52 protein-coding genes, 1 tRNA gene and 1 pseudogene (1 of these 54 only partly in view) are annotated in these 55,869 nt (G+C 65.1%); 23 read left to right on the forward strand and 31 right to left on the reverse strand.

The features are described 5' to 3' along the window. Positions 1-334: 334 nt before the first annotated feature. The 3 genes from CVM73_RS28955 to CVM73_RS28965 all read left to right on the forward strand — a co-directional run bounded on the left by CVM73_RS28955 (position 335) and on the right by CVM73_RS28965 (position 3,706). A complete protein-coding gene (locus tag CVM73_RS28955; protein ID WP_100235207.1) occupies positions 335-1,627 on the forward strand; it encodes an O-antigen ligase family protein in 1,293 nt (430 codons plus the stop codon). An 11-nt stretch (positions 1,628-1,638) separates the two neighbouring features. Next, positions 1,639-2,661 (forward strand): glycoside hydrolase family 5 protein, encoded by a 1,023-nt coding sequence (locus CVM73_RS28960; protein ID WP_100235271.1) that lies wholly within the window; start codon positions 1,639-1,641, stop codon positions 2,659-2,661. Between the two features lie 220 nt (positions 2,662-2,881). After that, complete coding sequence (locus CVM73_RS28965; protein ID WP_100235208.1) at positions 2,882-3,706, forward strand: outer membrane protein; 825 nt, start codon at positions 2,882-2,884, stop codon at positions 3,704-3,706. Positions 3,707-3,739: 33 nt separating this feature from the next. Here CVM73_RS28965 and CVM73_RS28970 read toward each other — a convergent pair whose 3' ends face one another. The 11 genes from CVM73_RS28970 to CVM73_RS29025 all read right to left on the reverse strand — a co-directional run bounded on the left by CVM73_RS28970 (position 3,740) and on the right by CVM73_RS29025 (position 12,969). Next, positions 3,740-4,366: a GNAT family N-acetyltransferase gene (locus CVM73_RS28970; RefSeq protein WP_100235209.1), complete on the reverse strand. Its 627-nt coding sequence runs from the start codon at positions 4,364-4,366 to the stop codon at positions 3,740-3,742. A 176-nt stretch (positions 4,367-4,542) separates the two neighbouring features. Continuing rightward, positions 4,543-5,037, reverse strand: a complete 495-nt coding sequence (locus CVM73_RS28975; protein ID WP_100235210.1) for a type II toxin-antitoxin system VapC family toxin — start codon at positions 5,035-5,037, stop codon at positions 4,543-4,545. After that, positions 5,034-5,324, reverse strand: a complete 291-nt coding sequence (locus CVM73_RS28980) for a type II toxin-antitoxin system Phd/YefM family antitoxin (RefSeq protein WP_100235211.1) — start codon at positions 5,322-5,324, stop codon at positions 5,034-5,036. Before CVM73_RS28980 ends, CVM73_RS28975 begins: the two co-directional genes overlap by 4 nt. A 126-nt stretch (positions 5,325-5,450) precedes the next feature. Further along, positions 5,451-5,723 (reverse strand): BQ00720 family protein, encoded by a 273-nt coding sequence (locus tag CVM73_RS28985; protein WP_035704148.1) that lies wholly within the window; start codon positions 5,721-5,723, stop codon positions 5,451-5,453. A gap of 50 nt (positions 5,724-5,773) precedes the next feature. Further along, positions 5,774-6,199 (reverse strand): Hsp20 family protein, encoded by a 426-nt coding sequence (locus tag CVM73_RS28990; RefSeq protein WP_025032962.1) that lies wholly within the window; start codon positions 6,197-6,199, stop codon positions 5,774-5,776. A 340-nt stretch (positions 6,200-6,539) separates the two neighbouring features. Beyond that, a complete protein-coding gene (locus CVM73_RS29000) occupies positions 6,540-7,628 on the reverse strand; it encodes a sn-glycerol-3-phosphate import ATP-binding protein UgpC (RefSeq protein WP_100235213.1) in 1,089 nt (362 codons plus the stop codon). 6 nt (positions 7,629-7,634) lie between these two features. Continuing rightward, a complete protein-coding gene (gene ugpE / locus CVM73_RS29005; RefSeq protein ID WP_100235214.1) occupies positions 7,635-8,483 on the reverse strand; it encodes a sn-glycerol-3-phosphate ABC transporter permease UgpE in 849 nt (282 codons plus the stop codon). Continuing rightward, on the reverse strand, positions 8,483-9,364 hold the full coding sequence (gene ugpA, locus CVM73_RS29010; RefSeq protein WP_100235215.1) for a sn-glycerol-3-phosphate ABC transporter permease UgpA: 882 nt from the start codon (positions 9,362-9,364) through the stop codon (positions 8,483-8,485). The genes ugpE and ugpA overlap by 1 nt, the downstream gene beginning before the upstream one ends. A gap of 49 nt (positions 9,365-9,413) precedes the next feature. Next, positions 9,414-10,730, reverse strand: coding sequence for a sn-glycerol-3-phosphate ABC transporter substrate-binding protein UgpB (ugpB, locus tag CVM73_RS29015; RefSeq protein WP_100235216.1), 1,317 nt, complete (start codon positions 10,728-10,730; stop codon positions 9,414-9,416). 433 nt (positions 10,731-11,163) lie between these two features. Continuing rightward, positions 11,164-12,366: a CaiB/BaiF CoA transferase family protein gene (locus tag CVM73_RS29020; RefSeq protein WP_100235217.1), complete on the reverse strand. Its 1,203-nt coding sequence runs from the start codon at positions 12,364-12,366 to the stop codon at positions 11,164-11,166. Between the two features lie 177 nt (positions 12,367-12,543). Beyond that, complete coding sequence (locus CVM73_RS29025; protein ID WP_018645071.1) at positions 12,544-12,969, reverse strand: organic hydroperoxide resistance protein; 426 nt, start codon at positions 12,967-12,969, stop codon at positions 12,544-12,546. Positions 12,970-13,124: 155 nt separating this feature from the next. Here CVM73_RS29025 and CVM73_RS29030 point away from each other — a divergent pair, with 155 nt between their 5' ends. After that, positions 13,125-13,583 (forward strand): MarR family winged helix-turn-helix transcriptional regulator, encoded by a 459-nt coding sequence (locus tag CVM73_RS29030; protein WP_100235218.1) that lies wholly within the window; start codon positions 13,125-13,127, stop codon positions 13,581-13,583. A 4-nt stretch (positions 13,584-13,587) separates the two neighbouring features. On the opposite strand, the pseudogene CVM73_RS29035 reads toward CVM73_RS29030, so the two are convergent. The 3 genes and pseudogenes from CVM73_RS29035 to CVM73_RS29045 all read right to left on the reverse strand — a co-directional run. Next, positions 13,588-13,713, reverse strand: a pseudogene (locus tag CVM73_RS29035) (GIY-YIG nuclease family protein); the annotation flags it as partial. 118 nt (positions 13,714-13,831) lie between these two features. Continuing rightward, positions 13,832-13,907, reverse strand: a tRNA-Ala gene (locus CVM73_RS29040). 96 nt (positions 13,908-14,003) lie between these two features. Further along, positions 14,004-14,411, reverse strand: a complete 408-nt coding sequence (locus CVM73_RS29045) for a TIGR02300 family protein (protein ID WP_100235219.1) — start codon at positions 14,409-14,411, stop codon at positions 14,004-14,006. Positions 14,412-14,569: 158 nt separating this feature from the next. On the opposite strand from CVM73_RS29045, the gene aroA reads away from it, so the two are divergent. The 8 genes from aroA to trpB all read left to right on the forward strand — a co-directional run bounded on the left by aroA (position 14,570) and on the right by trpB (position 22,664). Beyond that, positions 14,570-15,907, forward strand: coding sequence for a 3-phosphoshikimate 1-carboxyvinyltransferase (gene aroA, locus CVM73_RS29050; protein WP_100235220.1), 1,338 nt, complete (start codon positions 14,570-14,572; stop codon positions 15,905-15,907). Beyond that, positions 15,904-16,542, forward strand: a complete 639-nt coding sequence (cmk, locus tag CVM73_RS29055) for a (d)CMP kinase (protein ID WP_100235221.1) — start codon at positions 15,904-15,906, stop codon at positions 16,540-16,542. The genes aroA and cmk overlap by 4 nt, the downstream gene beginning before the upstream one ends. A 266-nt stretch (positions 16,543-16,808) precedes the next feature. Further along, complete coding sequence (rpsA, locus tag CVM73_RS29060) at positions 16,809-18,515, forward strand: 30S ribosomal protein S1 (RefSeq protein WP_027576919.1); 1,707 nt, start codon at positions 16,809-16,811, stop codon at positions 18,513-18,515. Positions 18,516-18,791: 276 nt separating this feature from the next. Beyond that, a complete protein-coding gene (sppA, locus tag CVM73_RS29065; RefSeq protein WP_100235223.1) occupies positions 18,792-19,772 on the forward strand; it encodes a signal peptide peptidase SppA in 981 nt (326 codons plus the stop codon). Positions 19,773-19,944: 172 nt separating this feature from the next. Beyond that, positions 19,945-20,250: an integration host factor subunit beta gene (locus tag CVM73_RS29070; RefSeq protein WP_008539997.1), complete on the forward strand. Its 306-nt coding sequence runs from the start codon at positions 19,945-19,947 to the stop codon at positions 20,248-20,250. Between the two features lie 71 nt (positions 20,251-20,321). Beyond that, positions 20,322-20,714, forward strand: a complete 393-nt coding sequence (locus tag CVM73_RS29075) for a lipopolysaccharide assembly protein LapA domain-containing protein (protein WP_100235224.1) — start codon at positions 20,322-20,324, stop codon at positions 20,712-20,714. Between the two features lie 64 nt (positions 20,715-20,778). Next, positions 20,779-21,453, forward strand: coding sequence for a phosphoribosylanthranilate isomerase (locus tag CVM73_RS29080; RefSeq protein ID WP_100235225.1), 675 nt, complete (start codon positions 20,779-20,781; stop codon positions 21,451-21,453). Next, positions 21,450-22,664, forward strand: a complete 1,215-nt coding sequence (gene trpB / locus CVM73_RS29085) for a tryptophan synthase subunit beta (RefSeq protein WP_100235226.1) — start codon at positions 21,450-21,452, stop codon at positions 22,662-22,664. Before CVM73_RS29080 ends, trpB begins: the two co-directional genes overlap by 4 nt. Before the next feature lie 76 nt (positions 22,665-22,740). Here trpB and CVM73_RS29090 read toward each other — a convergent pair whose 3' ends face one another. Continuing rightward, the gene (locus CVM73_RS29090) at positions 22,741-23,085 is read right to left on the reverse strand and encodes an endonuclease domain-containing protein (protein ID WP_100235227.1); all 345 of its coding nucleotides are present in this window, start codon (positions 23,083-23,085) and stop codon (positions 22,741-22,743) included. A gap of 72 nt (positions 23,086-23,157) precedes the next feature. Between CVM73_RS29090 and trpA the strand changes: the two genes are divergently transcribed. The 4 genes from trpA (at position 23,158) to CVM73_RS29110 (ending at position 27,286) form a co-directional block, all read left to right on the forward strand. After that, a complete protein-coding gene (gene trpA / locus CVM73_RS29095) occupies positions 23,158-23,994 on the forward strand; it encodes a tryptophan synthase subunit alpha (protein WP_100235228.1) in 837 nt (278 codons plus the stop codon). Between the two features lie 109 nt (positions 23,995-24,103). Then, positions 24,104-25,045 (forward strand): acetyl-CoA carboxylase, carboxyltransferase subunit beta, encoded by a 942-nt coding sequence (accD, locus tag CVM73_RS29100; RefSeq protein WP_100235229.1) that lies wholly within the window; start codon positions 24,104-24,106, stop codon positions 25,043-25,045. Continuing rightward, positions 25,042-26,385, forward strand: a complete 1,344-nt coding sequence (locus tag CVM73_RS29105) for a bifunctional folylpolyglutamate synthase/dihydrofolate synthase (RefSeq protein ID WP_100235230.1) — start codon at positions 25,042-25,044, stop codon at positions 26,383-26,385. The genes accD and CVM73_RS29105 overlap by 4 nt, the downstream gene beginning before the upstream one ends. Before the next feature lie 160 nt (positions 26,386-26,545). After that, positions 26,546-27,286 (forward strand): metallophosphoesterase family protein, encoded by a 741-nt coding sequence (locus CVM73_RS29110; protein WP_167407131.1) that lies wholly within the window; start codon positions 26,546-26,548, stop codon positions 27,284-27,286. Between the two features lie 72 nt (positions 27,287-27,358). Here CVM73_RS29110 and trxA read toward each other — a convergent pair whose 3' ends face one another. The 11 genes from trxA to ubiE form a co-directional block, all read right to left on the reverse strand. Next, positions 27,359-27,679, reverse strand: a complete 321-nt coding sequence (gene trxA / locus CVM73_RS29115) for a thioredoxin (RefSeq protein ID WP_008540017.1) — start codon at positions 27,677-27,679, stop codon at positions 27,359-27,361. Between the two features lie 70 nt (positions 27,680-27,749). Next, positions 27,750-31,259, reverse strand: coding sequence for a double-strand break repair helicase AddA (gene addA, locus CVM73_RS29120; protein ID WP_167407126.1), 3,510 nt, complete (start codon positions 31,257-31,259; stop codon positions 27,750-27,752). Further along, positions 31,253-34,399, reverse strand: coding sequence for a double-strand break repair protein AddB (addB, locus tag CVM73_RS29125; RefSeq protein WP_100235232.1), 3,147 nt, complete (start codon positions 34,397-34,399; stop codon positions 31,253-31,255). Before addB ends, addA begins: the two co-directional genes overlap by 7 nt. Positions 34,400-34,647: 248 nt before the next feature. Then, positions 34,648-35,370 (reverse strand): nucleotidyltransferase family protein, encoded by a 723-nt coding sequence (locus CVM73_RS29130; RefSeq protein WP_100235233.1) that lies wholly within the window; start codon positions 35,368-35,370, stop codon positions 34,648-34,650. Positions 35,371-35,489: 119 nt separating this feature from the next. After that, a complete protein-coding gene (locus tag CVM73_RS29135; RefSeq protein WP_100235234.1) occupies positions 35,490-35,807 on the reverse strand; it encodes a PilZ domain-containing protein in 318 nt (105 codons plus the stop codon). 87 nt (positions 35,808-35,894) lie between these two features. Next, positions 35,895-37,451, reverse strand: a complete 1,557-nt coding sequence (tsaE, locus tag CVM73_RS29140; protein WP_100235235.1) for a tRNA (adenosine(37)-N6)-threonylcarbamoyltransferase complex ATPase subunit type 1 TsaE — start codon at positions 37,449-37,451, stop codon at positions 35,895-35,897. Beyond that, a complete protein-coding gene (locus tag CVM73_RS29145) occupies positions 37,448-39,952 on the reverse strand; it encodes a sensor histidine kinase (RefSeq protein WP_100235236.1) in 2,505 nt (834 codons plus the stop codon). Before CVM73_RS29145 ends, tsaE begins: the two co-directional genes overlap by 4 nt. A gap of 374 nt (positions 39,953-40,326) precedes the next feature. Further along, positions 40,327-40,785 carry a dUTP diphosphatase gene (gene dut, locus CVM73_RS29150; protein ID WP_100235237.1) on the reverse strand — a complete coding sequence of 153 codons (459 nt, stop codon included), beginning with the start codon at positions 40,783-40,785 and terminating at the stop codon, positions 40,327-40,329. After that, positions 40,782-42,233: a bifunctional phosphopantothenoylcysteine decarboxylase/phosphopantothenate--cysteine ligase CoaBC gene (gene coaBC, locus CVM73_RS29155; protein WP_100235238.1), complete on the reverse strand. Its 1,452-nt coding sequence runs from the start codon at positions 42,231-42,233 to the stop codon at positions 40,782-40,784. The genes dut and coaBC overlap by 4 nt, the downstream gene beginning before the upstream one ends. Before the next feature lie 56 nt (positions 42,234-42,289). After that, positions 42,290-43,864, reverse strand: coding sequence for a 2-polyprenylphenol 6-hydroxylase (gene ubiB, locus CVM73_RS29160; protein WP_100235239.1), 1,575 nt, complete (start codon positions 43,862-43,864; stop codon positions 42,290-42,292). Beyond that, complete coding sequence (gene ubiE / locus CVM73_RS29165; RefSeq protein WP_100235240.1) at positions 43,861-44,622, reverse strand: bifunctional demethylmenaquinone methyltransferase/2-methoxy-6-polyprenyl-1,4-benzoquinol methylase UbiE; 762 nt, start codon at positions 44,620-44,622, stop codon at positions 43,861-43,863. Before ubiE ends, ubiB begins: the two co-directional genes overlap by 4 nt. 81 nt (positions 44,623-44,703) lie before the next feature. Here ubiE and mutM point away from each other — a divergent pair, with 81 nt between their 5' ends. Beyond that, complete coding sequence (mutM, locus tag CVM73_RS29170) at positions 44,704-45,585, forward strand: bifunctional DNA-formamidopyrimidine glycosylase/DNA-(apurinic or apyrimidinic site) lyase (protein WP_100235241.1); 882 nt, start codon at positions 44,704-44,706, stop codon at positions 45,583-45,585. 218 nt (positions 45,586-45,803) lie between these two features. On the opposite strand, the gene CVM73_RS29175 is transcribed toward mutM, so the two are convergent. After that, the gene (locus tag CVM73_RS29175; RefSeq protein ID WP_100235242.1) at positions 45,804-46,547 is read right to left on the reverse strand and encodes a ParA family protein; all 744 of its coding nucleotides are present in this window, start codon (positions 46,545-46,547) and stop codon (positions 45,804-45,806) included. Between the two features lie 389 nt (positions 46,548-46,936). After that, entirely contained in the window at positions 46,937-48,295 is a 1,359-nt protein-coding gene (locus CVM73_RS29180; protein ID WP_167407127.1) for a serine protease, read from the reverse strand. Between the two features lie 262 nt (positions 48,296-48,557). Here CVM73_RS29180 and CVM73_RS29185 point away from each other — a divergent pair, with 262 nt between their 5' ends. Both CVM73_RS29185 and CVM73_RS29190 read left to right on the forward strand, forming a co-directional pair. Further along, entirely contained in the window at positions 48,558-49,361 is an 804-nt protein-coding gene (locus tag CVM73_RS29185) for a HesA/MoeB/ThiF family protein (RefSeq protein ID WP_100235243.1), read from the forward strand. Positions 49,362-49,466: 105 nt separating this feature from the next. Further along, positions 49,467-49,742 (forward strand): DUF3303 domain-containing protein, encoded by a 276-nt coding sequence (locus tag CVM73_RS29190; protein ID WP_027572360.1) that lies wholly within the window; start codon positions 49,467-49,469, stop codon positions 49,740-49,742. Positions 49,743-49,841: 99 nt separating this feature from the next. Here the strand turns inward: CVM73_RS29190 and CVM73_RS29195 are convergent, their stop codons facing one another. Continuing rightward, complete coding sequence (locus CVM73_RS29195) at positions 49,842-50,843, reverse strand: 2-hydroxyacid dehydrogenase (RefSeq protein ID WP_100235244.1); 1,002 nt, start codon at positions 50,841-50,843, stop codon at positions 49,842-49,844. A gap of 333 nt (positions 50,844-51,176) precedes the next feature. Between CVM73_RS29195 and CVM73_RS29200 the strand changes: the two genes are divergently transcribed. After that, positions 51,177-51,710, forward strand: coding sequence for an SH3 domain-containing protein (locus CVM73_RS29200; protein WP_100235245.1), 534 nt, complete (start codon positions 51,177-51,179; stop codon positions 51,708-51,710). 158 nt (positions 51,711-51,868) lie between these two features. On the opposite strand, the gene irrA is transcribed toward CVM73_RS29200, so the two are convergent. Then, positions 51,869-52,360 carry an iron response transcriptional regulator IrrA gene (gene irrA / locus CVM73_RS29205; RefSeq protein WP_027546833.1) on the reverse strand — a complete coding sequence of 164 codons (492 nt, stop codon included), beginning with the start codon at positions 52,358-52,360 and terminating at the stop codon, positions 51,869-51,871. Between the two features lie 353 nt (positions 52,361-52,713). Between irrA and fabA the strand changes: the two genes are divergently transcribed. The 3 genes from fabA (at position 52,714) to fabI (ending at position 55,436) form a co-directional block, all read left to right on the forward strand. Beyond that, positions 52,714-53,235: a bifunctional 3-hydroxydecanoyl-ACP dehydratase/trans-2-decenoyl-ACP isomerase gene (gene fabA, locus CVM73_RS29210; protein WP_092289360.1), complete on the forward strand. Its 522-nt coding sequence runs from the start codon at positions 52,714-52,716 to the stop codon at positions 53,233-53,235. A gap of 39 nt (positions 53,236-53,274) precedes the next feature. Beyond that, complete coding sequence (fabB, locus tag CVM73_RS29215) at positions 53,275-54,498, forward strand: beta-ketoacyl-ACP synthase I (RefSeq protein WP_100235246.1); 1,224 nt, start codon at positions 53,275-53,277, stop codon at positions 54,496-54,498. A gap of 137 nt (positions 54,499-54,635) precedes the next feature. Further along, positions 54,636-55,436, forward strand: a complete 801-nt coding sequence (gene fabI, locus CVM73_RS29225; protein WP_100235248.1) for an enoyl-ACP reductase FabI — start codon at positions 54,636-54,638, stop codon at positions 55,434-55,436. On the opposite strand, the gene CVM73_RS29230 is transcribed toward fabI, so the two are convergent. Beyond that, positions 55,433-55,869, reverse strand: partial view of a glutathione S-transferase family protein gene (locus tag CVM73_RS29230; protein ID WP_100235249.1) — the 3' portion only. 160 nt of this gene lie beyond the right edge of the window; only the last 437 of its 597 coding nucleotides appear in the window; its start codon lies beyond the right edge, outside the window; the stop codon is at positions 55,433-55,435. The two genes, fabI and CVM73_RS29230, sit on opposite strands and share 4 nt — an antisense overlap.

Raw genomic sequence — 55,869 nt, forward strand, 5'->3', positions numbered from 1 at the left:
CCCAGTCGACCAGCTCGCAAATCCGCCTCAGCACCGGGCTCCCTTTTCCTCGCCGCGACACCAGCGCGTCCGCAAAACTCGGTTGCCCAACCTGTCGATATGCCATCCCGAGCCCCCTCCGAACCTAGGCCCTATGGAATCGCTGATTCGCCTTTGTGCAAAGCTCTCGCAAGCGGGAGAGGGAGCGCACCTTCGTCTTTGCGGCTATCGAGCCTCATCTCATCGCGCTCTAGAGGAGAAAGCCTCACCCGCGCCGAGCCCGTGGCAATCGATTCAACCTAAAGGCCGTTCCGCATTAAGGAAAATATTAACCGTGCTTCAGGAAGGTCAGCTCATGGCCAGCCTGCACACCGTCGCGGATTCCGAGGCATATGACAGCGCGATCCGGAAAGCGCCCGGCGTCGGCGTGGAAACGCTTGCCAGAACCGTGATCCGCGGCTCGATCACCGTCAACGTTGTCGCGTCGATGGGGGTCTTCAATCCTGCGCTGCTTCCCGCGGAGTTGAGCTATGTGCAACAGGCCGTCGCGCTCCTGATGTGGGGCATCCTGATCTACGCCAGCGCCTTCGTAAGCCCGCGCGTGAGAGTGCAACCCAATCCCGATCTCATCGTGCTGGTCGCATTCTATGCTCTGGCCGCCGTTTCCGTTCTCTGGACCAGCCTCGCCGCCGCAGCGATCATGAAGAGCGCGGCACTTGTGGTGACGACCTTCGGTGCCTACTGCCTCATCACGCGTATCGACATCGACGAGATCGTCGGATCGACGGCGCTGGGGCTCTTCATCCTAGTCGCGGCCTCGACCTTGTGTGCGGTCTTCGTGCCCGAGATCGGCGTAGACCAGAGCTGGATGCACGATGGCCAGTGGCAGGGAATATACGAATCGAAGCAGACGCTCGGCTTCATCAGCGCCTATCTGATGTTCTTTGCCTGCTATCAGAAGATGACGGGCCAGCGGTGGACCGTCTTTCTCCTGACGTTTCTCCTGGCATCGACCTGCGTCATCGCCTCGGGATCCCGTGGTGCCGGAGCCGTTGCAATTGCCGCGGGTGGACTGCTCGTGACCTCGATGTGGTCGATCCGCTGCATGAGGGTTTACGCGGTGCTGCCATTCATCATGTGCCTTCTGGCCGCCCTGCTGTTCCTGTATTTCTATGTCACGGGGTACGATTCCATCCATCTCGGCGAAACGACCATCGATCTGACCGAGCGGACCTTCATTTGGCAGTACGCCATCAACCATTTCAACGATGCGCCGCTGCTGGGCTTCGGCATCAACGGATTCTGGACGCGCCCTGCAATCTACGACTATTTCAACCAGAACCACGGCTGGGTGCTCGACAATTATCACAGCGGCTACATCGCGGTGGCGATCGAAACGGGATTTCTGGGATACGTGCTGTTCGTCGCGAGCGTTTATCTGTTCTCCGACAAGGTCCTGTATCTGATCGCCACTCGGTCGATCGATCGTTGCCACTGCGCGCTCATCATCGGATTTGTCGTCCTGAGCTTTCAAACCAATTTCACGGAGACGATGTTCCTTCGCTCGACGTTGTTCACCTCGGTGCTGCTCGTCGCATTCTTCTTCGCAGTGTGCAGGCCGGTGCCGCAGCAACCCCTGCAGCCGTGATGGAGCAAGCGATGAATGCACTCTGCGCCCGCTGGTCGGTAACGTTCGGTCTCGCCTTGGCAATATCCGTGCTTGTGATCTTCTCCCAGGCCGAGGCAGCCGGGCAGGCTACCGCGTCCGCTCCCCCAAAATTGGGGCGCGGCATCAACATCCTCGGCTACGACGGCATCTGGGAGGGAGGCCGGAACGCGCCATTTCGTCTGGACAACCTCACTGCGATCAGGCGCGCCGGGTTCTCGCACGTTCGGATCAATTTCTTCGGATTCAAGTTCATGAACCCGGGGAATTCGCTGGACGAAGTCGTCTTGAGGCGGCTCGATGCCGTCATCGAGGAGGTGCTCGCCCGAAATCTCATCCCCATCCTGGACGAGCACGATACCCATGTCTGTCAGCGCGACGTCTCCGAGTGCGCCGAGAAGCTGAAAGCGTTCTGGACGCAAATCGCCGCGCGCTATGCCGGAAAATATCCGAAGCTTGTCTTCGAGGTCCTCAATGAGCCGGGCGGGCAGATGACGTCCGCCGCCTGGAATGCCCTCCTGAACGAGTGTCTCGGCATCATCCGCGCCACCAGCCCCCGGCGGACGGTCATCGCTGCGGTTCTCAACGTCGATGACATGCCTGTCGAGGATCTGGTCCTGCCGTCAGATGACCGAAACCTCATCGTGACGTTTCACTATTACGCGCCGATCCGTTTCACCCATCAGGGCGCACCGTGGTCGCCGACGTTCTCGCAAATCGGCCCGCTTGATTGGGGCACTCCGGAGGACGAACGGAAGGCTCGCGCCGATTTCGAGAAGATTCGGTCCTGGTCCGAAAGGGAAAAGCGCCCGATCTATCTCGGCGAGTTCGGCGTGTACGAGGCCGCTCCAGCCGAAGCACGGACGAGATATCTGTCGTTCATGGCGCGAAGTGCGGAGCGGCTTGGCTGGGCCTGGGCCTACTGGCAATTCGACCATGATTTCGCGGCCTTCGACAGCGCGCGTCAAACCTGGAAGCCGGAGATCATCCGGGCGCTGATCCCGACGGCGCGCTGAGGCGGGAAGCTTTCGCGAGTTGAACTCGCCGCGGGGCCCAGGCTGGGCTTGAGGCGCCGCCTCTGGGCTTGAGGCGATGTCCGGGCGATATCCAAATCCCTTCCCTGAACAAACACCGTTTTCGAAACTATCGCAGTGTTGCCGGCCGAATACAGCGCCCGAAAGCCGGCCGGTGTACTCTACTTGAGATTTCAATTGCCGATTGTTTGGGGAATGCACGATGAAACGACTGCTTCTGGCGACGTCGGCTCTGATTGCCGCAGGTTCCGCTCAGGGGGCCGACCTGGGCGCCCGTCCCTACACCAAGGCGCCGGTCGTGGCGGCTGTGCCGTTCAGCTGGACTGGCTGTTATGTCGGTGGCCATGTCGGCGGCGGCTGGAGCAGGACGGGCTTTACCGATCCGGGCCTCGGCACCGCATTCCCGGGCGCATTGACCACCGGCGCGGCTCCTGGCGACCGGATCGGCGTCAATGGCGACGGCGTCGTTGGTGGCGCGCAGCTCGGTTGCGATTACCAGTTCGCGAGCAATTGGGTTGTCGGTATCGCCGGTGACTTCACCTGGAGCGACATTCACGGCGTTTCCAACGATCCCTTCTTTGCCGGCAAAAGCGGAGCTCCCGCCACGCTCTCCAGCCGTACGGATTGGCTCGCCAGCATCACCGGTCGCGTCGGCTATTCCTGGGATCGCGTTCTCGTTTACGGCAAGGGCGGCGTCGGCTTCACTCGCGACCGCTACGACCTGAACAACTTCAACGCGATCAGCGGCGCTTTTTGCGTCAACGGCGTACCTGTGCCTTGTAACTCGAGTGCGAGCGTCAACCGCACCGGCTGGGTGGTCGGCGTGGGCGTTGAGTGGGCTTTCGCTCCGAACTGGTCGGCCCTGGTCGAGTACGACCATTATGGCTTTGACAGCAAGCGCATAAACTTCGCCCATCCGTTTTTTGCAGGGGTGACGGCTCCGATCGATATTCGTCAAGACATCGACATCGTGAAGGTGGGCATCAACTACCGCTTCGGCGGATCGCCGGTCGTCGCAAAGTACTGAGGGACATCGGCCCCGGCCTCGAAAGCGGCCGGGTCACCTCCCCGCCGCTTCCATGCGGTTGACGATCCGCTGTCCGATCGGGCTCTTCAGCCAGGCCTGGAAGCCCGGCCGATCCCAGGTCATCCGGCGCAGCACCAGCAGCGAGCCGTCCGTGTGCGAGCGCACCGGGTTTGCGAGTTCGGGCTCCAGGGTCCATCCGAGCTTCGACAGATACTGAATGGTCGTCTGGTTTCGCTCCAGCACGAATGCGCGGATGCGGCCCAGCTTGAGTTCGTCGAACACGAATTTGAGCAGCGGAATGAACGTGTTCACCGTTGCGCCGGCATTGCGGTGTTCCTTTTCACCGATCACGGCGCTGACCAGGGCTTCGCTGGCCGCCGCGTTGATGTCGAGGCGGATGAAGCCGACATGCGCGCGGCTGCCGCGCTCGAAGATCCCGAGCAGAAGCCGTTCGCGCTGATCGAAGGATTTGATGTAGTCGGTGATCTCCGACTTGGTCATCGCGCGCGGCGACGTGTTGAGGACGTGCACCGTCCAGGGGTCGGACAGCCAGTCCGCCCAGCGCTGCGAGGCATCGTCGCGCTTGATGGTGCGCAGGAAATAACGTCCGGCCGGAAACCACAATTGCTGCTTGGCGAGACGTTCCACTTTCGGCGGCATGCCGCATCTAAGCAGCTTCGAGTCCGGCGATCAATTTGGATGGCACGACGCAACCTGACCGAAGCGGGAAGAACCACGGAGCTCATGCAGAACGGCACGCCTTCCGCAATAATGGCATGCTCGTGTTGTCCTCGGGTCGCTCCGAGGCGATCGATTCCGGCTGTCGCCTGTTCTGGCTACAGCTTGGATATCGCTTCGAGCGTCACCGGTGGCCGCACGAGCGTCTCTTTGCCGTGCCGATGAAACTTGTGCGTCCATGGATTAAACACCATGACGCGCGCTTGGACGAATTCGTCGACATCGCGTGTAACCACGATCAGGTCCTGTAGGGCAGCGATGGCTGCGATGAACAGGTCCGGTTGCCCGAATGTGTGGCGGCGTTTCCGGCCCTCGGCGACCATCGTTCTCCATCGAACGATCACGTCCTCGGTGATGCCGAGACTTCGCCCTGCGAACAACGGTCGAAGCGTGTGATCGAGCCACGATTGAAGATCCGCGCGCCTTGCGGGGTCGGAGAGTTGCTCGATGCCATAGACGATTTCGGCAAACGTGACTTCCGTGACATAGAGGTCCTGGCCGTCTTGGCCAGCGACAAAATTCGCTACGTCTGGATTGGGTTTAGGCCTGCGTAGTTCCGAAACCACGTTGGTATCGAGCAGCCATCCTCTCAAAGCTCGACATCCCGAACCTTGGATTTGATCGTCAGGCGTTCGAATTCCAAGTCGCCCAACGGAGACTTGGCAAGGGCGGTGACGATGTCGCGACCGCTCACCGGTCGCTGGAGGCGGTCAAACTCCTCTGCCGCGACGATAACCGCGGCATCCTTCCCATGTAGCGTCACGCGCTGTGGGCCGGAGCGTTGGGCCTCTCTGACGATCTGGCTCAGATGCGTCTTCGCATCCTGAAGGCTCCATCGCCTCGATTGAGGGCCCTTCTTCGAAGTGGGACGCTTTGTCATGTTGCGCCGTTCTGGTCGGACCAACCAGATTTTAGAGTATCCGAATTCATCATCAAAGTAAAACGGGCACGCCTTCGCTTGAAGGCATGCCCGCTTGAAACTCCCTTCGTGCGACGCTTGTCGCGCTCAGTGCACGCTCACCGCTTGCAGCTCGTTGCTCCAGGCGTTGGCGATCGCGGCTTCACGGCTGTCGGTCAGCATGATCGGCGTGCCGTCGGCGGCGTGGAGCGCGAACAGCTTGAGGCCCGGCGCAATCTTGGGCGCCTCGGGGAACAGGTCCGGCACGTCCTCGGAACGGATCTGCTTCACATAGGCGATATGGCCTTCGCCGAGGGTTGCCAGCGTCTCCGGAGAGACGTTCTTGGCTTCGTATTCGAACGCAACGTGACCTTCACTCATGGTCTCGACTCCTCTGGAACACTAAGCGGTCGAGTCCGCTACTCGTTCCATTATTCGTGCTCATTGATAGCGATTGTCTTAACGATCCGCTCCGGTTCAGGCCGGGCCAGATCGATCGACAACAGCCCGTTCTTCAGATCCGCACCCAGCACTAGCATCCCCTCCGCCAGCACGAAGGTGCGCTGGAAGTGGCGCGCGGCAATGCCGCGATGGATGTATTGCCGGGACTTGTCGTCCTGCTGCCGCCCGCGGATCACGAGCTGGTTTTCCTCAATGGTTACATCGAGTTGGTCGCGGGTGAAACCGGCGACCGCCAGCGTGATGCGCAAACGCTCGGGCTGGCCGTCCGTGCGGTCACACCTCTCGATATTGTAGGGAGGGTAGCCGTCGGCGCCTTTGACGACACGGTCGAGCACGCGCTCGATCTCGTCGAAGCCCAGCAGGAAGGGACTGGAGAGCGTTGGAACACGAGACATAGTTTACAAAGTCCTCGCAGAAGCGACTTTGGTGTTTCAGGGCCCGTCAAGGCACCCCTTGGTCAGCAATATGGGCATATCCGCTTGTCGGTTCAAGGACGTAGCGGAGGGCTGTGGATGGGCCGACGCCACCATCGTCAGGCCCAGCATCGCATTAGGCGTCATGGTCGGGCTTGCCCCGGCCATCCGCGACCTTCCTCGCGGCAGCAAGAACGTGGATGGCCGGGACAAGCCCGGGCATGACGAATCCGCCGCCGAATTTCCCCAACGAAAACAAGCCCCCTTCCACTGTGCATGGGGTTGTTTTCGCCGTCTTTGATCGAAAGCCTCCCGGAACCCGTCAGGCCTCGATCCGCTTCCGCCCGTCACCGCTGAACAGGTGTAGCTTCGTCCGCATCGCCGCGACACGGATTTTCGCGCCGATCGCGGGGGCCTCGGTGCCGGGAATGCGGACGATGACCTCGCCGGGCGGCAGCTCGCCGGGCGTGGCGGCGACGCGCTGGTCTTCCTGTTCGCGGGAGCCGTAGACGAAGGTCTCGGCGCCGACGCGCTCGATCGCCTCCACGGTGAGCGGCAGGGCGACGCCGCCGGCAGGGGTCTGGTCGGTGATCGCAAAATCTTCCGGGCGGATGCCGAGGATGCCGGCGTCGGCCGCGGCGCTGCCGGCGAGCTGCGCCCGGATCTCCTCGGGGCGCGTCGACATCAGGTTCATCGGCGGCGCGCCGATGAAGGAGGCGACGAAGGTCGTGGCCGGCTTCTCGTAGATCGCGAGCGGATTGCCGACCTGCTCGACCTGGCCGCCATTCATCACCACGAGAATATCGGCGAGCGTCATCGCCTCGAGCTGGTCGTGGGTGACGTAGATCGACGTGGTGTTGAGGCGGCGCTGCAGTTTGCGGATCTCGACCCGCATCGCGATGCGCAGCTTGGCGTCGAGGTTGGAAAGCGGCTCGTCGAACAGGAACACCTTCGGCTGGCGCACGATGGCGCGGCCCATGGCGACGCGCTGACGCTGGCCGCCGGAGAGCTGGCGCGGCTTGCGCTCCAGCATCGCGGACAATTCGAGCACGCGCGCGGCTTCCTCGACGCGGGTCTTGATCTCTGCCTCCGCCATGCCGCGGTTGCGCAGGCCATAGGCCATGTTGTTGTAGACGCTCATATGCGGATAGAGCGCGTAGTTCTGGAACACCATCGCGATGTCGCGGTCGGCGGGCTCGATTCCGTTGACGACGCGGCCGCCGATGTCGATCTCGCCGCCGGTGACCGTCTCCAGCCCTGCGACCATGCGCAGCAGCGTGGACTTGCCGCAGCCGCTTGGTCCGACCAGCACGCAGAACTGTCCGTCGCCGACATCGACATCGACGCCCTTGATGGCTTCGAAGCCGCCGGGATAGGTCTTGCGGACGCTGCGCAGGGTGACGTTGGCCATAAGTCTCTACTTCTCCGTCTCGACCAATCCGCGCACGAACAATTTCTGCATCACGACGACGACGAACACCGGCGGCAGCATGGCCAGCACGGCGGTTGCCATCACGATCGGCCATTCGGTCAGCGCGTCGGTGGTGGTGATCATCTTGCGGATGCCGATCTGGATGGTCTGCATGTCGTCGCGCGTGGTGATCAAGAGCGGCCAGAGATATTGATTCCAGCCGAGGATGAACAGGATCACGAACAGCGCCGCCATGTTGGTGCGCGACAGCGGCAGCAGCGTGTCCCAGAAGAAGCGGAAGGGGCCGGCGCCGTCGATGCGTGAGGCCTCCAGCAATTCGTCCGGCACCGTCATGAAGAACTGCCGGAACAAGAGTGTCGCGGTGGCGGAGGCGATCAGCGGCAGCGACAGGCCGGCATAGCTGTCGAGCATGTGCAGATCGGCGACGATCTTGTAGGTCGGATAGATGCGCACTTCGACCGGCAGCATCAGGGTGATGAAGATGAGCCAGAAGATCGGCATCCGGAACGGAAAGCGGAAATACACGATCGCATAGGCCGAGATGATCGAGATCGCGATCTTGCCGACGGCGATCAGCAGCGCCGTTATCAGCGAGTTCAGCATCATGTTGCCGACCGGCTCGCGGGTCGAGCCACTCGTGCCGACGAAGATCGTCTGATAGTAGGTCTCGAAGAAATGACCGCCGGGCAGCAGCGACATCTGCCCGTTCGCGATCAGCGCGTTCTCCTGGGTCGAGGCGATGATCGCGATGTAGACGGGGAAGGCGACGATCGCGATCCCGATCCAGAGGATGATATGGGCGACGTAGCGCCGAAAGCCTTCTTCCTCGACCATCAGTAGGTCACCTTGCGTTCGACGAAGCGGAACTGGATGCCCGTCAGCACGATCACCATGATCATCAGGATCACCGACTGCGCTGCCGAGCTGCCGAGATTGCCGCCGAGCAGGCCGTCGGAATAGACCTTGTAGACCAGCGTTTCCGTCGACTTGCCGGGACCGCCGCGGGTCATGGTGTCGATGATGCCGAAGGTGTCGAAGAAGGCGTAGACGATGTTGACGACCAGGAGGAAGAAGATGGTCGGGGACAGCAGCGGGAAGGTCACGGTCCAGAACCGCCGCATCGGACGCGCGCCGTCGATTGCGGCCGCCTCGAGCACGCTTCTGGGGATGCTCTGCAGGCCGGCGAGGAAGAACAGGAAGTTGTAGGAGATCTGCTTCCAGGCGGCGGCGAGGATGATCAGCGACGCAGCCTGATCGCCGTCGAGCAGCGGATTCCAGTCGATGCCCAGGGCGCGCAAATACCGCGAGAGCACACCGAGCGAGGGATGCAGCATGAAGATCCAGAGCACGCCGACGACCGGCGGCGCTACCGCATAGGGCCAGATCAGAAGCGTCCGGTAGAGCATCGAGCCGCGCAGCGGCTTGTCCGCCATCACGGCGAGCAGCAGCGCGAAGGAGAGCGAGGAGACCGCGATGGCGAAGGAGAAGAAGAAGGTGCGGACGATCGCCTCGAAATAGGCGCGCTCCTTGAGCAGCTCGAGATAATTGTCGAACCAGACGAAACTCGTTGACAGGCCGAAAGCATCCTGGAGCAGGAAGGACTGGATCACCGCCTGCAAGGCCGGCCAGTAGAAGAAAATCAGGACAATCGCGAGCTGCGGCGCAACCAGCGCATAGGGCAATAGCTTCGACTGGAAAATGGCTTGCTTTTGCATGATGTCCGCAGCAGCGGCAGGCCGGCTTCCCGGCCTGCCGCCTGTCGCCTTACTTCACTGCGGTCTTTTCGAACTGACGCAGCATGGTGTTGCCGCGCTCGACGGCCGCGTCCAGCGCCTGCTTGGCGGTCTTCTTGCCGGCCAGCGCCTGCTCGATCTCTTCCGCCCAGACGTCACGGAGCTGCACCATGTTGCCGAGGCGCAGGCCGCGCGAATTCTCGGTCGGCTCCTTGTTGGTCAGCTCGAGCAGCGGCGTCTCGAGATAGGGCTGGTCCTTGTAGAAGCCCTCGGCCTTGGCCTTCTCATACGCCGCCTTGGTGATCGGCAGATAGCCGGAGGCCTTGTGGATGTAGACCTGGCGATCGGTGTCCGAGAGGAAGGTCAGGAATTTTGCGACACCCTTGTAGTCGTCGCCCGACTTGCCGCCCATCACCCAGAGCGAGGCGCCGCCGATGATCGAGTTCTGCGGCGCGCCCTTGGCGTCCGGATAATAGGGCATCGGCACTGCGGTGAAGGCGAACTTGGCCTGCGCCTTGACGTTGCCGAAGAACGCCGACGAGGTCAGGTAGAGCGGGCATTCGCCCGACGTGAAGCGGCCTTCGCCGGTGTTGGTGCGGCCGGCATAGTCGTAGGTCTTGTCCTTCTGGAGCTCGACCAGGTTTTCGAGGTGCTTGACCTGGAGCGGTCCGTTGAACGAGAGCACGGTGTCGAAGCCGTCGAGGCCGTTGGCCTTCGTCGACAGCGGCACGTTGTGCCAGGCGGAGAGCTGCTCGAGATTGACCCAGGTGACCCAGGAGTTGGAAAAGCCGCAGGTGGCGTGGCCGGCCGCCTTCAGCTTCTTGGCCGCGTCGAACACTTCAGGCCAGGTCTTCGGGATCTCGACATTGGCCTTCTTCAGCTCATCGAGGTTGACCCACATCACGGTCGACGACGAGTTGAAGGGGAAGGACAGCATCTCGCCCTTCGAGGTCGAGTAGTAGCCGGTGATCGCGGGCAGATAGGCCTTCGGATCGAACTTCTCGCCGGTCTCGGCCATCAGCTTGTAGACCGGCTTCACGGCGCCGGTCGCGGCCATCATGGTGGCGGTGCCGACCTCGAACACCTGCATGATGTGCGGCGCGTTGCCGGCGCGGAACGCGGCGATGCCGGCGTTCATCGTGTCGGCGTAGTTGCCCTTGTAGGTCGGGATCACCTTGTAGTCGCTCTGCGCGGCGTTGAAGTCGTTGGCGAGCTTGACGATGACGTCGTTGTTGGCGCCGGTCATCGCGTGCCACCACTGGATCTCGGTCACGGCGAGCGCCGGCGAGGCGCCGAGACCAACCGTGAGTGCAACAGCCGCAGCCGCGCCAAAATGTCGAAGAGCCATCAAGAAAACCTCCCTTGCCCGTCAATAAAGAAGCGCTTGCGCTAGCAGCGCCATATGACGTTCACATGACTGTGTAAGCGGCCGAAACGAAAGCGGCAAGCGCTGGAAAAGGGAAGCCGGAAAATAGGCGAAGACCGAGCGGGCAGCCGTAGCCGTTCGCGCTGCACATGCGTGCGCGCGCCGCAGTGCGGCATTGGAGATGTGGATGAGGAAAGCTCCGTCGGCGCGGGATGAAGTTGGGTAGAACGGATGCAGCTCCGGGCGCCCTCAACCTCTCCCGCTTGCGGGAGAGGTCGGCGCGGAGCGCCGGGTGAGGGTTCTCTCGTCTTGGGGATTGTCCCGGTGCGGAGACACCCTCTCCCCAGCCCTCCCCCGCAAGCGGGGGAGGGAGCGCACTGGAGCGCGCCGCTCGATCTCGTTCACTTCGCAGCGCCTAGCGCTTCCGCTCGGGGCCGCAGACCGTGCCTTTCTCGACCATCGCGTCGATCTCGGCTTTGGAGTAGCCGAACTCGCCCAGCACCTCCGCCGCGTGCTGGCTGAATTTCGGCGGCAGGCGGCGCAGGCTCGGCTTGCTGCGATCGAGCCGGATCGGCGAGGCCACGCCCTTGTACCAGTCCTTCTCGATGACATCGCCGCGGGCGATCGTGTGCGGGTTGGTCAGCGCCTGGTCGATCTTCTGCACCGGGCCTGCGGGCAGGCCCGCCGCGAGCAGGCGGTTGCACAGCGGTTCGGCCTCGTGCTGGCTGAACACCGCGGCAAGCTCGGCGCGCAGCGCCTCGCGATTGGCGATGCGGTCCTTGTTGCGGGCGAAGCGCGGATCGGTGCCGAGCTCGGGCTTGCCGATCTCCTTGGCAAGCTTGCGGAAGGTGCCGTCATTGCCGACGCCGATGAAGATGTTGTCGGTCTTGGTCGGGAAGATTGCGTAAGGCACGAGGTTCGGATGCTCGTTGCCGGTGAGGCTCGGCGGCTTGCCATGCATGAAATAGTTCGCGGTGTGCGGATGCATGATGGCAAGCCCGGTCTCGTACAGCGTCGTTTCCAGGAACTGGCCCTTGCCCGAGCGCTGCCGCTCCGACAGCGCCATCAGGATGCCGATCGCCGCATAAAGTCCGGTGGTGATGTCGACCAGCGGCACGCCGATCCGCATCGGGCCGCTCTCCGGCGAGCCGGTCGCCGCGATCATGCCGGTCATGGCCTGGATGATGGCGTCATAGCCGGGATTGCCGCCGCGCGGGCCGTCGGCGCCGAAGCCGCAGATCCGGCAATGCACGAGGCGCGGGAATTTCTCGCGCAAGGTCTCGTTGCCGATGCCCCATTTCTCCAGCGTGCCCGGCTTGAAATTCTCGATCAGGACGTCGGCGGTCTCCAGCATCTTGAGCAGCACGGCGCGACCGCCCTCGGAGGCGAGGTCGAGGCCGATCGAGCGCTTGTTGCGGTTGATGCCGACGAAATAGGCCGCGTCCTCCTCGTGGAAGGGAGGACCCCATTCGCGCACCTCGTCGCCCGCGGGCGGCTCGACCTTGATCACGTCGGCGCCATGGTCGGCGAGGATCTGGGTGCAGTAGGGACCGCCGAGCACGCGCGTGAGATCGATGACGCGCAGTCCGCTCATTGCGCCCAAAACGGCTTCAGTCATGCCTTCGCTTCCCCTGTGTCGATCGTTGGATCACAGGCCTAGCGAGGTTTGTTTGCGCCAGCAATGGCGCGGCGGGTAGGGCCGCATGCGCCGCCGCCGCGCCATCCCGCGATGTGGGAAATCAACGGAAGCGGCCGGCCCGAGGGGGATCCCGGGCCAGCCCATCCGTCCTTTCGGTCAGACGACCGTCAGGCGAACGTCGACATTGCCGCGCGTGGCATTGGAGTACGGGCACACCTGATGCGCCTTCGCGACCAGTGCCTCGGCCTCCGCGCGGGCGAGGCCCGGCAGCGAGACGGCGAGATCGATGTCGAGGCCGAAGCCGCCCTCGGAGCGCGGGCCGATGCCGACGGTCGAGGTGACGGAGGCGTCAGCCGGCACCTTCGGGCCGCCCTGCGAGGCCACGAACTTCATCGCGCCGATGAAGCAGGCGGCATAGCCGGCCGCGAACAGCTGCTCGGGATTGTTGCCGGCGCCGCCGCCGCCGCCGAGCTCCTTCGGCGTGGTCAGCTTGACGTCGAGCGCGCCGTCGAGGGTCGCGGCATGGCCGTCGCGGCCGCCGGTTGCCTTGGCGCTGGTCTTGTAGAGGACGTTCACGGACATTGTGGTCTCCCTGGGGGCCTGGGTGTGTGGGTGCGATGCTTATTGCAAGCAATTTGATTGTGCGCAATCTAAATCGGCATGCATCACATTTAATTGTCCGCAATTGAATGCTCGCCCGATCGGCCCCAGAATGGGAAAAACGCGTGAGGTTCTCTATGGCCCGGAAATCATCGGCGGTGGACCCGCTTCGACTCGACAACCAGATCTGCTTCGCGGTCTATTCCGCCGCGCACGCCTTCAACCGCGTCTACAAGCCGCTGCTCGACCGGCTCGGCCTGACCTATCCGCAATATCTGGTGATGCTGGTGCTGTGGGAGCGCGACGACGTGCCGGTCAAGGAGATCGGCGAGAAGCTGTTCCTGGATTCGGGCACGCTGACGCCGCTGCTCAAGCGGCTCGAGGCCGGCCATCTCGTCAAGCGCACCCGCTCGAGCGAGGACGAGCGTCAGGTGCTGATCGCGCTGACGCCGCAGGGCCATGCGCTGAAGGAGAAGGCACGCAGCGTGCCGCAGTCGATCCTGGCGGCGACGGACTGCTCGGTGTCGGAATTGGTCACGATGAAAGACGAGATCGTGGCGCTGCGCGATCGGCTGAATGCCGTGATTGGGGAGTAGGGGGCTAGCAGAGTCGCTTTTTCGAGAAGGCGCGGCCCGAGTGTGACTTGAGATATGTCTCGAATGCCAAGGCCTTCATCTTGTCAGGGAAAGCGCAGTACCAGACCAGCTTCCACGGCTTGAACTTGGCGATAGGTTGATTGGAAATGTCACCAGTCCGTCTTCGCCCTTCGGGCTACGCCGGACACCACGCTTCGCCCTTCGAGCTCCGACGTGGCTGCGCCACGCGTAGCCCGAAGGGCGAAGCGTGGTGGAGCCAGGCGGGATCGAACCGCCGACCTCTTGCATGCCATGCAAGCGCTCTCCCAGCTGAGCTATGGCCCCTTAGTCCTTGCGGGGGTGAATCTGGTGGATCACCCCGGCCGGCGAGCCCCTAAGCGACTCGCGCGGTGCACCCTTTTTCACAGATCAGGGCTGATCTCAAGTCTCTTCATCACCTCCGACATCACCAATGATGTCTGTCACGTCCTCATCGCCCTCTTCCTCGTCGGCAATGAAGGTCGAATCATCATCATCGTCGTCGTCGAGGGTCTCGTCGACCTCGATATCGTCCTCGGATTCGGGCACCACGGCCTTGACCTTGCCGGTGTTCTCCTCGGCATCGGCCTCCTCGAGGGAGACCTCCTCAACCTCGGCCGGCTCCGGCGAGGTGTCCGCCGCTGCAGCGTGCCGGGCTTCGGCGCCGCGGGGCACGCGCGCGGGCGCCACCGGAGCGATCGGCACGACCTCGCCGGTATAGGGCGAGATCACCGGATTCTTGTTGAGGTCATAGAATTTCTTGCCCGTGGTCGGGCAAATACGTTTGGTTCCGAGTTCGGACTTGGCCACGGCAGGAATCCTGGGAATGTCTGAAAAGCGGTGCTTCACTTGGCTAGTTGGCGGCCCGCTGTCAATAGCGCATTACGACAGAACGACATGCCCGTGACGGGGCGCAGACCATGTGGTACCTGCGCGCCAGCCCATAGGGCCTATTCAAGGACACAATCTTGACCCATTCCGACCAACCGAGGCCGCTCCGGTCTCGCGCCAGCGGTCCCCTGACCGGGAAAGTACGGGTGCCCGGGGACAAGTCGATCTCCCACCGCGCCCTCATCCTGGGCGCGCTCGCGGTCGGCGAGACCAGGATTTCGGGCCTCCTGGAGGGCGAGGATGTCCTCAACACCGCCAAATCCATGCAGGCGCTGGGCGCCAGGGTCGAGCGGACCGGTGATTTCGCCTGGAAAGTGACCGGCGTGGGCGTTGGCGGCTTCGCCCAGCCCAAGGCGGCGCTGGATTTCGGCAACTCCGGCACCGGCTGCCGGCTGGTGATGGGCGCCGTCGCCGGCTGCCCGATCTCGGCGGTGTTCGACGGCGACGCCTCGCTGCGCAGCCGTCCCATGCGCCGGATCCTCGATCCGCTCGAAAAGATGGGCGCGAAGGTCATCGCCGGCGGCGAGGGCGGGCGTCTGCCGCTGACCCTCCAGGGCGCGCGCGATCCGCTGCCGATCACCTACAAGACCCCGGTCGCCTCAGCCCAGATCAAGTCGGCCGTGCTGCTGGCGGGTCTGGCTGCGCCGGGCATCACGACCGTGATCGAGACCGAGGCCAGTCGCGACCACACCGAGCTGATGCTGAAGCATTTTGGCGCCGACATCACCTCGGTGCAGGAAGGCCAGCACGGCCGCCGCGTCACGCTGGTGGGCCAGCCCGAGCTGCATGGCGCAAATGTCGTGGTGCCCGCTGATCCCTCGTCGGCGGCCTTCCCAATCGTTGCAGCGCTGATCGTCGAGGGCTCCGACGTCGTGCTGTCCGATGTCATGACCAATCCGCTGCGCACCGGCCTGTTCACCACGCTGCGCGAAATGGGCGCTTTCATCGAGGAAAGCGAAGTGCGCGGCGATGCCGGCGAGCCGATGGCGCGCTTGCGCGTGCGTGCCTCAAAACTGCGCGGCGTCGTGGTGCCGCCGGAGCGCGCGCCGTCGATGATCGACGAATATCTGGTGCTGGCGGTGGCGGCGTCCTTCGCCGAAGGCGCCACCATCATGCGCGGCCTGCAGGAGCTGCGCGTCAAGGAATCCGATCGCCTGGAGGCCACCGCCGCCATGCTCCGCGTCAACGGCGTCAAGGTCGAGATCTCCGGCGACGATCTGATCGTCGAGGGCCGCGGCCATGTCCCCGGCGGCGGCACCGTCGCCACCCACATGGATCATCGCATCGCGATGTCCGCGCTGGTGATGGGCTGCGCCTCCGACCAGCCGGTGACCGTCGACGACACCGCCTTCATCGCCACCAGTTTCCCGGACTTCATTCCGATGATGCGTTCGCTAGGGGCCGAGTTTTCATGATCATCGCCATCGACGGGCCCGCGGCTTCGGGCAAGGGGACGCTCGGCAAGCGTCTCGCCCACCATTACGGCTATCGTCATCTCGATACCGGCGTGATCTATCGCGCGGTGGCCTATGCCCTCATGCAGTCCGGCCATGATCTCAGGGACGAGGCGGCCGCGGTCGCGGCGGCACTGGAGCTCGATCCCGAAAAATTCGGCAATCCCGTCCTGAAGACACAGACGGTCGGCGAGGGTGCCTCCATCGTCTCGGCGATTCCCGGCGTCCGCGAAGCCCTGGTTAATTTCCAGCGGCAATTCGCCGCCGATCCGCCCGGCGCCGTGCTCGACGGCCGGGATATTGGAACCGTGATCTGCCCCGATGCCGACGTCAAAATCTTCGTGGTCGCCGACCCCAAGGTCCGCGCCCATCGCCGGACCATGGAGGCCAGGGCGAGAGGCGAGGAGGCCGACGAGGCGGCCGTGCTCGCCGACATCATCCAGCGCGACGAACGCGACAAGAACCGGCCGATTGCGCCGTTAAAACCGGCCCCGGATGCTTACTTGCTAGACAACTCCCAACTCGATATAGAAGGCGGCGTCCGGGCCGCCATCGACATTATCGAGGCCGTCCGAGCGGGCCGTCCGCGGGGTTAAGCCGCGGCCGTCATTGGAGGAAGCGCCCGCTCCCGCTCTTTGAGGTCGATATCTTCGGCTCCCCGTTTTGGGCGCCGTCGCATCCAGCTCCGGACAATGATTCCACGTATCGAACGCGCGGGCCTCAGCCGGCCCGCTTCCGCTGTTCCGCCTCCAGGGCCGGAGCAACGAGCGGTCGCTCGAAGGTCTTGCGGACCTTCCGACACTGCGTGTGCGATGCGCCCATGAACCCAACGGCCGGCAAGACATCCGCAACTGGAGAACAAATGGCTTCGACTTCTGCTGATACCTATAGCCCCTCGCGCGACGATTTCGCCGCGATGCTCGACGAGTCCTTCGCAGGCGGCAACCTGCAGGAAAGCTCCGTCGTCAAGGGCAAGGTGGTTGCAATTGAAAAGGACATGGCCGTCATCGACGTCGGCCTGAAGACCGAGGGCCGCGTCGCCCTGCGCGAATTTTCCGGCCCCGGCCGTGACAGCGACCTCAAGGTCGGCGACGAGGTGGAAGTGTTCCTCGATCGCATCGAAAACGCCCTCGGCGAAGCCGTGCTGTCGCGCGACAAGGCGCGCCGCGAAGAGAGCTGGGGCAAGCTCGAGAAGGCGTTCCAGAACAACGAAAAGGTCAACGGCGTCATCTTCAACCAGGTCAAGGGCGGCTTCACCGTCGACCTCGACGGCGCCGTGGCCTTCCTGCCGCGTTCGCAGGTCGACATCCGCCCGATCCGCGACGTTGCGCCGCTGATGAACAACTCGCAGCCGTTCCAGATCCTCAAGATGGACCGCCGCCGCGGCAACATCGTGGTGTCCCGCCGCACGGTTCTGGAAGAGACCCGCGCCGAGCAGCGCCAGGAGCTGGTGCAGAACCTCGAAGAGGGTCAGGTCATCGACGGCGTGGTCAAGAACATCACCGATTACGGTGCGTTCGTTGACCTCGGCGGCATCGACGGCCTGCTGCACGTCACCGACATCGCGTGGCGCCGCGTCAACCACCCGACCGAGGTGCTCTCGATCGGCCAGACCGTGAAGGTCAAGATCATCAAGATCAACCACGAGACGCACCGCATCTCGCTGGGCATGAAGCAGCTGCTGGACGATCCGTGGCAGGGCATCGAAGCCAAGTACCCGCTGGGTGCCCGCTTCACCGGCCGTGTCACCAACATCACCGACTACGGTGCGTTCGTCGAGCTCGAGCCGGGCATCGAAGGCCTGATCCACGTCTCCGAGATGTCGTGGACCAAGAAGAACATGCACCCCGGCAAGATCGTGTCGACCTCGCAGGAAGTCGACGTGCAGGTGCTGGAAGTCGATTCCGTCAAGCGCCGCATCTCGCTCGGCCTCAAGCAGACCATGCGCAACCCCTGGGAGGTCTTCGTCGAAGGCCACCCGACCGGTTCGGTGGTCGAGGGCGAGGTCAAGAACAAGACCGAGTTCGGTCTGTTCCTGGGTCTCGAGGGCGACGTCGACGGCATGGTCCATCTCTCCGACCTCGACTGGAAGCTTCCGGGCGAGCAGGTGATCGACAACTACAAGAAGGGCGACATGGTGAAGGCCGTGGTGCTCGATGTGGACGTCGAGAAGGAGCGTATCTCGCTCGGCATCAAGCAGCTCGAAGGCGACCCCTTCGCCGAGCCGGGCGATGTCAAGAAGGGCGCGGTCGTGACCTGCGAAGTGCTCGAGGTGAAGGAGAGCGGTATCGAGGTGAAGATCGCCGGTACCGACTTCACCACCTTCATCAAGCGCTCCGAGCTTGCCCGTGACCGCAACGACCAGCGCGCCGAACGCTTCGCCGTCGGCGAGAAGGTCGATGCCCGCGTGATCCAGTTCGACAAGAAGGCCCGCAAGGTCCAGGTGTCGATCAAGGCGCTCGAAGTCGCCGAAGAGAAGGAAGCCATCGCGCAGTACGGCTCCTCCGATTCGGGTGCGACGCTCGGCGACATCCTCGGCACCGCGCTGAAGAACCGCGACAACAAGTAAGCGAAACGCATTTTTTTCGCTGACATCAAAGCCCCGGCGCGAGCCGGGGCTTTTTTGCTGCCACTACTTTGTTGCCACATACACAACTGTCGTCCCGGATCGGCGCTCCGCTTCGCTGCGCTTGTCCGGGACGACACGAGAGTGCGTGGCAGCGTCCGGGCTAACCGTCCCAGGCCTTCATTTCTTCAAATTGGGCCGCAATTGATGTATCCAGATAAGCCAATGGTCACGCCGTGACGGCACAACGCGCCCGGTCTTTCATTTGGAGATATTCCGATGTCGCTCGATTCGGACATCATCGTCGATCGCCGCAGGATCCGCCGCAAGCTGACGTTCTGGCGTGTGATGGCCGCGCTGATCGCGATCGCGGCGATTGCGAGCTTCGCGCTGATTGCGACGCCTGGAGCACGCGGCACCTTCGCATCGGCCGGCTCGATCGCGCGCGTTCATATCGATGGATTGATCCGCAGCGATTCCGATCGCACGCAGGCGCTGGAGCGGCTCGAGAATTCGCAGGCCGCCGCCGTCATCGTTCATATCAACTCGCCGGGCGGCACCACCGCCGGCTCCGAGCAGCTCTACGATTCGCTCGTCCGGCTCAAGGCGAAGAAGCCGCTCGTCGTCGTGGTCGAGGGTCTCGCTGCCTCCGGGGGCTACATCACGGCGATCGCGAGCGATCACATCATCGCCCAGCAGAGCTCGCTGGTCGGGTCGATCGGCGTGCTGTTCCAGTACCCCAACGTCGCCGAGCTCCTGAAGACCATCGGTGTCAAGGTCGAGGAGGTGAAGTCCTCGCCGCTGAAGGCCGCGCCCAACGGTTTTGAGCCGACCAGTCCCGAGGCGCGCGCCGCGCTCGATGCGCTGGTGAAGGATTCCTATGCCTGGTTCAAGGGAATGGTGAAGGAGCGGCGTGGCATGGATGACACGCAGCTCGAAAAAGTCGCTGATGGCCGCGTCTTCACAGGCCGCCAGGCGATCGATCTCAAGCTGGTCGACCAGATCGGTGACGAGAAGACGGCCGTGACCTGGCTGGTCGAGCACAAGAGCGTCAAGAAGGGGCTTCCCGTGCGCGATTACAAGCTCCAGCCGCGTTTCGGCGATCTGCCGTTCCTCAAGACCGCCGCCGCCGTGACGCTGGAAGCGCTGGGTTTGGGCTCGATTGCGCATCAGATCGGGCAAACCGGCGTCGCGCAGGCGGTCGATCGGCTCGGAATGGATGGAATGCTGGCGTTATGGCAGCCGGCCGCATCAAACTGACCGGGGACAGGCGAGTTCCGAAAGCTTTTCCCGTCTGGCGCGTGCTGGCGCAGCCTGCTTTTTCGGCATTTGTCACGCATTTTCACGACGCTCAACCTTGATTTAGCGTCTTGACAGATCAAGGTATTTTCACGGAAATGGTCATCCGCACGCTTCCGGGTCCTATCTCTCGATGATCAAATCCGAACTTGTTCAGCGTATCGCCGAGCACAACCCGCATCTGTACCAGCGGGATGTCGAGAACATTGTGAATGCGATTCTCGAAGAGATCGTAGCGGCGCTTGCGCGCGGCGATCGCGTCGAGCTGCGCGGCTTCGGTGCCTTCTCGGTCAAGCATCGCCCTGCGCGCGCAGGGCGCAATCCGCGCACCGGCGCCCATGTGCCCGTCGACCAGAAGAGCGTTCCGTTCTTCAAGACCGGCAAGGAAATGCGCGAGCGGCTGAACCGCGACCATCCGGATCCCGGCGCGGCAGACTGAAGCCGGCGCCAGCGGTTTTCCGCGGTCGCTCAGATGCGGCCGCAAGCTTGTTTCAAGGCGAGCGAAGCGAGATGCGAAAGTTCCTGACCGCGCTGATCGTGATTCCGCTGGGCCTGATCCTGGTGGCGTTTGCCGTCGCCAACCGGCATTTTGTCACGGTATCCTTCGACCCCTTCATTTCCGACGACCCGTCACTGTCGATGACGTTGCCGCTGTTCCTGCTGCTGATCCTGGTGGCGGCCCTTGGGGTCTTCGCAGGCGGCTCTGCCGTCTGGTTCGGCCAGCGGCGCTGGCGGCGCGCGGCGCGCCGGAACGATGCGGAGGCCCGGGCCGCCAGGACCGAACTGGCCCATCTGCGGGCCCAGGCGACCGCAGCGAAGCCCGAGTCCCAGCGCCTTCCCGTTCCCTCCGGGGTCGGCCTGTATGGTCCCATCGGGCGAGACAAGCAGCGCGCGACGTTGTAGAAGCGGCCCCGACCGAAAAACCCTGCATTCGGGCCGGCTTGCGGCCTCCATTTGCTTTGAGACCATGTCCCTGCTCGTCAAGATCTGTGGCCTGTCCACGCCCGAGACGCTCGAAACGGCGCTCGAGGCGGGTGCCGACATGGTGGGATTCGTGTTCTTTCCGCCGTCGCCCCGGCATCTCTCCCTGGAGCTCGGCCGTGACCTCGGCCGTCAGGTGAAGGGGCGCGCGCTCAAGGTCGCGCTCACCGTCGACGCCGACGATGCGACGCTCGACAACGTCATGGACGCGCTGTCGCCGGACATTCTCCAGCTCCATGGCAGGGAGAGCGTGGCGCGCCTGCGCGACATCAAGCAGAGGTTCGGCCGTCCCGTGATGAAGGCCGTGCCGGTCGCGACAGCGGCCGATCTCGCCGTTCTGCCCGGCTATGCCGCGGTCGCCGACCACATCCTGTTCGATGCACGTGCGCCGAAGGACGCGACGCGGCCCGGCGGCCTGGGCGAGCCGTTCGACTGGCACCTGCTCGAAAACCTCGATCTGAAGCTGCCCTACATGGTCTCGGGCGGGCTGCACGCCGATAACCTGGCCGAGGCCCTCCGTGTCACCCGCGCCGGCGGCGTCGACGTGTCCTCGGGTGTCGAGAGCGCCCCCGGCGTCAAGGACCCCCAGATGATCCAGGCCTTCATCCGCGCCGCGCGCGCTACCCAAGAGTTGAGCGTCAAAGAGTTGAGCGTCCGATGACCATCGCCAAACCGAACTCCTATCGCAGCGGCCCCGACGAGCGCGGCCATTTCGGCATTTTCGGCGGCCGCTTCGTGGCCGAAACCCTGATGCCGCTGATCCTCGATCTGGAGAAGGCCTACACCGCGGCCAAGGCCGACCCGGCCTTCCAGGTCGAGATGAACGGCTACCTCAAGAACTATGTCGGCCGGCCCTCGCCGCTCTATTTCGCCGAACGCCTCACCGAGCATCTCGGCGGCGCCAAGATCTACCTCAAGCGCGAAGAGCTCAATCACACCGGCTCGCACAAGGTGAACAACGTGCTCGGCCAGATCATGCTGGCGCGGCGCATGGGCAAGAAACGCATCATCGCCGAGACCGGCGCCGGCCAGCACGGTGTCGCCACCGCGACGCTGTGCGCGCGCTTCGGCCTCGAATGCGTGGTCTATATGGGCGCCGTCGACGTCGAGCGGCAGCAGCCCAACGTCATCCGCATGGAGATGCTGGGCGCGAAGGTATTTCCAGTGCAGTCGGGCACGCGCACGCTGAAGGACGCCATGAACGAGGCGCTGCGCGACTGGGTCACCAACGTGCACAACACGTTCTACTGCATCGGCACGGTCGCCGGCCCGCATCCCTACCCGACCTTGGTGCGCGACTTCCAGTCGATCATCGGCAACGAGACCAAGGCGCAGATGCAGGAGATCGAGGGACGCCTGCCGGATTCGCTGGTCGCCTGCATCGGTGGTGGCTCCAACGCGATGGGCCTGTTCCATCCGTTCCTCGATGATCCCAGCGTCGAGATCTTCGGCGTCGAAGCCGCCGGTCATGGCCTCACGCAGCTGCACGCAGCCTCGATCGCCGGCGGCCGTCCCGGCGTGCTGCACGGCAACCGCACCTATCTCTTGATGGATGCCGACGGCCAGATCCAGGACGCGCATTCGATCTCGGCCGGCCTCGATTATCCCGGCATCGGCCCCGAGCATTCCTGGCTGCACGAGGTCGGCCGCGTGAATTATCTCTCCGCGACCGACGACGAGGCGCTCGCGGCGTTCCAGCTGCTGTCGAAGCTCGAAGGCATCATCCCCGCGCTCGAGCCCGCCCACGCCATTGCCAAGGTGATGGAGCTCGCGCCGAAGCGGCCCAGGGATCACCTGATGGTCGTCAACCTCTCCGGCCGCGGCGACAAGGACGTCCCGCAGGTCGGCGACATCCTGAGGGGCAAGAAGTGAGGCGGGCGCACTCTCCGCACCTCTCCCCGCAGGGGAGAGGTCGGCTGCGCAGCAGCCGGGTGAGGGGTCTCTCCGCTCACTCGAACCTCAGTGAGGTCTCGATGAGCTCGAGAACGCCGTCGAGATTTTCGTACACATCCGTGTTCGAGACGCGAATGACGAGGAAGCCGCAGGACTCAAGCACCTTGGTCCTCGCTTCGTCGCGTTCGATCTCGGACGCGCTGGAATGCGTGACCCCGTCAACTTCAATGATGAGCTTTCCGTCCAGTGTCACGAAGTCGACGACATACCGGTCAACCGGATGCTGCCGGCGAAACTTCCAGCGGGCGAGCTGCCGGTTGCGAAGCGCTTGCCAAAGCTTCGCTTCGGCGCTCGTCTGCGACTCGCGGAGCCTTCGCGCTCTGGACTTGAACCTCTCCATCCCCCTCACCCGGCTGCTTCGCAGCCGACCTCTCCCCGGAGGGGAGAGGTATAGCACAGCGGCCGCGGAAACATGACCACGCGTATCGACACCCGTTTTGCCGAGCTTGCGAAGCAGGGCCGCTCGGCCTTCGTCACCTTCCTGATGGCCGGCGATCCCGATCCGGCGACGTCGCTCGAGATCATCAAGGCGCTGCCGAAGTCCGGCGCCGACGTGATCGAGATCGGCATGCCCTTCACCGATCCAATGGCCGACGGCCCGTCGATCCAGGCCGCCGGGCTTCGCGCGCTCAAGGCCGGCATGACGCTGAAGAAGACGCTCGAGCTCGTGCGCGGCTTCCGCAAGGACGACGACGCGACGCCGATCGTGCTGATGGGCTATTACAATCCGATCTATATCTACGGCGTCGACAAGTTTCTCGCGGACGCGAAGAGCGCCGGCGTCGACGGCCTGATCATCGTCGACCTGCCGCCGGAAGAGGACGACGAGCTCTGCCTGCCCGCGATGAAGGCCGGCCTGAACTTCATTCGCCTGGCGACGCCGACCACTGACGACAAGCGGCTGCCGGCCGTGCTCGCCAACACCTCGGGCTTCGTCTACTACGTCTCGATCACCGGCATCACCGGCGCCGCGGCTGCGGACTCCACGGCCGTGAGCGAGGCAGTTGCCCGGATCAAGCGGCACACGAAACTGCCGGTCTGCGTCGGCTTCGGCATTCGCACGCCGGAGACGGCGCGCGCCATCGCGTCCCATGCCAACGGCGCGGTGGTCGGCACCGCGCTGGTGGATGCGCTCAAGAACAGCCTCGATGCCGAGGGGCGCGCGACCGCAAAAACCGTTAACGCCGTGGCCGAGCTGACCGCCGCTTTGGCCCAGGGCGTCAAGGGCGCACAGCAGGCGGCCGAATAGGCCATAATTCCGCTTTGGGGACGGGTGACACGGCGGCTTGCCGGGCAGATGTCCGGCCGCCATATATCCTTCAGGCGGTCCCCAGCGGGATCGCACATCGGAGCAAACCATGAACTGGCTTACCAATGTGGTCCGGCCGAAGATCCGCAACATGCTGCGGCGGGAGACGCCGGAGAATCTTTGGATCAAGTGCCCGGATTCCGGACAGCTCGTGTTCTACAAGGATGTCGAGGCCAACCAGTTCGTCATTCCCGGCTCGAACTACCACATGCGCATGGGCGCGGTGGCGCGGTTGAAGTCGATCTTCGACAACGAGACCTGGTTCGACGTGGCGCTGCCCGAGGTCACGCCCGACCCGCTCAAGTTCCGCGACGAGAAGAAATATGCCGATCGCATCAAGGATGCGCGGGCGCGCACCAATCTGAACGACGCGGTCAAGGTCGGCTATGGCAAGCTCGAAGGCTCCGCCGTCGTCGTCGCCGTGCAGGATTTCGACTTCATGGGCGGCTCGCTCGGCATGGCCGCAGGCGAAGCCATCGTGCGCGGGATGGAGCTTGCGGTCGAGAAGAAATCCCCCTTCATCGTGTTCGCCGCCTCGGGCGGCGCGCGCATGCAGGAGGGCATCCTGTCGCTGATGCAGATGCCGCGCACCACCGTTGCGGTGCAGATGCTGCGCGAGGCAAAATTGCCCTACATCGTCGTGCTGACCAACCCCACCACCGGCGGCGTCACCGCCTCCTATGCGATGCTCGGCGACGTGCAGATCGCCGAGCCGGGCGCGCTGATCGGCTTCGCCGGCGCGCGCGTGATCGAGCAGACCATCCGCGAAAAGCTGCCCGAGGGCTTCCAGCGCGCCGAGTACCTCAAGGAACACGGCATGGTGGACATGGTCGTGCACCGGCATGAGCTGCGTCCGACGCTGGCGCGGCTCTGCCGCCTGCTGACCAAGGCGCCGGCGCAGGAAGGCGCTTCGAAACCGGCGCAGCCGGTGACGAGCCCGGCGCAGATCGTATCGGCCGCCGAGACGGCCCCGGCCGCGCCGCACGCGTGAACGCGTCCCCTGACACTGGAAAGCCGCCGCTCGGCGAATTGATCGGGCGGCTGTCGGCCCTGCATCAGAAGCGCATCGATCTCGGGCTCGAGCGGATGCACCGCCTGCTCGAGCGGCTCGGCCATCCCGAACGCAAGCTGCCGCCGGTGATCCACATCGCCGGCACCAACGGCAAAGGCTCGACACTCGCTTATCTGCGCGCGACGCTGGAAGCCGCCGGCCTGCGTGTCCACGCCTACACCTCGCCCTATCTCGTCCGCATCAACGAATGTTTTCGCCTTGGCCGCGTCGGTGGCGGCGTGCTCGTCGGTGACGACGAATTGCGCGCCGCGCTGGAGGAGGTCGAGCGCGTCAATGCCGGCGAGCCCGCGACATTGTTCGAGCTGAAGACAGCGGCAGCCTTCCATCTGTTCGCGCAGAACCCCGCCGACGTGGTGCTGCTCGAAGTCGGCCTCGGCGGCCGGCTCGATTCGACCAACGTGATCGATGCGCCGGCGGCCTGCGTGATCACGCCCGTCAGCATGGACCACATGGATTTTCTCGGGTCGACCCTGGCGTCGATTGCCGGCGAGAAGGCCGCGATCATCAAGCGCGGCGTGCCCGTGATTTGCGCCGAGCAAATGCCGGAGGCGATGGCCGTGATCGAAGCGCAGGCGAGGCGCATGCGTGCGCCGCTGTTTGCCGCGAACGAGAGCTGGCACGTCAATGTCGAGCGCGGGCGTCTGGTCTATTCCGACGATCGCGGCTTGATGGATCTGCCAGCGCCGCGTCTGTTCGGCCGCCACCAATTCGCCAATGCCGGGCTCGCGATCGCGACGTTGCGCGCGATTCCGACCTTCAAGGTCAACCAAGCCGCGTTCGAGGCCGGCATTGTCGGCGCTGAATGGCCGGCGCGGATGCAGCGCCTCACCTCGGGTGAGCTGCTGTCCTGGGGGCCGCAGGGCTCGGACATCTGGCTCGACGGCGGCCACAATGCCGAGGGTGGGCGCGTTGCGGCCGCCGCGCTCGGCGATCTCGAAGAGCGCGTGTCGCGGCCGCTGGTGGTCATCGCCGGCATGATGGCCAACAAGGACGCGCAGGGCTTTCTCGCCAATTTCGCCGGCCTCACCCGTCACATCATCGCAGTGCCGATCCCCGATACCGAGAACGCGATGCCGGCCGACCGCCTCGCCGATGCCGCGCGCAGCCTCGGCATGCGCGTCGAGCCCGCGCCCGGCATCGAAGCCGCCTTGCGCGCCTTGGCGAAGCTCGCCTATGAGGTGCCGCCACGTATCCTGATCACCGGCTCGCTATATCTCGCCGGTCACGTGCTGGCGATCAACGGCACGCCGCCTGCATAGAGGTCTCGTGTCCCGGACAAGCGCAGCTCTTGGCAACGCGTAGCGTTGTCCAGGGCGGAGCGCTGATCCGGGACCCAGAATGCCGCACCATGGGCCCCGGCTCAGCAGCGCATCGCCAGGGAAGCGCTGCGTCCGGGGCACGAGAGTGATGAGAATGCCAATGCGTTTCGCCGCGATTGCCGACATCCACGGAAATTACCTCGCGCTGGAAGCCGTCCTCGCCGACATCCACGCGCAAGGCATCGCCGATGTCGTCAATCTCGGCGACATGCTGAGCGGCCCGCTCGATGCACGCCGCACCGTCGAGATCCTGATGCAGCTCGACGCCGTGCACGTGCTCGGCAATCACGACCGCTATCTGCTCGACCGTCCGCCGGAGAAGATGGGCGCGTGGGATCGTCCCGCCTACGACGCGCTCAACGCCGCGCAGCTCGACTGGCTGCGCGTACAGCCGATGACGCGGGTGTTTCGCGATCAGGTGTTCCTCTGCCATGCGACGCCCGACAACGACGAAATCTATTGGCTCGACACCGTGCATCCCGACGGCACGGTGGCGCTGTCCCCGCTGGACCGGATCGAGCAATTCGCGCTGGGGCTCACGCAATCGCTGATCCTGTGCGCCCACACCCATCTCGCCCGCGCCGTGCGCTTGCGCGACGGCCGGCTGATCGTCAATCCCGGCAGCGTCGGCAGCCCCGGCTATCGCGACAAGCATCCGGTCCCGCATGTCGTCGAAGCCGGCACGCCGCACGCGCGCTATGCGATCCTCGAACTGGTTGGCGGCAATTGGCAAGTGACATTTCGCAACATCGCCTACGATCACGAGACCATGGCCGCGCTTGCACGCCGCAACAATCAGCCGGAGCTGGCGAATGCGCTGGCGACGGGATGGATCAAGTAGGGTCCGGGCTACGCAAAACAAAACGGCCGGCTTTCGCCGGCCGTTGTCGAAAATAATCCTGCGCAGGGCAGATCAGACCGCGGAGGTGATCCACTGCTGCAGCTTCGCCTTCGGTGCGGCGCCGACCTGGCGCGAGGCCATCTCGCCGCCCTTGAAGATCATCAGGGTCGGGATCGACATCACGCCGTACTTGGACGCGGTCTTCGGGCTCTCGTCGACGTTGAGCTTGACGATCTTGACCTTGTCGCCCATCGCACCGGCGATCTCGTCGAGGGCGGGCGCGATCATGCGGCAGGGGCCGCACCACTCGGCCCAGAAATCGACGACCACGGGGCCGTTCGCCTTGAGCACTTCGGCTTCGAAATCGGCGTCGGAAACCTTGCTAACGGCCATTGGGAGTACCTCACTCGGTTGAAAGAGAATCGGCGCGACCTGGAATCGCGCCCGGGATCATGCGGTCAACCTATGAACGGCTCCTTGCCGGGTCAAGGACGCTCACACCGAGATGAAGGGATGCCAGCGCCGCGTCCAGCGCGGGGGCCGAAATCTCCATATATTCAAGGGCCTCGGTCCAGAGCAGCACGGCCCGGATGGGCCTTTCGGGATAAAGCCGGGCCAGCACCGCCCGGTACAGCGCAAGCTGGCGGACATAGGCGGCGGGCGCCTCCGTGGCGCTCTTCGGCGCGGCTTGGTTGGTCTTGAAATCGACGATCAGGACCTCCGTGGGGCCGACGACCAGCCGGTCGATCTGTCCCGACACCAGGGCCGGGGTGCGGCCCGGGCGCTCCAGCCGGCCGACGATCGAGACTTCCGCCCGGCTGCCGGCGGCAAACACCGGAGCGAAACGCGGTTCATTGATCAAGGCGAGCACCTTGTCGGCCAGCGCAATGCGGTCGGCCTCCGCCCAGTCCGAGGCGTTGCGCGCCATGAAGCCGAGCGCGGCCTCGCGCCGGCGCTCCATGGCGATGTCGGGCAGGGATTGCAGGAGACGATGCACCAGCGTGCCGCGTTGCAGCGCGAGGGCGCGGGACTGGATTGATTCGCCTGATCGTACGCTGCGGCCCTCCTCGGCAGACTGGCCCGAGGGACGCACGGGATCGTCGTCAATGGTCTCGCGCGGCGCCGGTGTCCGCAGCCAGTCCGGCAACGCGATGGTCTGGTGCGCGGATGTCGCGGGCGCGCCCAGCGCCGCAACGTCCTCCGGCCGGGCGAACCGGGTCACCTTTCCGAGCGCCGTCTCGATCACCTGCTTGTCGAGGCCTGAGCCGGCGAGCCCGGCGTTGACGAGGTCGTACCAGCTCAGCTTGCGGACCGTCTTCATGTTGCCGGGCATGCAGCCGCCGACGATCAGCCGGTCCGCCGCGCGCGTCATCGCGACGTAGAGCAGGCGGCGATACTCGTCCTCGGTCTCCTCGATCATCGCCTTGCGTGCGTCAGCGACGGGCTTGGGATCATCAGCCTTGCGCCCGGCCCAGACCACGACCTCGCCGCCATTGCCGCGCGGCACGTGGATCAGCCGCAGCCGCTGCGAGTCCGCGGGCGACGATGTCGTGTCGACCATGAACACGACGGAGGCCTCGAGGCCCTTCGCGCCGTGCACGGTCATCACGCGCACCTCGTCGCGCGAGATCTCCATGTCGCGCTTCACCTCGGTGTCGGCCGAGCGCAACCAGGCCATGAAGCCTTGCAGCGAGGCCGGCGCCTTGCGCTCGTAGCTCAGCGCCAGCTCGAGGAATTCGTCGAGCGCGTCATTGGCCTCATGGCCGAGCCGGCGCAGGATGCGCGCGCGCCCGCCGTCGCCCCCTAACAGCCAGGCGTAGAAGGCGAACGGCGTCTCCTCGCGCGCACGCATCTCGCAGGCTTCCAGGCGCCGCAATGCCGTGGCGAACTTTTCGCTCGTGGCCGCATGCTCGCCGAGCGCGCGGCGCAGCGAGCCCTTGCGGTCCCAGGCGAGCTGGAACAGGTCGTCGTCATCGAGCCCGAACAGCGGGCTTTTCAGCGCCACCGCGAGCGCGAGATCGTCTTGCGGCAGCAGCAGCGCGTCGGCAAGGTTCATCAGGTCGATGATCGCGATGTGCTCGGTGAGCTTGAGGCGGTCGGCGCCGGCGACCGGAATGTTGGCGTGCTTCAGCGCCTGGATCACGGCATCGAATGCGTTGCCGCGCCGGCGCACCAGGATCAGCATGTCGCCATAACGCAGGGGACGCCGTTCGCCTTCGTGCCCCGTCAGCGTGCCGCTCTCGACCAGCCGCTTGATCTCGGCCTGGATGCGGCGCGCGAGCTTGACCTCGGGGCTGGTGACGGCGACGCCGTCGAACGGCGCGCGCCAGCCCTCGATGTCCTGCCGATCGTCGGCCTCGGCGAGATCCCACAGCTCGATCACGCTCGGCCCGGCGTCCGCGAGCGCGTTGTGCAGGGGATGGCCGATCTCGACCGAGTGGATGCTCTTGTAGATCTCCGGCTCGCGGAAGACGCGGTCGACCGAGTGCAGGATCGCAGCGCCCGAGCGGAACGAATAGGTGAAGGCGACCGGATCGAATTTCAGCCCGGCGGCGGTGAACTTGCGATGCAGCTCGCGCCGCCGCGCATCGAATTCGTGGGGAGCCGCGCCCTGGAACGAGAAGATCGACTGCTTCTCGTCGCCCACCGCGAACACCGTGCGGTTCAACCCTTCTCGCGCGCCCTCGCCGGCGGTGAACTCCGAAATGATGTGCGCGACGATGTCCCATTGCCGCGGACTGGTGTCCTGCGCCTCGTCGATCAGAACGTGGTCGACGCCTCGGTCGAGCTTGTAATGCACCCAGCCCGAGGAGATGCGATCCAGCATCGCCAGCGTCTTGTCGATCAGATCGTCATAGTCGAGCAGCCCGCGCTCCTGCTTCTCGCGGCGGTAATTCGCGGCAGCCGCGGTCGCGATGTGCAGCAGGGCCGCGGTGCGGTCGCGCAGGGTCACTGCGCGGCGCTTCTCGATCAATCCACTGATGCGCTGCGCTTCGGCTTCGAACAAGCGTGCGACGGACGGGTTGTGGTCGCAAAACTTCTTGGTCAGCACCGCCTTGCGCGGCAGCTTGTCGTCGGTGAGGAAGACGCTGAGGTAAGCGTCGACCTGGGCTGCGCTGGAAAACACCTTTGCCTCGCGGAGGCGGCCAGCCTGGTCGTTGTCCGATTTGCTGCCGTCCTCCAGCGCGAATGCGAGGTCGTCCCAGCGCGATCGCGGCAGGAACGGGCCATCCAGAATTTCCGTCTCGACGTCCTCGATGCGGTCGCTCGCGTCGACGCCCAGCACCGCCGCCATCTGCGCGGCAGCGGCCTCCGCGTTGCCGGCCTCGTCGGTCCAGGCCATGAAGTGGTCGCGGCTCAGACAAGCCTCGCGCACGACCTCCTTGAAGGTAACATCGGCGGCGCTGGCCATCGCGGTCAGCAGCGCGCGGCCGGTGACGCTCTCCGGATCGCGCGCGGCCTCCAGCAGCACCTTCAGATTGGCGCGCTCCATCATGTCGGTCTGGTCGCGCTCGTCGATCACGGCAAAGCGCGCCGGGACATTGGCCTCGAACGGAAACTGCTGGAGCAGGCGCGTGCACAGCGCGTGGATGGTCTGCACCTTCAGCCCGCCCGGCGTCTCCAGCGCGCAGGCGAACAGTTTTCGCGCGTCGCGGCGCAGTTTTGCGCTGGGATGCGGAATGCCGACGGCGCGGATCGCGGCATCGAGCCCGGTGTCGTCCAGCGTTACCCAATGACCAAGCGTAGTGAACACGCGCTCGGCCATGTTGGCGGCGGCGGCCTTGGTGAAGGTGATGCAGAGAATCTTCTCCGGCGGCACGCCCGATAGCAACAGGCGGATCACCCGCTGCACCAGCACATGGGTCTTGCCGGAGCCGGCATTCGCCGACACGAAGGCCGATGCGGTCGGATCGGACGCACGCGCCTGCCGCGCGCGCACCTCGTCGGGGATGGGACGCGGCGCCTTCACCATTCCTCGATCCCCAATCCGCCGGCTGCCGACCATTCCTTGATCCGCGCGAGATCGTCATAGGTGCCGTAGCGGTTCGCCCACATCGGCAGGTTCAGTGAGGTATAGGCCTGGTTCTCGTCCTCGAAGGCACGGATCAGCGCCTCAAGCTTGGCCCGCGCCTCGGCGGCCGCGGTGTCCGGTGGCTGCGGCTCGTCGCCCTGCTTGTACTTGAGTTCGAGGATGCGCTCCTCGCCCGGCGGGTTGTTGCCGCTGAGGCGGACATAGACGAGCTGGCTCACGGAGGAGCCGGCGTCGATATCAGGGAATCCGCCCTCGCGCAGGATCGCGGCTTCCAGCGTCAGCTGCGGCGACAGGCCCATGCGGACCTGCTTGCCGGTCGGTGGCTGCCCGGTCTTGTAGTCGAGAATGGCGTAGCTGCCGCCCTGGCGGCGCTCGATGCGGTCGGCGCGGGCGGAGAGGCGAAAGCTGCGCTGATGGTCGAGCATGATCGAGATCTCGCCATGGGTCTCCGCGACGATCGCCCCGATCGCATCGCGCCGCGCCGTCTCCCATTCGCCGAACCAGCGCGCGATGCGCTGGAAGCGCGGCCACCACAGCGCCCGCGCCTCGGGCCGTTCCATCAGCGGCGCAAAATGCTTCTCGCCGATCGCGCGCAGCACGCGCGCGGGATCGTCGGGCAGACGCGTCGCATAAACTTCCGTGAATTCGCCGATCGCTTCGTGAATCGCCGAGCCACGGTCTGCGGCCGACAGCGGCATGTCGACGGGATCGAGCGCATCGAGCCGCAGAATGTACCTGGCATAGATCGTGTAGGGATCGCGCAGCCAGTCCTCGATCGCGGTGACGGACATCTTCAACGGCCGCGTCGCGCGCGGCGGTCGCGGCTCGGGCTGCTTGATCGGCGTGACCTCGTCGGGCTGGTCCAGTGCGGCTGCGAACTGCACATACTTCTCGCCGGCGCGAATGGCCGTCTTCCAGAGCTCGTCGCCCGCCACCGCTTCCAACCGATGAAGAAAGCGCGAAGCGACGGCAGGCGCGCCGCCGGCCTTCGCGGAATGCGTGAGGATCACTTCATCCCCTCCAAGCAGCTGCGCGAAGTCGTGGGCGGAGAGGCCGATACGGCGCTCCGGCAGATCGAGGCCGAGCTCGTGCCGCATCGGCCGGCTGAGCCAGGGATCGATCCGCGGCGCCGGCGGCCAGACGCCTTCGATCAGGCCGCCGACGATGATGCGGTCAGCCTGCATCAGGCGCGATTCCAGCGGGCCGTAGATCTGCAGGCGCGCGCCCGGCCTGTCGCGCCGCCGCACCGCGCGATCGCCGAACGCGGTCTGGAAGACGTCGGGGTAATCCGACAGCGGCACCATCAATCCGCTGGTCGTGCCGCCGCGCAGGAGATCGTCAAAGGCGCTGGCGAGCGAAAGACCATCGCGCTCCTCGAAGGCGAGCGGGATGCCCTGCTCGTCGCGCGACAGCTCGATCATGATCTCGCGATGCCGGTGCGCGAGCTCGGCGAAGTCATATGGCTTCGACGGCGGCAGGCTCTCGATCGGCGCCAACGCCTTCTGCAAGGCATTGATCAGCGCCTGGATGCGATCGAGATCCTCGGCTTTGAGACGTGCGCGCGGCTCGGCTTTGTGGAGAGCGGAGACCTCGCTGCGCCACAGCTTTGCCAGCTCCTCGCGAAAACGGTCGAATTCGCGCAAGAGGCCGGTCGTGCCCGCAGGCGGACGCGTGCCGCGCAAGACCGCGAGCTCGAGGCCTTCAATCGCCGCTTTCCACGCACCGGGCGCGCGGCCGAGCCGGCACAGCGGGTGCTTCAGCATCGCCAGCAATGTCGGCGGCTCCAGGCCCTTGGTCGCCGCCTCTGCTGCGAGGCGAGCAAAAGTGCCGGCGGGCGTTTCCATCAAGACGTCGCCGCCGGAATCGTCGAAGGCAAGATCCCATCGGGTCAGCGCCGCCATCACCCGCCGCGCCAGCGCGCGGTCGGGCGTCACCAGCGCCGCAGATTTGTCGAGATGCCGCGCCTCGCGCATCGCAATGGCGATCGCAAGCGCTTCCATTTCAGGGTTGGGAGCCTCGACGACCGCGAGACTTCTCATGCCGCCGGAGATTTTCGCGGCGACCTCAGGCTGCTTCAGCCGGTCGTGCCAGACTTCCGTCTTGGCGGACGGCCGCATCGACTCCGACGCGAGCAGGTCGCGGCCGCCTTCCGCCGGCGGCTGAAGAATCTCGACATCGCTGCGTTTGATGCCTAAGCGCTGCAGCAGCGCATGCATGGCATATTGCGGATGGTTCGAGGCCGGATGCTCTGCGAACTTGCCGAGCGCGTCGCGCACGCCGCCGATGGTGCGCCAGGCATCGTCGTCGAGATCGGTGTCGAGGCCCGGCAGCACCACCGCGCCATGCGGCAGCGCGGCGATCGCATGCAGGAATTTCGCGGTGGCCGGCATCGAGCCGGTCGAGCCCGCCGCGATCACGGGCCCGTTCGGATGCGCGGTCAATCGCTTGGCTTCCGCCGCGATCAGCAGATCGCGCCGCGCCGCAGGCTCGATGCGGTTGATCTCGGCGAGATGATTGGGCCAGGCAATGCGGGCGATGCGCAAGAATTCGAGCGAGTGCTGCCAGTAGCGGTCGAGGTTATCAGGCACCAGGCCGTCGAGCGCGCTCCAGTCGACGCCGCGCGTCACCATGTCGTCGATCAGGCGGGCGAGATCGGAAGCCAGCGCCAGCGTCGAGGCAGGGCCGCCGACCACCAGCGGCGCCAGCACCGGGCCCTTGGCCCAGGCGGCGACGAGCTGCGCCAGTGTCAGCCGCCGTTCGAGCTCGCCCAGCCGCGGCGGGATGTCGAGCGGCGTTGCGCCGGAGAACTGCTCGCCCTCGTCGGCGAAAGCGAGCTCGTCCTCGTCGATATCGCCGAGCGCGACGATGCGCGGCAGCACCACCGCGTCCGATTTCATCTCGTCGAGAAAGATCTCGCGCACGACGCGCATCGCGCGCCGTGTCGGCAGATAGAGCGTGGCGTCGGCCAGCCGCGCCGGTTCCTTGCGCGCCTCGAAGCCGTCCACCAGCCGGCCGTCGAGCAGGGCCGTAACGACCGTGCGCAGGAACGGAACTGAGATGGGAACGCTGAAAACGCGCATGAGCTGCCTGATTCGGGAATCAGGCGCCAATATAGGGAGGCGAGCCCGAATGGTCATGGGTCGGCGCGAGGTCTTCCCCGCTGTTCGCCGGCATCACCATTCTCGTGCCCCGGACGCAGCGCAGCACGTAGTGATGCGCTGCTGAGCCGGGGGCCCAGATTACTTCGTTCCGCAAGTGAGGATGGGCTGGGTCCCGGCTCTGCGGAGCGGCACGTTGTGCCGCTCCGCGTACGGGACACGAGAGAGCCCTACGCCACGCTCTCCAAAAACGCCTCTTCCGCCGCATGCACCGCATCAGGCGTGCCGACATGCATCCAGACGCCGTCGAGGCGCAGGCCGAACAGCCGCTCCTGCTCGTTGGCGCGGTCGAACATCTTTGTCAGCGAGAATTCGCCCTTTGGCGCGTCCGCAAAGATCGCCGGCGACATGATTGCCGCGCCGGCATAGACGAACGGAACGACCTCTTTTTCCTTGCGCTTGCGCAAGGCGCCGTCGGGCAGCATGCCGTAGTCGCCGCGGCCGCTATAGCCGATGCTGGTTGCGGTCGGCGCCATCAGCAGCAGGATATCCATGCGCGCCGGGTCGAAATTCTCAGCGAGCCGCGTCAGGTTCGAGCGCACGCCGTCGATCCACAGCGTGTCGGAATTGACGTGGAAGAACGGCGCATCGCCGAGCAGCGGCAGTGCCTTGACCACGCCACCGCCGGTGCCGAGCACCTGGTCGCGCTCGTCCGAAATGGTCACGCGCGGATGCTGGCGTGATGCGGTGTGATCGATGATCTGGTCTGGCAGGTAGTGCACATTGACCACTGCTTCGGTCACGCCCGCCTGACCGAGCTTGTCGAGCACGTGGTCGAGCAGCGGCTGGCCCGCCACCGGCACCATCGGCTTCGGCATCTTGTCCGTCAGCGGACGCATGCGCAGGCCAAACCCTGCGGCGAGCACCATGGCTTTGGTCGGTTTGACGGACATCCTTTGCTTTCTCAGACCTTTCGCGTTCGCAGCAAATCCTAGCACGGGGCTTGATCAGCCGCACCGCGTCTCAACCGCCTTAACCACCCGCCGTGACGGTTGTACGACGGGTGTTGCCGTCACGCCCCAACGGCTGTGGAACGTGCCTTTTTCCTCTTGTCGCCGACCTTGAGGAAATTGACGCCGATCTGGTCGCCATTGACCCAGGCCAGTTCGCAGCGCCGGTATGCCAAGCCGGTGGACGACAGCAGGAGAAAGAATTCCTTCAAGTGCAGGCCTTCGACCGAGCCGTCGATGGTCAGCTTGGCGCCGCTCTCGGAGACGTCCTCCATGGTGCAGTCGCGCCGCCAGGTGCCGTCGATTCCCATCATCTGGGCCGGAATCCCGCGTTCGAAAACAACCCGGCTGTTGCCGCGCTGGTCCGTCTTCACCGCCATCTGCACCGCTCCAGCCCCGTATTTATCCGGCTGCCTCGCCGTCAGAATACCGAGGTCTTGGCTAACAGCCGGTAAATCGGCCCCAAATCAGGCTTGAGACGCCCCTTGCGACGGTTCTTGAGACGGTCCTTGGGGCGGCGGGACGTTGGCGAGATACCAGTCGCGCAAAGCGCCGAGCGCAGGATGCGCCAGCGAGCGCTGGAGATAGGTCCAGATCCGCGGCTGGTGGCGCAGATAATGCGGCTTGCCGTCGCGCCGGTTGAGCCGGGCGAAGGTGCCGAGCAGGCGCGTGTTCCGCTGCGCCGACATGATGGCATAGAGCTCGGCGAATCCGGCCGCATCGAAGCTCGCATCAGCCGCGCGCCGCGCCTTGATGTAGCGCGACAGCAACGTCAGCTCGAGCGTCTCCGGCACGTCGATGCGGGCATCCTGCAGCAGCGACACCACGTCGTAGGATTGTGGCCCGAGCACGGCGTCCTGGAAATCGATCACGCCGACGCGTTCGATGCCGCTGCGATGCTCAAGCCAGATCAGGTTCGGCGAGTGATAGTCGCGGATGATCCACGTCCGCGGCGCCGCCAGCGGCTTCTTCAGCAGCTCGCGCCACATCGCGAAAAACTCCGCGCGCGCCGGCTCGCTCAACGGCGCGTTGCGATCAGGCAGATACCATTCCGGCATCAATCCGATTTCGATCAAGAGCGCCTCGGCGTCGAAGACGGGGATCTCGTAGGTTTGCCCGTCCAGCGGCAGCATCTCCGGCAGCGTCTTGCCGTGCAGCCCGGCCAGCACATCGGTGGCGGCCTCGTAGCGCTCGGCAATCGGGCGCGGCGGATCGCCCTCGATCACGCCTTCGCTGCCAAAGTCCTCGGTGATCAGGAAGCCGTGGTCGAGATCGGAATGATGGATCGCGGGCGCGGAGATTCCCTGCGCGCGCAGGCCTTCGTCGATGGCGACGAACGGTCGTACATTTTCGGCGAGATGCACCGCGGCGCTGTAGGATTTTCCGTTGTAGAGGGCCGCGCCGTCGGGCCGCTGCGGGAAGTTCATGAGGATGACGATCTCGTCGCCGCGCAGCAGCCGCGCATAAGAGCGGGTCGAGGCGTCGCCATTCATACGCCGTCGCGTCGCGTCGATATAGCCGGACACGTCGAGGAATTCGCGCAGCGCCTTCAGCCGCGCGACTTGCGCGGCGCTCTTGCCGTGGCCGGTGATGTCGGCGGCGCGTGCGTTCGATCCCAGCGCCGGCCGGTGCGTCAGCGCGATGTCGATGCGGTCTTGCGGCATCGCCGACGGCGCGCGCTCCGGCCATTCGATCAGGACGAGCGTGGCTTCCGGGAGCGGCGACAGCCCGATCTCCTCGAGCTCGCTCTCGTCCTCGACGCGGTAGAGGTCGGCGTGCAGCACCGGGAAGGGCGGCAGCTCATAGCCCTGCACCAGCGTGAAGGTCGGGCTCGGCACCTCCAGCGCCTCGTCGCCGGCGAGGTAGCGGATCAGGCTGCGCGCCGCCGCGGTCTTGCCGGCGCCGAGATCGCCGGTGAGGGTGATGACGTCACCGGGACCGACCAGCAGCGCGAGGTCGGCCATCAGCTGTGCAGTGGCCGTCTCGTTGTGGAGCGCGACGGAGAATGTGATTGATTCCGTCATTCGGCGGCGTCGCGATGCGCCGCCTGGTCGGTCGGGAAATCGCAGATCACGACCGTGCCCCGGCCGACGATCGAATCCACCCGCACCTTGCCGCCATGCAGCTCGACGAAGGAGCGCACCAGCGACAGGCCGAGCCCGGCGCCGCGGTGACGCGAGCCCTGGGAGCGGCTTTCGAACCAGTTGAACACCTTGTCCTTCATGTCGGCGGGTATTCCAGGTCCGGAATCTGTCACGGTGAAGACCACGGAGCGTTCGGTGCGCCGCGCGCTGATGCCGACGGTGGAATCCTGTGGAGAAAACCCGACGGCGTTGGCGAGGAGGTTATAGAGCACCTGCACCACGCGCTTCTCGTCGCCGATGAAGCTGCCGACATCGGGCGCGATCTCGACCTTGAGGCGGATGCGGTCGGTGGCGAGCCGGTCCTGGATGCCCTCCGCCGCGAGCTCGATGGCCTTGCTGACATCGACCTGGCCGAGTTCCAGCTTCATCGCGCCGGCATCGATGGTGGCGAGATCCAGGATGTTGTTGGTGAGCGCGAGCAGCGCGTTGGTCGATTTGGTGACGTAGTCGAGATATTCGGCCTGCTTCGGCGTCAGCGGCCCGGTCGAGGGATCGCTGAGGAAATGCGCGAAGCCGATGATGGTGGTGAGCGGCGAGCGCAGCTCGTAGGAGACGTGGTGGACGAAATCCACCTTCATCTGGTCGGCGGCCTCCAGCGCCTCGTTGCGCTCGCGCAGCGCGCGCTCGACATTCTCGGTGTCGGTGATGTCCTGGAACGTCAGCATGGTGGCGCCGTCGGGCAGCGGCCGGATCATGCCGTCGAGCACGCTGCCGTCCTTGCGCTCCAGCTTCAGCGGCACATCGGCGCGGTTCTCGATCGAGGTGATAGCCTCGCGGATCTGGCGCCAGACCACGGGGTCGTCGAACAGCTGATGGCACCAGCCTTCCACCGTCTGGATATGCGGCTCGTCGCGCATGGCGTCGCTCGACAGCTTCCACATCCGGACGAAGGCCGGGTTGAACAGCTGCGCCTTGCCGTTGCTGCCGAACACCGCGACGCCCTCGGCGAGGCTGTCCAGCGTCTCGCGCTGAACCCGGATCAGGCCGTCAAAGCGGCGGGCGAGGTCGAGGCTTTCGGTGACGTCATCGAACAGATAGGTGACGCCGCCCTCCGGGTTCGGCGTGGTGACCACCGAGAGCGCGCGGCCGTCGGGCAGGAACCAGGTGTCCTTGGCGGTCTCGACCGCGCGATAGGCTTCGTGCAGCTTGGCTTTCCAGGCGCGGAAATCCGGCTGCTCCGGCAATTTGCGCGCGGCGCGGAGCTGGTCGAGGACGCTGGAATCATCAGGATTGGCGTCGAGGAAGCTGCGGTCGAGGTCCCACAGCCGGCGATAGGAATCGTTGTAGAAGGCGAGGCGGCGATGGCCGTCGAACACGGCGACGCCGGAGGAGAGCTGGTCCAGCGTGCGGCGGTGCGCCTCCGCCATGCGCACCAGCGCCGAGCTCAGCGCATCCGCCTCGCTGGCATCGATGGCGACGCCGACGCTGCCGCTGCCGACATTGACGGCGCGGACGTCGTAGATGCGCCGCTCTCCGCCGATCACGATCGGCAGCCGCGAATTGAAATGGGCCGCGTCCTTCAGCCCCCGCTCCATCGCGGTGCGGTCGGCGCTGTCGAGCAGCTCGAGCTTGCGCTCCTGGGCATCGGTGACGCTGTGCGCCTCGGTGGCGCGGACATAGGCCGGGTTGGCGTAGGTCAGCGCGCCGTTCTCGCCCTTGGCCCAGATCGGCCAGGGTGCGGCGGCGGCGAAGCCGCGCAGCATCTCGGTCTCGTCGGAGAGTGCCTTGTAGCGCAGATGGGTCTCGGCCAAATCGCGACGCAGTCCGGAGAGTTCGCGAATCCTGACAATGGCCTGGCCGCCGATGGCACGCCCGATGGCTTCCAGCGTGTGGCCGTGCGCGGTGGTCAGCGTCAGCTGGAACCCGTCGCCGCGATCGCGCAGCGCGTCGACCGCATGATCCATCTGCAGCGCAGGTTCCGGCGGCAGCCAGGTTCCGAATGCCAGCACACGCTGCGGGGAGGCATCGCGCGGCAGCACCATGGAGAAATCGCCGGAAATCTGCGCGCGATTGTCGCCGGCCGGCCAGGAGATCAGGATCTGCGGCTCGGCAAACAGCAGCGCGCCGAAGCGGTCGGCCTGGAGTTGCAGTTCCCCGATCCGTGCGCGCAGCCGCGCCTCGTTCTTCGCCGTGCGCACCCGCGTGCGCATCAAGAGGATCGCGGCCACCACCGAGAAGCCGAGCAGCGCCAGCGCGGTGGCGAGCACCGCGAGTTCCTGCCGGTTGAAATCCAGCATGATGGAGAGGGTGTCGACGAGGTCGGCGGCCTCAGCCGGCGCAGCCGGCAGCAGTGCTGCGAGCGCGCCTCCCACCAAGCCGCTGCGCGCCAGCGATGTGCACGACAGCAGCGTCCGACGCATCGACACGATCACGCCTGACATAGTTGCCCCAAGACCGCACGGATTTACGCTCGGCGACCCCCGCCGCACGCGAATCAAAAGACAATACCCCCACCGCGACTCTGCCGGTAAGAGTCCAGATCGTGAACGCAAAGGCGGCCCTCCAAAAATGCCGGGCGCGGTTCCGGAGTCACGTAATTCTTCGGGTGATTCGGCTGGAGCTGCCGTGCGTTAGCGAATCGTGGGGATCTGCTTGCCGCGACGCAGGTGTGCTCCCTCCCCGCCTGCGGGAGAGGGCAGGGGAGAGGGTGTCTCCGCATCGGGACAATCCCCTAGAGGATAGAACCCTCACCCGCGTTGCTTCGCTCCGCGACCTCTCCTGCAAGCGGGAGAGGTGAAGCCAACTCGCAGTCGGGCTAGCGGCCGGTCGAGCCGAAGCCGCCGGCGCCGCGATCGGTCGCCGACAAGGTGGCCACGGGAACCAGCGCGGCCTGCACCACGGGCGCGAGCACCATCTGGGCGATGCGCTCGCCGCGCTTGATCACGAAGGGCGCTGCACCGTGGTTGATCAGGATCACCTTGATCTCGCCGCGGTAGTCCGCATCGATCGTGCCCGGCGAGTTCAGCACGGTGACGCCGTGCTTGGCGGCAAGCCCCGAGCGCGGCCGCACCTGGGCCTCGTGTCCGGGCGGCAAGGCGATCGCGAGCCCCGTCGGCACCAGCGCATATTGGCCCGGCGCGAGCGTCAGCGGCTCGGCGTCCGAAACCGCGGCCATCAGATCGAGGCCGGCTGCCTCCGTCGTCTGATAGGTCGGCAACGGCAGACCTTCGGCATGGGCGAGGCGTTGCAGTTCGACCGTGACCTTCGTGCTCAAGATGCCGTCTCCCGGGATTTGCCGGTCACGCTCCTTGCGACATGCGCGACCAGTTCGATGGCGACCTGTTCCTTGGTCATCACCGGCCAGGAATCAACCGCGATCTCGCCGTCCTTCCCACCATTCTTGCGGCTGAGGAGATGGACCGTGTTGCGGTCGCCGCCCATCACGCCGGTCGCCGGCGAGACGTCGTTGGCGACGATCCAGTCGCAGCCCTTGCGCGCGAGCTTGGACTTGGCGTTGTCGATGAGGTGCTCGGTCTCGGCGGCGAAGCCGATCACCAGCGGCGGGCGCTTGTCGGTCAGTTTCGAGATCGTGGCGAGGATGTCGGGGTTCTCGACCAGTTGAAGCGGCGGCATGCCGGCCGCGGTCTTTTTCAGCTTCTGCTCGCCCTCATTGGCGACGCGCCAATCGGCGACCGCGGCGGCGAAGATCGCGATGTCGGCGGGGAGCGCGGCCTGCACCTGCTCCAGCATCTGCCGCGCCGATTCCACATGCTTCACGGTGACACCAGCGGGATCGTCGAGATCGACCGGGCCGCTCACCAAAATCACTTCGGCGCCGGCGGCCTGTGCGGCGGCGGCAATGGCAAAACCCTGCTTGCCGGAGGAGCGGTTGGCGATGTAGCGCACCGGATCGATCGGCTCGTGCGTGGGGCCTGCGGTGATCAGCATGCGCTTGCCGGCGAGCGGCTTCGGCACCGGCGGCCGCAGCAGGCGCTCGGCGGCTTTGGCGATCTCGATGGCTTCCGACATGCGGCCGATACCGGCTTCACCCGCTTCGGCCATCTCGCCCGAGTTCGGGCCGATCAGCACCACGCCGTCGCGCTGGAGCTGCGCGACGTTGCGGCGCGTCGCCGCGTTGCTCCACATCAGCGGATTCATCGCCGGCGCCAGCAGCACCTTGCGGTTGGTCGCGAGCAGGATGGCGCTGGCGAGATCGTCGGCGTGGCCGTTCGCCATTTTCGCCAACAGGTCGGCCGTCGCGGGCGCCACCACGATCAGGTCGCAGTCGCGCGCCAGCCGAATGTGCCCGGCGTCGAACTCGCTCTGCGGGTCGAACAGGTCAGTATAGACGCGCTCATGGGAGAGCGCGCTCACCGCCAGCGGCGTTACGAATTGCTGCGCCGCCTTGGTCAGCACGCAGCGGACCTCGACGCGGCGCTCCTTCAGCCGCCGGATCAGGTCGAGCGACTTATAGGCCGCGATCCCGCCGCCGATGATCAGGGTGACGCTGGCCTCGGGAAGGGCGCCGGTGCGCTGGGGCGTCGGGGCGGTGGACACTGCCGGGGGCGCCGAAAATGGCGTCAGCGGCTCCTCGCGGCCCTCGATCAGCTCCCGCAGGATGACCCGGACCTCTTCCTCGACCGACCTGCGGTTCTTGGCCGAGCGCAGCCGCAAATAGGTTTTGACGGCGTCGTCGAGCTTGCGGATGGTCAGGCTTGCCATGACGCCCTCCAGCACGAAATGATAGCGATGCTATCATTCGTGTGATTGCAGTGCAATCATAGATTCCGGACGGCGATCAGGATCCCGATAAAGGTCGCGGCGATGATCCAGAGCGCCACGGTGCGCCAGCGGTTCTTGCGGCCCTCGCTGCGCCCCATTGCCGCGATGCTCTCCGGCGACAGCCTGATGCCCTCGCGGGTCATCGTCTCGAGCTGCTCGATGACCTTGACCGAACGCTCGGCGATCTCCGGCAGGCGCATCAGCACGCGCGCGATGTCGCCGGTCCCGGCAAGTGCGCCCTGCACCCGGCCGATCGGGCCGAGGTTGCGCTCGATCCATTCGCGCACCACGGGATCGGCGATCTTCCAGATGTCGAGCTTGGGATCGAAGCCGCGTGCCACGCCCTCGACCACCACCATGGTCTTCTGCAGCAGGATCAGCTCCGGCCGCGTTCTCATGTCGAACAGGCCGGTGACCTCGAGCAGCAGCGTCAAGAGCCGCGCCATCGAGATCTCCTCGGCGGTGCGGTTGTGAATGGGCTCGCCGATGGCGCGGATGGCCTGCGCGAAATTCTCGACCGAATGATGCGCGGGCACGTAGCCCGCCTCGAAATGCACTTCCGCCACGCGGCGGTAGTCGCGGGTGATGAAGCCGAGCAGGATCTCGGCGAGAAAGCGCCGCTCCTTCATGCCGAGCCGGCCCATGATGCCGAAATCGACCGCGACGAGACGGCCGGTATCATCCAGGAACAGGTTGCCCGGATGCATGTCGGCGTGGAAGAAGCCGTCGCGCAGCGCATGGCGCAGAAAGCTCTGGATCACCTTGCGGCCGAGATCGGGCAAATCGACCTGCGCCTCTGCGAGACGCTTGTGATCATTGAGCGCGATGCCGTCGATCCACTCCAACGTCAGCACGTTGTGCGTGGTGCGATCCCAGTCGACGGCCGGCACGCGGAAATCGGGATCGTCCTGCGTGTTCTCCGCCATCTCGGACAGCGCGGCTGCTTCCAGCCTCAGGTCCATCTCCATCGCCACCGAGCGCGACATGGTGTTGATGACTTCGACGAGGCGCAGCCGCCGCGCCTCGGCCGAATAGGTTTCGGCCTTGTGCGCGACGAAGAAGAAATCGGAGAGATCGCGGCGGAAACGTGTGGCGACGTTGGGCCTGAGCACCTTGATCGCGACCGGCTTGCGGATGCCGTCGTGCAAAACTTCGCCGCGATGCACCTGCGCGATCGAGGCGGCGGCGACCGGCGGACCGAAGCTCGCGAACACGTCGCTGAGCGGTCGTTCCAGTGACGTCGTGATCGCCGCTTCTGCTTCGGCTTGCGAGAACGGCGGCAGGCGGTCCTGGAGGCTTTCGAGGTCGCGCGCCATGACGACGCCGACCACGTCGGGGCGCGTCGCCAGGAATTGACCGAGCTTGAGATAGGCCGGTCCCATCCGTGTCAGCGCGCGCGAGATCCGCGGCCCGTGCTTGACGCCGCGGCGCTCCACGATGCGCGCAAGCTTCAGTGCAAGTTGTCCTGGTGGCGGCACCAGGCTCGGGTCGACCGAGCCGAACACGCCTTCGCGCGCAAACACGAACGCGGCGCGGATCAGGCGCGCAATGTGGGTGAAAGCAGAGATCACAAACGCCAGCCCGAATGCAGTGCGACGATGCCGCCGGAGAGTGTCTGCCAGCTCACGCGGGAAAAGCCGGCCTCGCGGATCATGTCGGCGAAGGTGGCAGGCTTCGGAAACTTGCGGATCGATTCGACGAGATATTGGTAGGACTCAGCGTCGCCCGTGACCATGCGGCCGAGTGGCGGGGTCACCTTGAACGAGAAGAAATCATAGAGCTTGTCGAGCCCGGGCATCTCGACGGTGGAGAACTCCAGGCAAAGGAAGCGGCTGCCGGGCCTCAGTACGCGATAGGCCTCGCGCAGCGCAAGGTCGATCCGCGGCACGTTGCGAATGCCGAAAGCGATCGTATAGGCGTCGAAGCTGCGGTCGGCGAAGCCGAGCGCTTCGGCATTGCCTTCGACGAAATCGACCCGGGTGTCGAGATGCCGCTTGGCGGCGCGTTCGCGCCCCACCGCCAGCATATCAGTGTTGATGTCGCAAACGGTGGCATGGAAGCCGGGGCCGGCCGCGTTGGCGGCACGGAACGAGATGTCGCCGGTGCCGCCGGCCACATCCAGCAGCGCGAACGGCCGCTCGCCCTTGGGCGGGTCGAGTGCGGTGATCATGATGTCCTTCCAGACCCGGTGCAGTCCGCCGGACATCAGGTCGTTCATCAGATCATAGCGCGACGCCACGCTGCGAAACACATCGTTCACCAGCGTCTGCTTGTCCCCCAGGGGGACGTCCCTGAAGCCAAAATGCGTGGTTTCGCCCGGCCGATCCATTACTCTACTCCACGAGGCGGACCATAGCCTGCCCGCCGCAATGGCGCTATCACACCGCCCTCATAAGGTGAATGCCTGACCATGCCTGAATTGCCCGAAGTCGAGACCGTCCGCCGCGGCCTTCAGCCCGTCATGGAAGGCGCGAAAATCCTGGTCGCGGAGGCCCGCCGGCCGGATTTGCGCTTTCCGTTCCAGCCGGACTTCGTGGCCCGGCTCAAGGGGCAGGTCGTCACCGGGCTCGGCCGCCGGGCAAAATATCTCATGGCCGATCTCGGCTCCGGCGACGTGCTGCTGATGCATCTCGGCATGTCGGGCTCGTTCCGTGTCATCAAGCCGGACAACGACACTCAGCCCGGCGAGTTTCACTATCCGAAGGGTAAGGATTCCGCGCATGACCACGTGCTGTTTCGGATGTCCTCGGGCGCCGACATCGTGTTCAACGATCCGCGCCGCTTCGGTTACATGAAGGTGATTGCGCGCAATGCGCTCGAGGAAGAACCGCTGCTGCGCGGGCTCGGACCCGAGCCGCTCGGCAACGAATTCGACGCCGCGATGCTGGCGCGCTCCTGCGCCGGCAAGACCACCAGCCTGAAGGCCGCGCTGCTCGACCAGCGCGTGGTCGCGGGCCTCGGCAACATCTATGTCTGCGAGGCGCTGCACCGTTCGCATCTGTCGCCGCGCCGGATCGCCGCGACGTTGTCGACGAAGAAGGGCGAGCCAACCGATCACGCCAAGCGATTGGTCGGTGCGATCCACACCGTGCTGAACGACGCGATCAAGGCCGGCGGCTCCAGCTTGCGCGACCATCGCCAGACCTCCGGCGAGCTCGGCTATTTCCAGCACTCCTTCAAGGTCTATGATCGCGAAGGCGAGACATGCACGACGCCGCGCTGCGGCGGCACGATCAAGCGGTTTACGCAGAATGGCCGATCGACCTTCTGGTGTCCGAAGTGTCAGAAGTGAGATGACGGGGCCGTAGCCCGGATGGAGCGCAGCGCAATCCGGGACGTCTGCATCCGTCCGCGCGAAGGCCCCGGATTACGCTGCGCTCCATCCGGGCTACGAAGATTCCCAAAAACCGCGAAGCGAAGCAATCCGGCCGGGCTGATCGCCGGATTGCTTAGTCGCTGCGACCCTTCCGGATGGCGAAGGGCCGCCTGGCGGCTGAGCGATTGCCCCGTTCAGGACGCCAGTGTGATGGTCTCGTCCGCGGCAAGGTCAGAGGCGAGGTGCAACATGCCGTCCGCGTCCGACATCACTTGGTTGATCAGGACACCGGTTGTCGCAGTGAGCTCGAGCCGGGCCTCGATCCAGCGCCAGAGGCCGCGGATCTCGTCAGCCGATTTGCCGTTCGGTGCGAATTCGCTTACCGCAAGGCCATTCGCGAGTGAGTCCTGGTGATCGTTGCGCATCACGATCAGCGGACGCGCGAGCACGTCAGTGAGGTCGAGCGCGGCTTCCTCGGCGAGGGCGCCCGCGGCGTTGTCGATGCGCTGGCCGCGGATCGGCGTCTGGTTCAGCACGAAGCTGTAGGGCCGCTTCCAGGCGCGCGCGACGCTCAGCGTCGAAACGGTCGCCTCGATGTCGGCGACGCTCGGGCGGGCCGGGATCAGGCAGAGGTCGGAATGGCGGATCGCGGCCGTGGTCGCGGCACTGAGACCGGCCGCGGTATCGACGAACGCGAGCTGGAGGCCGCTGTCGGCCAGCATCTTCAGGCGGGGCTCGATATCGGCAGCGTGATAGATCGGCTCGACCACGAGATCATCGGTGCTGCGGCGGCGCTGCCAATTGGACAGGGTGCCCTGCGGGTCGGTCTCGATCAGGCGAACGGTGAAGCCGGCCTGCTTGGCTGCCAGCGCGAGGCCGATGGCGAGCGTGCTCTTGCCGCTGCCGCCCTTTTGGGTGGCCAGTACGATCGTGTGCATTGAAGATCAATCCTTTGGAGTGCTTGGGTCAGGAATACGCCACGCGAACGTGCATCGATCTCGATGCTGAGCTCTTCTCGCTCAGGACGTGCCGGCCCGATCCAAAGGGGATCGCGGAGGTCCGAATCAACGGTAACGATGATGGCGGAATAGGGAATGCCAGCGAATCCGTACCATTACCGGACCCGTAGTCGTACGTGTGGGGGTGCGCGCACACGAGTTGATCTCGTGCCCCGGACGCAGCGCAGCACCTCGTTGATGCGCTGCCGAGCCGGGGCCCAGAAAGCCGCAAATTCGGAATTGAAGAAGCCTGGGTCCCGGCTCAGCGGAGCGGCATTTCATGCGGCGCCGCGTCCGGGACACGAGAGAGAGTGGTGATGTTGTCCGTCCTATTTCCGCACGCAGATCACGCGAACGACGGAGCTCCTTGCGTCCGTCGACGTGCCATTCGCCGTGACACCGTTCGCCTTCAGGAACCCGCGCACCGTCTCCGCGGAGACCATTACCGCCTGTGACACCGGCACCGACGTCGCAGGTCCTGCAACCATTGCCGGCTTCAGCAGCGCAATGCCGGCGAACTTGCCGTCGGCGTCGATGGCCGGGCTGCCGGAGAATCCGACTGCCGGTGGCGGAGACAGTGCGGAATCGCTTGATGTGACCGGCGCCAGCGCAGCCTTGACGCTCGAGACGCCGGCTGCGCCGCCCTGGCTCTGTGGATCGGCGATGCCGACGATGTCGACATTGGCTTTCGCCGCACCGCCCGTAAGGCCGAGCGGCTTCAGGCCGCGCGCGCCGTAGATGTGCAGCAGCGCGAGATCGTGCTCCTTGTCCTCGGCGAGACGGTCGGCGCTGCCATAGCCGGCGATCGTGAGCGCGAGGCAGCCATCGGTGACGAGGCGGTCGGTGACGATCGCGCCGTCGTCGCTGACGACGATGCCGGTGCCGTATTCGACGGTCTTGCGCGGCGGCGGCCCGGCCAGCGGTCCCGACGGGAACGCATTGAACGCGCTCGACATCGCGATCACGACCGGCTCGACCGTGTTCTCGGTCGCCTGGTCGTAGAGGATCGTCATGGTGCGGACCTCGTCGCCCCTAAAGGTGCCGCGGACGTAAAACTTCTTCAGGCCCTGCAATCCCGACAGCACGAAGAAGTCGGGCTTCACCACGGTGTAGTCGACCTTGCGCCCCGACGGCTCCTTCTCCAGCTCGGCGAGCTTTGCCGAGGTCGGGTTCACCTCCTTGCGGCGGCTGAGCAGCACCTGGACCGTGCCGGTCGGCGAGGTCCATTTCGAGCCGTTGGCGTCGCTTGCCTGCTGCGGCACCAGCTTGCCGGGGATGCCGAGCCGGGCGCCGCTGGTCGGCTCCGTCACGATCTTCCAGCCGACGCTCTCCTGCTTCTTCCGTGCCGTCTCGGCGAGCGCGGCGCGCTCCTGCGGATTGAGCACGCCGGTCGGCTTGCCGCCCTTCGCCTTCTGGTATTCCTTGATGGCGTTGACCATGCGCTCGCTGACGTCGCCGGTGATGGCGCCATTATACTGGCCGACCCAGGCAAGGTCGGATTGCAGTGACAGCCGCTCTGCTTTGGCCATGGCATCGGCCGTCGCCGACGGCGTCTGCGTTGCGGGAGGCTTGACTGGAACAGTCTGGACCGTTTTCGGCTTGGCGCCGGGGAGCTGTGGCGCCGTCATCTGGGCGTTCGCAGCCGTGGCGGCCGCAAACATCAGTGTTGCCGCAAGCATCGATCTCATGACTAATCCAGCCAGCCCATTGAACGCCAGAACATTGAAAAACATGCCATTGAAGCACATCTCGTTGGTCGCGAACAATGTTGGGGTGGTTCAGGCCTAAGGTCGAGCCGCGTATACAGTCCTCATCCTGAGGAGCGGCCGAAGGCCGCGTCTCGAAGGATGGCAACGGGCGGCAGTCGGGCCTTCATGGTTCGAGACGCGCGTTCCGCGCTCCTCACCATGAGGGGATGGAGCGATGGCTCGTTAGGAGAGACAAAAGACAATGCTGAGCCCGGACGAACTCGAACGCTATGCCCGCCATATCGTGCTGCGCGATGTCGGCGGTCCCGGCCAGGCCGCGCTGAAGCGGGCCTCGGTGCTGGTGATCGGCGCCGGCGGGCTCGGCGCACCCGCTTTGATGTATCTGGCCGCTGCCGGCGTCGGCACGCTTGGCGTGGTCGATGACGATGTGGTGTCGCTCTCCAACCTCCAGCGCCAGGTGATCCATACGACGCCGGACATCGGCCGGCACAAGGTCGAGAGCGCAGCGGAACGGATTGCGGCGCTCAATCCGCATGTGCGCTTCGTCGGTCACGCCACCTGGCTCAACGCCGACAATGCACTCAGCCTGATCAGCGACTACGATCTCGTGCTCGACGGCTCCGACAATTTCTCGACGCGCTATCTGGTCTCGGACGCCTGCTTCTTCGCGAAGCGGCCGCTAATCACCGCGGCGCTCGGTACCTTCGACGGTTCGCTCACCACCATCCGCGCCCATGAGAAGAACGAGCAGGGCGAATTCAATCCAACCTACCGCTGCCTGTTTCCGGAAGCGCCGCCGCCCGGACCTATTCCGGCCTGCGCCGAGGCCGGGGTCATGGGCGCACTGGCGGGCGTGCTCGGCTCGATGATGGCGCTGGAGGCGATCCGCGAGATCGTCGGCTTTGGTGACGGCCTGATCGGCCGCCTCCTGATGATCGACGCCCGCGCGATGCGCTTCGAGACGCTGCGCTATGGGCGCGATCCCGCCAATCCACTCAACGGCGATGGACCTGTGATCGCTGATCTCAGCATCCATCGCGATTAGGCGCGTGGCACGCGGGGGGTCCAAATCGACACTTGCTACCGTCTCCCTTCGTGATTGAATTCACGCCGCCGCAAGGCAAATGGATGTTTCAGATTGGAGATTGCTATGAAGTACATCTCAAGCTGGAAATTGCCACCGAATCTGATCGACTCTGCAATCGAAAAGTTTCTGAAGACAGGGGGAGCACCACCGGAAGGCGTGAAGATGCTCGGCCGCTGGCACGGAATGAACGGGACGGGCTTTGCAATTTCGGAGAGCAACGACCCGAAGGCCATGTATCAATGGTATGCCCAATGGGCCAACGTGATGGAGATCACGGTTACTCCATGCGTGGAAGACGCCGAAGCCGGCCCAATCCTGGCCGCCTTGGCGAAGCAGTGACCGACTCGGAGCGGCCGTAGAACGCTGCGGCCGCTCCGTTCAAGTCTGCGAGCCAAATCGGCAAGCCTTCCAAATTGGCAAGCCTTGGCGAGCAGCGCCCTACAGCATGCTCGGCAGCACGCGATCCGGCGGCTTGTGGGCGTCGAGGAAGGTGCGGATATTGATGATCACCTTCTCGCCCATCTCGACGCGGCCTTCGATCGTGGCCGAGCCCATATGTGGCAGCAGCGTCACCTTGCCGGCCTTGGCGAGCCGCACCAGCTTCGGGTTGACCGCTGGCTCGTGCTCGTAAACGTCGAGGCCGGCGCCGCCGATCTCGCCGCCTTCGATCAGCTTGATCAGCGTGTCCTCGTCGGTGACCTCGCCGCGCGCGGTGTTGACGATGTAGGCGTCCTTGCGGATCAGCTTCAGCCGCCGCGCCGAGAGCAGGTGATAGGTCGCCGGCGTGTGCGGACAGTTCACCGAGATGATGTCCATCCGCGCCAGCATCTGGTCGAGGCTTTCCCAATAGGTCGCGCCGAGTTCTTCGGCGATGACAGGCGCGACGGGACGGCGGTTGTGATAGTGGATCTGCAGGCCGAAGGCGCGGGCGCGGCGCGCCACGGCCTGGCCGATGCGGCCCATGCCGACGATGCCGAGACGTTTTCCCCCGATGCGGTGGCCGAGCATCCAGGTCGGCGACCAGCCGGGCCAGGGCTTTCCTTCGGTCAGGATCGAGGCGCCTTCGATCATCCGGCGCGGCACGGCCAGGATCAGCGCCATGGTCATGTCGGCGGTGTCCTCGGTCAGGACCTTTGGCGTGTTGGTGACGGTGATGCCGCGGGCGTGAGCGGCCTCGACGTCGATATTGTCGACGCCGTTGCCGAAATTGGCGATCAGGCGCAGCTTGCAGTCGGGCTGGTTCACGACATCGGCGCCGATGTGGTCGGTGACGGTCGGGACCAGTACGTCGGCGGTGCGCGCGGCTTCGGCGATCTGCTCAGGCGACATCGGCGTGTCGTCGAGATTGATCCGCGCGTCGAACAGCTCGCGCATCCGTGTCTCGATCGAATCCGGCAGCTTGCGCGTCACCACGACGAGGGGCTTTTTCTTCACCGACATGTCCTGCTCTCATGAGGCGTCGCAGGCCGCCTCTGTCGCCAAAGGCCGGTCGTTGAGGCCTCATTAACCCGGTTGTTCGACACTGCCCTTGCCGTGTCCGTCCCCGGCGTTTCCTCCAAGCTCTCCCGACATTTCCTGCCGGAAAATCGGGGCAAACTGGTTGTTGAAGTGCCCGTCCTCTCTAGCAGAAGGCCGGGCCAAGACAAGAACCACGGGCCGAGGGTTGGAACCGGTTGGAACCCGCGTGGGGCGGGACGAAGGGGCAGACGCGGCGGGTTTTGGAATTTGCGGTGAGGATCCGGCCTGGCCGGGTCTTCGACAGGAGACGGGTTGATGGCGTTGGGGCGTTTTTGTTCGGTGATGGCGCTCGTTTGCACCTGGTTGAGCGCCTCGGTCGGCCCCTCGCATTCGGCGAAGGATAATACCACCCCGCAGACCGCCAGCGGCTTGCCGGTGCCGCGCTATGTCAGTCTCAAATCGGATCACGTCAACGTCCGCGCCGGTCCGACCAAGGACAATGACGTCGCCTGGGTCTACACCCGCGCCGGCCTGCCGGTCGAAATCACCGCCGAATTCGAGAACTGGCGCCGGGTGCGCGATTCCGAAGGCGCCGAGGGCTGGGTCTATCACTCGCTGCTGTCGGGCCGCCGCACTGCGGTCGTCACCATGAAGCAAAAGGACGACCTCGCCCCGATCTATGACCGGCCCGATCCCGACAGCGCGGTTGCAGCCAAGCTCCAGGCTGGCGTCGTCACGCAGGTCAAGAAGTGCGCCGCAAATTGGTGCCGCGTCATCGGCAACGGCTTCGACGGCTGGATCCAGCAGGAGCGCCTCTGGGGTGTCTATTCGGACGAGCAGGTGAATTGACCCGAAGGGTCATCCCGGGGCGATGCGCAGCATCGAACTATGGTGCGCAATTGCGCACCTGAGGTCTGGTCCTTCGGGCCATCCCGGAATGACAGTGCAAACGAAAATGGCCGGGACAAGCCCGGCCCTAACGACGAATTCAGTAGTTTAGATCGATCTCAGCGCTTCTTGCGCAGGCGCACGACCATGTCGATGCGGGAGATCTCGTAGCCCTCGGGCACCTCCGGCATCTTCGACAGCGCCAGATGCGGATCCTCGATGTCGACCAGCTCGTGGCTGTTCTCGAGGTAGTAGTGATGGTGGGTGGTGACGTTGGTGTCGAAGTAGGTCTTGGTGCCGTCGACGCTGACCTGGCGGAGCAGGCCGGCATCGGTGAGCTGGTTCAGCGTGTTGTAGACGGTCGCCAGCGACACCGGGACCTTGGCGAGCGTCGCTTCCTCGTACAGCATTTCAGCCGTGAGGTGACGTGCGCCCTTGCCGAACAGGAGCCAGCCTAAGGCCATGCGCTGGCGCGTCGGACGGAGCCCGGCGGACTGGAGCATTTCGTTGACGTCGTGCCAGGGGCAGCCGGTCAGGGCCGGCTGGCGGCCGGACAGGAGGGCTGCGGCATGGACATCGTCGTCGTGATGGGGCGCGGTATTCTCGCTCATTTCCAGATTTTCGGGCACGCGTGAACAATATCTCTTTGTAATATAAGAACAGAAAGATGCAGATGCAAGTTTCTCGCAACTAGAGAGGTTCTAATCAGGCTTGGAACCGCCTGGTGAGCGCGTCATTTTACCTTCATGGATGCGCTTTGCCACCCGAAAAGGCCTGTGTTAGAGAGCGCGCGGTTCCGCTTAGCCGATTTTGGCGCGGCCGGGCGTGAAGGCTTGGTGCGCAGTCCATCGGGGGTTTGCGCGAGTCGCGGCCGGCGGTGGCAATTGGCGTTGCTCTCCGATCGAGACGGGGCCCATTTTCGCCAAAAAACGCCGCTCAACCGGGATTGAACAGAGGCTCGTGAATGCTGAACAGGCGCAACGGTTACGAATACGAAGATCTGCTGGCCTGTGCCCGCGGCGAGATGTTCGGTCCGGGCAATGCCCAGCTGCCGTTGCCGCCGATGCTGATGTTCGATCGCATCACCGAGATCAACGACAATGGCGGCGAGTTCGGCAAGGGGCTGGTACGCGCCGAGCTCGACGTGAAGCCCGACCTCTGGTTCTTCGGCTGCCATTTCAAGAACGATCCGGTGATGCCCGGCTGCCTCGGCCTCGACGCGCTGTGGCAAATGGTCGGCTTTTATCTGGGCTGGACCGGGGGGGAAGGTCGTGGTCGCGCGCTTGGCCTGAACGAGCTGAAGTTCAGCGGCCAGGTGCTGCCCGAGGCGCGCAAGGTTGTGTACAACGTCGACATCAAACGCGTGATGCGTTCAAAGCTGGTGCTCGGGATTGCCGACGGGTGGCTTTCGGTCGATGACCAGATTATTTATCGCGCCAAGGATCTGAAGGTCGGCCTGTTCAAGCAGGGCACGAGCCTGGGCTGAGCGCATCACCACGAAGACAACGATTGAGGCGAGGCTGTCATGAGGCGGGTTGTGGTCACCGGGATGGGCATCGTCTCGTCCATCGGAAACAACACCCAGGAAGTGCTTGCGAGCCTTCACGAGGCGAAGTCGGGCATTTCGCGGGCTGAGAAATATGCCGAGCTCGGCTTCCGTTCGCAGGTGCAAGGCGCGCCGACGCTCGATCCTGCGACGGTGGTCGACCGCCGCGCGATGCGTTTCCTCGGCCAGGGTGCGGCGTGGAATCACATCGCGATGGAGCAGGCGATTCAGGACTCCGGTCTATCGCCTGACGAGGTTTCCAATATCCGCACCGGCATCATCATGGGCTCCGGCGGCCCCTCGGCGCGCACCATCGTCGAAGCCGCCGACATCACCCGCTCCAAGGGACCGAAGCGCGTCGGCCCGTTTGCGGTGCCGAAGGCGATGTCCTCCACGGCCTCCGCGACGCTTGCGACCTGGTTCAAGATCAAGGGCGTGAACTATTCGATCTCCTCGGCCTGTGCGACGTCGAACCATTGCGTCGGCAATGCCTACGAGACCATCCAGATCGGCAAGCAGGACGTCATCTTCGCCGGCGGCTGCGAGGAGCTGGACTGGTCGCTCTCGGTGCTGTTCGACGCCATGGGCGCGATGTCCTCGAAGTACAACGACACGCCGGCCACGGCCTCGCGTCCCTACGACCTCAATCGCGACGGCTTCGTCATCGCCGGCGGCGCCGGCGTGCTGGTGCTGGAAGAGCTCGAGCATGCCAAGGCGCGCGGCGCGCGCATTTACGGCGAGATCGTCGGCTACGGCGCGACCTCGGACGGCTACGACATGGTCGCACCATCGGGTGAAGGCGCCGAGCGCTGCATGCGCATGGCGATGTCGACGGTGAAGACCAAGGTCGACTACATCAATCCGCACGCGACCTCGACGCCGGCCGGCGATCCGCCGGAGATCGACGCGCTCCGCAGGGTGTTCGGTAGTGGCGAGAAGTGCCCGCCGATCTCGGCGACCAAGGCGCTGACCGGCCACTCGCTGGGCGCGACCGGCGTGCAGGAGGCGATCTATTCGCTGCTGATGATGAACAACGGCTTCATCTGCGAGAGCGCGCACATCCAGGAGCTCGATCCGGTGTTCGCCGACATGCCGATCGTGCGCAAGCGCATCGACAACGTCAAGATCGGCACCGTGCTGTCGAACTCATTCGGCTTCGGCGGCACCAACGCCACGCTGGTGTTCAGCCGGCTGGATGCTTGAGCCCCGCACGCTGTCATGCCCCGCGAATGCGGGGCATCCAGTACGCCGCGGCTTCTCTATTTATCACGACGGTCTCTGGAATACTGGATCGCCCGCCTGCGCGGGCGACGACGTCGAAAATAGGAGCGACGGCGGCAATGGAAGGTTTGATGAAAGGCAAGCGCGGCCTGATCATGGGCATCGCCAATGATCATTCGATCGCCTGGGGCATGGCGAAGACGCTGCACGCCCACGGCGCCGAGCTCGCCTTCACCTTCCAGGGCGAGGCTCTCGGCAAGCGCGTCAAGCCGCTGGCGGAGCAGCTTGGCGTGGATCTGGTGCTGCCTTGCGACGTCGAGGACATCGCCAGCGTCGATGCCACCTTCGCGGTGCTCCGCGAGAAATGGGGCCGGCTCGACTTCGTGATCCACGCGATCGGCTTCGCCGACAAGAACGAGCTGAAGGGCCGCTACGCCGACACCAGCCGCGAGAACTTTTCGCGTACCATGGTGATCTCCTGCTTCTCGTTCACGGAGGTCGCAAAGCGCGCCGCCGAGCTGATGACGGAGGGCGGCAGCATGATCACGCTGACGTTCGGCGCATCGGAGCGCGCGATGCCGAATTACAACGTGATGGGCGTGGCCAAGGCGGCGCTGGAAGCCTCCGTGCGCTATCTCGCCGCCGATTTTGGACCGCGCGGCATCCGCGTCAACGCGATCTCCGCAGGTCCCATCCGCACGCTCGCCGGCTCCGGCATCGGCGAGGCGCGGGCGATGTTCGCCTTCATGCAGAAGCATTCGCCGCTCCGCCGCGGCGTCACGCTGGACGACCTCGGCGGCTCGGCGCTGTATCTGTTGTCGGATCTCTCCGGCGGCGTGACCGGCGAGATCCATTATGTGGATTCCGGCTACAACGTCATCCTGATGCCGAGGCCGGACGATTTGAAGGCGCCGGATTAACCCGCCGCGATCTTCTCCGCGCGCTGGAATGCCGGCCGCGCCATGCAGCGGGCGAGATAGGCGTCGAAGGCCGGGCGCGACGGCACCATCTTGAACAGGCGTACCGCGAAATTCAGGCCGGAGCCGACGGTGATGTCGGCTGCGGAAAATTCCTCGCCGAGAATCCATGGCCCCTTCGCGAGCGCAGCCTCCAGCACGTCGAACACCTGCGTGGCGCTGCCCCAGGCCGCGGTCGAGGTCGGGATCTCGATCTTGGTGAAGATCTGGATGATGGCGGGCTCGATGCAGCCCGGCGAGAAGAACAGCCATTGCAGATAGCGCGCGCGGTGCGGGTCGGACACGGCGGGCGCCAGCTTGGTCTCGGGGTAGCGGTCGGCGATGTAGGCGCAGATCGCGGCGGCTTCGCCGAGCGCGGCATCGCCGTCGGTCAGCG

The sequence above is a fragment of the Bradyrhizobium forestalis genome (genome assembly GCF_002795245.1).
GTDB classification, from domain to species: Bacteria; Pseudomonadota; Alphaproteobacteria; order Rhizobiales; family Xanthobacteraceae; genus Bradyrhizobium; species Bradyrhizobium forestalis.

Bases quoted from the DNA above. Each gene is read 5' to 3' on its own strand.
- CVM73_RS28955 (WP_100235207.1), top strand. From the start codon at position 335: ATGGCCAGCCTGCACACCGTCGCGGATTCCGAGGCATATGACAGCGCG.
- CVM73_RS28960 (WP_100235271.1), top strand. From the start codon at position 1,639: ATGAATGCACTCTGCGCCCGCTGGTCGGTAACGTTCGGTCTCGCCTTG.
- CVM73_RS28965 (WP_100235208.1), top strand. From the start codon at position 2,882: ATGAAACGACTGCTTCTGGCGACGTCGGCTCTGATTGCCGCAGGTTCC.
- CVM73_RS28970 (WP_100235209.1), bottom strand. From the start codon at position 4,366: ATGCCGCCGAAAGTGGAACGTCTCGCCAAGCAGCAATTGTGGTTTCCG.
- CVM73_RS28980 (WP_100235211.1), bottom strand. From the start codon at position 5,324: ATGACAAAGCGTCCCACTTCGAAGAAGGGCCCTCAATCGAGGCGATGG.
- CVM73_RS28985 (WP_035704148.1), bottom strand. From the start codon at position 5,723: ATGAGTGAAGGTCACGTTGCGTTCGAATACGAAGCCAAGAACGTCTCT.
- CVM73_RS28990 (WP_025032962.1), bottom strand. From the start codon at position 6,199: ATGTCTCGTGTTCCAACGCTCTCCAGTCCCTTCCTGCTGGGCTTCGAC.
- CVM73_RS29000 (WP_100235213.1), bottom strand. From the start codon at position 7,628: ATGGCCAACGTCACCCTGCGCAGCGTCCGCAAGACCTATCCCGGCGGC.
- ugpE (WP_100235214.1), bottom strand. From the start codon at position 8,483: ATGGTCGAGGAAGAAGGCTTTCGGCGCTACGTCGCCCATATCATCCTC.
- ugpA (WP_100235215.1), bottom strand. From the start codon at position 9,364: ATGCAAAAGCAAGCCATTTTCCAGTCGAAGCTATTGCCCTATGCGCTG.
- ugpB (WP_100235216.1), bottom strand. From the start codon at position 10,730: ATGGCTCTTCGACATTTTGGCGCGGCTGCGGCTGTTGCACTCACGGTT.
- CVM73_RS29020 (WP_100235217.1), bottom strand. From the start codon at position 12,366: ATGACTGAAGCCGTTTTGGGCGCAATGAGCGGACTGCGCGTCATCGAT.
- CVM73_RS29025 (WP_018645071.1), bottom strand. From the start codon at position 12,969: ATGTCCGTGAACGTCCTCTACAAGACCAGCGCCAAGGCAACCGGCGGC.
- CVM73_RS29030 (WP_100235218.1), top strand. From the start codon at position 13,125: ATGGCCCGGAAATCATCGGCGGTGGACCCGCTTCGACTCGACAACCAG.
- cmk (WP_100235221.1), top strand. From the start codon at position 15,904: ATGATCATCGCCATCGACGGGCCCGCGGCTTCGGGCAAGGGGACGCTC.
- rpsA (WP_027576919.1), top strand. From the start codon at position 16,809: ATGGCTTCGACTTCTGCTGATACCTATAGCCCCTCGCGCGACGATTTC.
- sppA (WP_100235223.1), top strand. From the start codon at position 18,792: ATGTCGCTCGATTCGGACATCATCGTCGATCGCCGCAGGATCCGCCGC.
- CVM73_RS29070 (WP_008539997.1), top strand. From the start codon at position 19,945: ATGATCAAATCCGAACTTGTTCAGCGTATCGCCGAGCACAACCCGCAT.
- CVM73_RS29075 (WP_100235224.1), top strand. From the start codon at position 20,322: ATGCGAAAGTTCCTGACCGCGCTGATCGTGATTCCGCTGGGCCTGATC.
- CVM73_RS29080 (WP_100235225.1), top strand. From the start codon at position 20,779: ATGTCCCTGCTCGTCAAGATCTGTGGCCTGTCCACGCCCGAGACGCTC.
- trpB (WP_100235226.1), top strand. From the start codon at position 21,450: ATGACCATCGCCAAACCGAACTCCTATCGCAGCGGCCCCGACGAGCGC.
- CVM73_RS29090 (WP_100235227.1), bottom strand. From the start codon at position 23,085: ATGGAGAGGTTCAAGTCCAGAGCGCGAAGGCTCCGCGAGTCGCAGACG.
- trpA (WP_100235228.1), top strand. From the start codon at position 23,158: ATGACCACGCGTATCGACACCCGTTTTGCCGAGCTTGCGAAGCAGGGC.
- accD (WP_100235229.1), top strand. From the start codon at position 24,104: ATGAACTGGCTTACCAATGTGGTCCGGCCGAAGATCCGCAACATGCTG.
- CVM73_RS29110 (WP_167407131.1), top strand. From the start codon at position 26,546: ATGCGTTTCGCCGCGATTGCCGACATCCACGGAAATTACCTCGCGCTG.
- trxA (WP_008540017.1), bottom strand. From the start codon at position 27,679: ATGGCCGTTAGCAAGGTTTCCGACGCCGATTTCGAAGCCGAAGTGCTC.
- addA (WP_167407126.1), bottom strand. From the start codon at position 31,259: ATGGTGAAGGCGCCGCGTCCCATCCCCGACGAGGTGCGCGCGCGGCAG.
- addB (WP_100235232.1), bottom strand. From the start codon at position 34,399: ATGCGCGTTTTCAGCGTTCCCATCTCAGTTCCGTTCCTGCGCACGGTC.
- CVM73_RS29130 (WP_100235233.1), bottom strand. From the start codon at position 35,370: ATGTCCGTCAAACCGACCAAAGCCATGGTGCTCGCCGCAGGGTTTGGC.
- CVM73_RS29135 (WP_100235234.1), bottom strand. From the start codon at position 35,807: ATGGCGGTGAAGACGGACCAGCGCGGCAACAGCCGGGTTGTTTTCGAA.
- tsaE (WP_100235235.1), bottom strand. From the start codon at position 37,451: ATGACGGAATCAATCACATTCTCCGTCGCGCTCCACAACGAGACGGCC.
- CVM73_RS29145 (WP_100235236.1), bottom strand. From the start codon at position 39,952: ATGTCAGGCGTGATCGTGTCGATGCGTCGGACGCTGCTGTCGTGCACA.
- coaBC (WP_100235238.1), bottom strand. From the start codon at position 42,233: ATGGCAAGCCTGACCATCCGCAAGCTCGACGACGCCGTCAAAACCTAT.
- ubiE (WP_100235240.1), bottom strand. From the start codon at position 44,622: ATGGATCGGCCGGGCGAAACCACGCATTTTGGCTTCAGGGACGTCCCC.
- mutM (WP_100235241.1), top strand. From the start codon at position 44,704: ATGCCTGAATTGCCCGAAGTCGAGACCGTCCGCCGCGGCCTTCAGCCC.
- CVM73_RS29175 (WP_100235242.1), bottom strand. From the start codon at position 46,547: ATGCACACGATCGTACTGGCCACCCAAAAGGGCGGCAGCGGCAAGAGC.
- CVM73_RS29180 (WP_167407127.1), bottom strand. From the start codon at position 48,295: ATGAGATCGATGCTTGCGGCAACACTGATGTTTGCGGCCGCCACGGCT.
- CVM73_RS29185 (WP_100235243.1), top strand. From the start codon at position 48,558: ATGCTGAGCCCGGACGAACTCGAACGCTATGCCCGCCATATCGTGCTG.
- CVM73_RS29190 (WP_027572360.1), top strand. From the start codon at position 49,467: ATGAAGTACATCTCAAGCTGGAAATTGCCACCGAATCTGATCGACTCT.
- CVM73_RS29195 (WP_100235244.1), bottom strand. From the start codon at position 50,843: ATGTCGGTGAAGAAAAAGCCCCTCGTCGTGGTGACGCGCAAGCTGCCG.
- CVM73_RS29200 (WP_100235245.1), top strand. From the start codon at position 51,177: ATGGCGTTGGGGCGTTTTTGTTCGGTGATGGCGCTCGTTTGCACCTGG.
- irrA (WP_027546833.1), bottom strand. From the start codon at position 52,360: ATGAGCGAGAATACCGCGCCCCATCACGACGACGATGTCCATGCCGCA.
- fabA (WP_092289360.1), top strand. From the start codon at position 52,714: ATGCTGAACAGGCGCAACGGTTACGAATACGAAGATCTGCTGGCCTGT.
- fabB (WP_100235246.1), top strand. From the start codon at position 53,275: ATGAGGCGGGTTGTGGTCACCGGGATGGGCATCGTCTCGTCCATCGGA.
- fabI (WP_100235248.1), top strand. From the start codon at position 54,636: ATGGAAGGTTTGATGAAAGGCAAGCGCGGCCTGATCATGGGCATCGCC.